55 protein-coding genes and 1 pseudogene are annotated in these 55,516 nt (G+C 37.9%); 45 read left to right on the top strand and 11 right to left on the bottom strand.

From position 1 onward, the window contains the following. Window positions 1-122 precede the first annotated feature (122 nt). The 4 genes from FW754_RS14560 to FW754_RS14545 form a co-directional block, all read right to left on the bottom strand. Window positions 123-866, bottom strand: coding sequence for an amino acid ABC transporter ATP-binding protein (locus FW754_RS14560; protein WP_446325043.1), 744 nt, complete (start codon window positions 864-866; stop codon window positions 123-125). Window positions 867-879: 13 nt separating this feature from the next. After that, a complete protein-coding gene (locus FW754_RS14555) occupies window positions 880-1,557 on the bottom strand; it encodes an amino acid ABC transporter permease (RefSeq protein ID WP_409512279.1) in 678 nt (225 codons plus the stop codon). 2 nt (window positions 1,558-1,559) lie between these two features. Then, the gene (locus FW754_RS14550) at window positions 1,560-2,402 is read right to left on the bottom strand and encodes an amino acid ABC transporter permease (RefSeq protein WP_446325042.1); all 843 of its coding nucleotides are present in this window, start codon (window positions 2,400-2,402) and stop codon (window positions 1,560-1,562) included. A gap of 130 nt (window positions 2,403-2,532) precedes the next feature. Then, window positions 2,533-3,432 carry an amino acid ABC transporter substrate-binding protein gene (locus tag FW754_RS14545; protein ID WP_409512277.1) on the bottom strand — a complete coding sequence of 300 codons (900 nt, stop codon included), beginning with the start codon at window positions 3,430-3,432 and terminating at the stop codon, window positions 2,533-2,535. Window positions 3,433-3,875: 443 nt separating this feature from the next. On the opposite strand from FW754_RS14545, the gene FW754_RS14540 reads away from it, so the two are divergent. The 8 genes from FW754_RS14540 to hisC all read left to right on the top strand — a co-directional run bounded on the left by FW754_RS14540 (window position 3,876) and on the right by hisC (window position 11,723). Beyond that, entirely contained in the window at window positions 3,876-5,324 is a 1,449-nt protein-coding gene (locus FW754_RS14540; RefSeq protein WP_409512276.1) for an RNA polymerase factor sigma-54, read from the top strand. A gap of 192 nt (window positions 5,325-5,516) precedes the next feature. Then, window positions 5,517-5,879 carry a ribosome hibernation-promoting factor, HPF/YfiA family gene (hpf, locus tag FW754_RS14535; RefSeq protein ID WP_409512275.1) on the top strand — a complete coding sequence of 121 codons (363 nt, stop codon included), beginning with the start codon at window positions 5,517-5,519 and terminating at the stop codon, window positions 5,877-5,879. Between the two features lie 104 nt (window positions 5,880-5,983). Further along, entirely contained in the window at window positions 5,984-6,571 is a 588-nt protein-coding gene (locus tag FW754_RS14530) for a cold shock domain-containing protein (protein WP_446325041.1), read from the top strand. Window positions 6,572-6,707: 136 nt separating this feature from the next. Further along, entirely contained in the window at window positions 6,708-6,959 is a 252-nt protein-coding gene (gene ibaG, locus FW754_RS14525) for a BolA family iron metabolism protein IbaG (RefSeq protein WP_004830087.1), read from the top strand. A gap of 6 nt (window positions 6,960-6,965) precedes the next feature. After that, a complete protein-coding gene (gene murA / locus FW754_RS14520; RefSeq protein ID WP_409512273.1) occupies window positions 6,966-8,231 on the top strand; it encodes a UDP-N-acetylglucosamine 1-carboxyvinyltransferase in 1,266 nt (421 codons plus the stop codon). Next, the gene (gene hisG, locus FW754_RS14515) at window positions 8,231-8,935 is read left to right on the top strand and encodes an ATP phosphoribosyltransferase (RefSeq protein ID WP_409512272.1); all 705 of its coding nucleotides are present in this window, start codon (window positions 8,231-8,233) and stop codon (window positions 8,933-8,935) included. The genes murA and hisG overlap by 1 nt, the downstream gene beginning before the upstream one ends. Window positions 8,936-9,197: 262 nt before the next feature. After that, window positions 9,198-10,499 (top strand): histidinol dehydrogenase, encoded by a 1,302-nt coding sequence (gene hisD, locus FW754_RS14510; protein ID WP_446325040.1) that lies wholly within the window; start codon window positions 9,198-9,200, stop codon window positions 10,497-10,499. A gap of 132 nt (window positions 10,500-10,631) precedes the next feature. Continuing rightward, complete coding sequence (gene hisC / locus FW754_RS14505; protein ID WP_446325039.1) at window positions 10,632-11,723, top strand: histidinol-phosphate transaminase; 1,092 nt, start codon at window positions 10,632-10,634, stop codon at window positions 11,721-11,723. A 66-nt stretch (window positions 11,724-11,789) separates the two neighbouring features. On the opposite strand, the gene FW754_RS14500 is transcribed toward hisC, so the two are convergent. Further along, entirely contained in the window at window positions 11,790-13,166 is a 1,377-nt protein-coding gene (locus FW754_RS14500; protein WP_446325038.1) for an anthranilate synthase component I family protein, read from the bottom strand. Between the two features lie 246 nt (window positions 13,167-13,412). Here FW754_RS14500 and filA point away from each other — a divergent pair, with 246 nt between their 5' ends. The 6 genes from filA (at window position 13,413) to filF (ending at window position 21,647) form a co-directional block, all read left to right on the top strand. Next, the gene (gene filA / locus FW754_RS14495) at window positions 13,413-14,363 is read left to right on the top strand and encodes a putative pilus system protein FilA (protein ID WP_409512268.1); all 951 of its coding nucleotides are present in this window, start codon (window positions 13,413-13,415) and stop codon (window positions 14,361-14,363) included. 213 nt (window positions 14,364-14,576) lie between these two features. Continuing rightward, window positions 14,577-15,410: a putative pilus system C39 family peptidase FilB gene (filB, locus tag FW754_RS14490; protein ID WP_409512267.1), complete on the top strand. Its 834-nt coding sequence runs from the start codon at window positions 14,577-14,579 to the stop codon at window positions 15,408-15,410. Window positions 15,411-15,457: 47 nt separating this feature from the next. Continuing rightward, complete coding sequence (gene filC / locus FW754_RS14485; RefSeq protein ID WP_409512266.1) at window positions 15,458-16,660, top strand: putative pilus system protein FilC; 1,203 nt, start codon at window positions 15,458-15,460, stop codon at window positions 16,658-16,660. 12 nt (window positions 16,661-16,672) lie between these two features. Beyond that, window positions 16,673-18,337: a putative pilus system OmpP1/FadL family transporter FilD gene (gene filD, locus FW754_RS14480; RefSeq protein ID WP_409512265.1), complete on the top strand. Its 1,665-nt coding sequence runs from the start codon at window positions 16,673-16,675 to the stop codon at window positions 18,335-18,337. After that, entirely contained in the window at window positions 18,337-19,701 is a 1,365-nt protein-coding gene (filE, locus tag FW754_RS14475) for a putative pilus assembly protein FilE (protein ID WP_409512264.1), read from the top strand. Before filD ends, filE begins: the two co-directional genes overlap by 1 nt. A gap of 14 nt (window positions 19,702-19,715) precedes the next feature. Beyond that, window positions 19,716-21,647 (top strand): putative pilus system protein FilF, encoded by a 1,932-nt coding sequence (gene filF, locus FW754_RS14470; RefSeq protein ID WP_409512263.1) that lies wholly within the window; start codon window positions 19,716-19,718, stop codon window positions 21,645-21,647. A gap of 112 nt (window positions 21,648-21,759) precedes the next feature. On the opposite strand, the gene FW754_RS14465 is transcribed toward filF, so the two are convergent. After that, complete coding sequence (locus FW754_RS14465; RefSeq protein WP_419347865.1) at window positions 21,760-22,308, bottom strand: NUDIX hydrolase; 549 nt, start codon at window positions 22,306-22,308, stop codon at window positions 21,760-21,762. 128 nt (window positions 22,309-22,436) lie between these two features. On the opposite strand from FW754_RS14465, the gene FW754_RS14460 reads away from it, so the two are divergent. The 19 genes from FW754_RS14460 (at window position 22,437) to FW754_RS14370 (ending at window position 38,472) form a co-directional block, all read left to right on the top strand. Further along, entirely contained in the window at window positions 22,437-23,051 is a 615-nt protein-coding gene (locus tag FW754_RS14460; protein WP_419347906.1) for a CoA pyrophosphatase, read from the top strand. Window positions 23,052-23,172: 121 nt separating this feature from the next. Continuing rightward, window positions 23,173-23,703: a gamma carbonic anhydrase family protein gene (locus tag FW754_RS14455; RefSeq protein WP_446325037.1), complete on the top strand. Its 531-nt coding sequence runs from the start codon at window positions 23,173-23,175 to the stop codon at window positions 23,701-23,703. Window positions 23,704-23,893: 190 nt separating this feature from the next. Then, window positions 23,894-24,559: a tRNA (adenosine(37)-N6)-threonylcarbamoyltransferase complex dimerization subunit type 1 TsaB gene (gene tsaB, locus FW754_RS14450; RefSeq protein ID WP_446325036.1), complete on the top strand. Its 666-nt coding sequence runs from the start codon at window positions 23,894-23,896 to the stop codon at window positions 24,557-24,559. A 25-nt stretch (window positions 24,560-24,584) separates the two neighbouring features. Next, entirely contained in the window at window positions 24,585-25,409 is an 825-nt protein-coding gene (locus tag FW754_RS14445) for an undecaprenyl-diphosphate phosphatase (RefSeq protein ID WP_409512259.1), read from the top strand. Further along, complete coding sequence (locus tag FW754_RS14440; RefSeq protein WP_446325035.1) at window positions 25,403-26,221, top strand: class I SAM-dependent methyltransferase; 819 nt, start codon at window positions 25,403-25,405, stop codon at window positions 26,219-26,221. The genes FW754_RS14445 and FW754_RS14440 overlap by 7 nt, the downstream gene beginning before the upstream one ends. 134 nt (window positions 26,222-26,355) lie before the next feature. Beyond that, the gene (locus tag FW754_RS14435) at window positions 26,356-27,795 is read left to right on the top strand and encodes a C13 family peptidase (protein WP_409512257.1); all 1,440 of its coding nucleotides are present in this window, start codon (window positions 26,356-26,358) and stop codon (window positions 27,793-27,795) included. A gap of 39 nt (window positions 27,796-27,834) precedes the next feature. Further along, window positions 27,835-28,671: an S-formylglutathione hydrolase gene (gene fghA / locus FW754_RS14430; RefSeq protein WP_409512256.1), complete on the top strand. Its 837-nt coding sequence runs from the start codon at window positions 27,835-27,837 to the stop codon at window positions 28,669-28,671. 189 nt (window positions 28,672-28,860) lie between these two features. Beyond that, the gene (locus FW754_RS14425) at window positions 28,861-29,961 is read left to right on the top strand and encodes a YjgN family protein (RefSeq protein ID WP_446325034.1); all 1,101 of its coding nucleotides are present in this window, start codon (window positions 28,861-28,863) and stop codon (window positions 29,959-29,961) included. A 17-nt stretch (window positions 29,962-29,978) separates the two neighbouring features. Next, a complete protein-coding gene (locus FW754_RS14420) occupies window positions 29,979-31,121 on the top strand; it encodes a M48 family metallopeptidase (RefSeq protein WP_446325033.1) in 1,143 nt (380 codons plus the stop codon). Window positions 31,122-31,247: 126 nt separating this feature from the next. Beyond that, a complete protein-coding gene (gene rpe, locus FW754_RS14415) occupies window positions 31,248-31,934 on the top strand; it encodes a ribulose-phosphate 3-epimerase (RefSeq protein WP_409512253.1) in 687 nt (228 codons plus the stop codon). A 248-nt stretch (window positions 31,935-32,182) separates the two neighbouring features. Continuing rightward, the gene (locus tag FW754_RS14410; protein ID WP_446325032.1) at window positions 32,183-32,743 is read left to right on the top strand and encodes a hypothetical protein; all 561 of its coding nucleotides are present in this window, start codon (window positions 32,183-32,185) and stop codon (window positions 32,741-32,743) included. Window positions 32,744-32,800: 57 nt separating this feature from the next. Then, on the top strand, window positions 32,801-34,612 hold the full coding sequence (locus FW754_RS14405) for a copper resistance system multicopper oxidase (RefSeq protein ID WP_446325031.1): 1,812 nt from the start codon (window positions 32,801-32,803) through the stop codon (window positions 34,610-34,612). Continuing rightward, a complete protein-coding gene (locus FW754_RS14400) occupies window positions 34,599-34,901 on the top strand; it encodes a hypothetical protein (RefSeq protein ID WP_446325030.1) in 303 nt (100 codons plus the stop codon). Before FW754_RS14405 ends, FW754_RS14400 begins: the two co-directional genes overlap by 14 nt. After that, window positions 34,888-35,838 carry a copper resistance protein B gene (locus FW754_RS14395; protein WP_446325029.1) on the top strand — a complete coding sequence of 317 codons (951 nt, stop codon included), beginning with the start codon at window positions 34,888-34,890 and terminating at the stop codon, window positions 35,836-35,838. The genes FW754_RS14400 and FW754_RS14395 overlap by 14 nt, the downstream gene beginning before the upstream one ends. Before the next feature lie 248 nt (window positions 35,839-36,086). Beyond that, on the top strand, window positions 36,087-36,404 hold the full coding sequence (locus FW754_RS14390) for a DMT family transporter (protein ID WP_446325028.1): 318 nt from the start codon (window positions 36,087-36,089) through the stop codon (window positions 36,402-36,404). 84 nt (window positions 36,405-36,488) lie between these two features. Beyond that, window positions 36,489-36,806, top strand: a complete 318-nt coding sequence (locus tag FW754_RS14385; RefSeq protein WP_419347835.1) for a DMT family transporter — start codon at window positions 36,489-36,491, stop codon at window positions 36,804-36,806. 37 nt (window positions 36,807-36,843) lie between these two features. Continuing rightward, window positions 36,844-37,326 (top strand): methylated-DNA--[protein]-cysteine S-methyltransferase, encoded by a 483-nt coding sequence (locus tag FW754_RS14380; RefSeq protein WP_419347833.1) that lies wholly within the window; start codon window positions 36,844-36,846, stop codon window positions 37,324-37,326. Window positions 37,327-37,362: 36 nt separating this feature from the next. Next, the gene (locus FW754_RS14375) at window positions 37,363-37,698 is read left to right on the top strand and encodes a hypothetical protein (protein ID WP_419347830.1); all 336 of its coding nucleotides are present in this window, start codon (window positions 37,363-37,365) and stop codon (window positions 37,696-37,698) included. A gap of 111 nt (window positions 37,699-37,809) precedes the next feature. After that, complete coding sequence (locus FW754_RS14370) at window positions 37,810-38,472, top strand: nuclease-related domain-containing protein (protein WP_419347904.1); 663 nt, start codon at window positions 37,810-37,812, stop codon at window positions 38,470-38,472. Window positions 38,473-38,501: 29 nt separating this feature from the next. Here the strand turns inward: FW754_RS14370 and FW754_RS14365 are convergent, their stop codons facing one another. Then, the gene (locus FW754_RS14365) at window positions 38,502-39,269 is read right to left on the bottom strand and encodes a hydroxymethylpyrimidine/phosphomethylpyrimidine kinase (protein WP_446325027.1); all 768 of its coding nucleotides are present in this window, start codon (window positions 39,267-39,269) and stop codon (window positions 38,502-38,504) included. 79 nt (window positions 39,270-39,348) lie between these two features. On the opposite strand from FW754_RS14365, the gene FW754_RS14360 reads away from it, so the two are divergent. After that, the gene (locus FW754_RS14360; protein WP_446325026.1) at window positions 39,349-39,993 is read left to right on the top strand and encodes an HAD-IA family hydrolase; all 645 of its coding nucleotides are present in this window, start codon (window positions 39,349-39,351) and stop codon (window positions 39,991-39,993) included. Between the two features lie 383 nt (window positions 39,994-40,376). On the opposite strand, the gene FW754_RS14355 is transcribed toward FW754_RS14360, so the two are convergent. Together FW754_RS14355 and FW754_RS14350 are read right to left on the bottom strand one after the other, a co-directional pair. Continuing rightward, window positions 40,377-41,120: a sporulation protein gene (locus FW754_RS14355; RefSeq protein ID WP_446325025.1), complete on the bottom strand. Its 744-nt coding sequence runs from the start codon at window positions 41,118-41,120 to the stop codon at window positions 40,377-40,379. Between the two features lie 202 nt (window positions 41,121-41,322). Next, on the bottom strand, window positions 41,323-41,787 hold the full coding sequence (locus FW754_RS14350) for an Lrp/AsnC ligand binding domain-containing protein (protein ID WP_409512241.1): 465 nt from the start codon (window positions 41,785-41,787) through the stop codon (window positions 41,323-41,325). Window positions 41,788-41,925: 138 nt separating this feature from the next. On the opposite strand from FW754_RS14350, the gene FW754_RS14345 reads away from it, so the two are divergent. The 6 genes from FW754_RS14345 to FW754_RS14320 all read left to right on the top strand — a co-directional run bounded on the left by FW754_RS14345 (window position 41,926) and on the right by FW754_RS14320 (window position 48,263). Beyond that, on the top strand, window positions 41,926-43,185 hold the full coding sequence (locus FW754_RS14345; protein ID WP_446325024.1) for a D-amino acid dehydrogenase: 1,260 nt from the start codon (window positions 41,926-41,928) through the stop codon (window positions 43,183-43,185). A 171-nt stretch (window positions 43,186-43,356) separates the two neighbouring features. Continuing rightward, window positions 43,357-44,463, top strand: a complete 1,107-nt coding sequence (gene alr / locus FW754_RS14340) for an alanine racemase (protein WP_446325023.1) — start codon at window positions 43,357-43,359, stop codon at window positions 44,461-44,463. 88 nt (window positions 44,464-44,551) lie between these two features. Then, the gene (locus FW754_RS14335; RefSeq protein WP_446325022.1) at window positions 44,552-44,920 is read left to right on the top strand and encodes a RidA family protein; all 369 of its coding nucleotides are present in this window, start codon (window positions 44,552-44,554) and stop codon (window positions 44,918-44,920) included. A gap of 140 nt (window positions 44,921-45,060) precedes the next feature. After that, window positions 45,061-46,485: an amino acid permease gene (locus FW754_RS14330; protein WP_409512237.1), complete on the top strand. Its 1,425-nt coding sequence runs from the start codon at window positions 45,061-45,063 to the stop codon at window positions 46,483-46,485. A gap of 146 nt (window positions 46,486-46,631) precedes the next feature. After that, window positions 46,632-47,738, top strand: a complete 1,107-nt coding sequence (locus FW754_RS14325) for an acyltransferase family protein (RefSeq protein WP_446325021.1) — start codon at window positions 46,632-46,634, stop codon at window positions 47,736-47,738. Between the two features lie 66 nt (window positions 47,739-47,804). Then, complete coding sequence (locus FW754_RS14320; protein WP_409512235.1) at window positions 47,805-48,263, top strand: HAD domain-containing protein; 459 nt, start codon at window positions 47,805-47,807, stop codon at window positions 48,261-48,263. A gap of 67 nt (window positions 48,264-48,330) precedes the next feature. Here FW754_RS14320 and hemJ read toward each other — a convergent pair whose 3' ends face one another. Together hemJ and FW754_RS14310 are read right to left on the bottom strand one after the other, a co-directional pair. Further along, a complete protein-coding gene (hemJ, locus tag FW754_RS14315; protein WP_446325020.1) occupies window positions 48,331-48,783 on the bottom strand; it encodes a protoporphyrinogen oxidase HemJ in 453 nt (150 codons plus the stop codon). Window positions 48,784-48,862: 79 nt separating this feature from the next. Further along, window positions 48,863-50,092: a beta-ketoacyl synthase N-terminal-like domain-containing protein gene (locus FW754_RS14310; protein ID WP_409512233.1), complete on the bottom strand. Its 1,230-nt coding sequence runs from the start codon at window positions 50,090-50,092 to the stop codon at window positions 48,863-48,865. A 286-nt stretch (window positions 50,093-50,378) separates the two neighbouring features. Here FW754_RS14310 and FW754_RS14305 point away from each other — a divergent pair, with 286 nt between their 5' ends. The 5 genes and pseudogenes from FW754_RS14305 to FW754_RS14285 form a co-directional block, all read left to right on the top strand. Further along, window positions 50,379-51,866: an EcsC family protein gene (locus FW754_RS14305; RefSeq protein ID WP_446325019.1), complete on the top strand. Its 1,488-nt coding sequence runs from the start codon at window positions 50,379-50,381 to the stop codon at window positions 51,864-51,866. Between the two features lie 147 nt (window positions 51,867-52,013). Beyond that, window positions 52,014-52,388 (top strand): 30S ribosomal protein S12, encoded by a 375-nt coding sequence (gene rpsL / locus FW754_RS14300; protein ID WP_002050319.1) that lies wholly within the window; start codon window positions 52,014-52,016, stop codon window positions 52,386-52,388. A gap of 179 nt (window positions 52,389-52,567) precedes the next feature. Further along, window positions 52,568-53,038 carry a 30S ribosomal protein S7 gene (gene rpsG, locus FW754_RS14295; protein ID WP_409512231.1) on the top strand — a complete coding sequence of 157 codons (471 nt, stop codon included), beginning with the start codon at window positions 52,568-52,570 and terminating at the stop codon, window positions 53,036-53,038. A gap of 186 nt (window positions 53,039-53,224) precedes the next feature. Continuing rightward, on the top strand, window positions 53,225-55,360 hold the full coding sequence (gene fusA, locus FW754_RS14290; RefSeq protein ID WP_409512281.1) for an elongation factor G: 2,136 nt from the start codon (window positions 53,225-53,227) through the stop codon (window positions 55,358-55,360). Window positions 55,361-55,453: 93 nt separating this feature from the next. Continuing rightward, a pseudogene (locus tag FW754_RS14285) lies at window positions 55,454-55,516 on the top strand (GTP-binding protein); the annotation flags it as partial.

Raw genomic sequence — 55,516 nt, 5'->3', positions numbered from 1 at the left:
TAAGTAGAATACGATTGATCATAAAATCGGAACAGATGTTAATTGCGGCAGTCTTTGTAAGTTTTTACCTGCAAAAAAGCAGATCGACTGATCTGCTTTTTATTTATTCTTTAAATATGAGATTAATGCACCATTGAAATTTTTTCTAAGAAAAACTTCGTGCGTTCGTGGCGTTCTTCAGGTTTATTAAAAAAGTCATCTGTTGCACAATCTTCTAAAATTTTTCCTTGATCCATGAATATTACGCGACTTGAAACTTTTCGTGCAAAGCCCATTTCATGAGTTACGCACATCATGGTCATTCCTTCTTTTGCCAGTTGAGTCATGACCTCTAAGACTTCACCGACCATTTCCGGGTCAAGTGCAGAGGTTGGCTCATCAAATAGCATACAGACAGGATCCATACACAGTCCGCGTGCAATAGCGACACGTTGTTGTTGACCACCTGAAAGTTGACCTGGAAATTTATCTTTGTGGGCAATTAGCCCGACACGATCAAGATATTCAAGTGCTTTTTTCTGTGCTTCTTCTTTAGGGCGATTGAGGACTTTTACTTGTGCAATCATAAGATTATCAAGTACGGTCATATGTGGAAAGAGTTCGAAGTGTTGAAAAACCATGCCTACACGTGAGCGAAATTGGGCTAAATTGGTATGAGGATCTTTCAGTGTTGTACCATCAACAACAATATTGCCTTGTTGGAATGGTTCTAGTGCATTGACTGTTTTAATCAGAGTTGATTTACCTGAACCTGAAGGTCCACAAACAACGACAACTTCGCCTTTTTCAATGGATGTAGTGCAGTCGGTTAAAACCTGAAAATCTCCATACCATTTTGAGATTTGTTGTATTTCTATCATTGGCATATTGATTCTCCTATTAGCGAATAATTGCGATTTTTTGATGTAAATGCTTCACGAGGCGTGATAGCGCAAAGGATATACAGAAATAGACAATCGCAACAATGAGATAGAATGTCGCTTTAGTTTCTGAACCGTAAGTATTGGCGAGTGTATTTGCATTGCCTAAAAAGTCAGGTGCGCTAATCACATAAACCAATGAAACATCTTGGAAAAGAACAATAGATTGGGTCAAAATGACTGGTAACATATTACGAAATGCCTGTGGCAAAACGACATTTGACATGGTTTGGCCATAAGTAAAGCCGAGGGCATAACCTGCATTAACCTGACCTTTGGAAACAGATTGAATACCTGAACGGACAATCTCTGAGAAAAAAGCCGCTTCAAAAATGGCAAAAGTAACGACACTTGAAAACAATGGGCCATAATAAATATCCGATTGAAAATCGAAAAATTTAGGTAATAGAAAATAGAAGATAAAAATAACTTGAATTAATGGTACGCCACGAAAGAAATCGACATAAAATTTTGCAAAGTTGCTCGCAATTTTATTATTCGAGAGACGCATCATTGCTAGTGGTGTACCAATTAAAATCCCGCCAATGATAGAAAGTATCGTTACGGTTGCTGTAAATTTGAAACCTGCAATCAGTGTATCTATGACGTCCTGATTTTGTAAAATACTAAAATCCATGATTATTTACCTCCCGAACCAAGTCCAGGTACGGACATTCGTTTTTCAATCCATGCCATAAAGTATTTAATACAGTAGGTGATGACTAAATAAACGGGTGTTGAGAGAATCAGAATGACAATATCCTGAGAAGTTTCTTCTCGCATAGTTTTAGTATAAGCAAAGAAGTTTAAGATGCTTAGCGCATAGAGAATGGCTGAGTTTTTAAAGACATTCATTGCTTCAGAAGTTAGCGTTGGCCAAACGATACGATAGGCAACAGGCAAAATTACATAGCGGTAGCTTTGGCTTTGGCTAAAACCCATCGCATAGGCTGCATTTTTTTGTCCATGTGATACGGTATTGATCCCTGCACGAACTTGTTCTGCAACTCGTGCAGCCGTATACAGTCCTAGTGCAAAAACACCGATCACGGCAGGTTTATCATTTAAAATATTTTGCCACCAACCACCATTGACCATTTCTCCACTACCTGTACTGAGGCTAAGTGGAAGGAGCTCGGGAAAAACGAATGCCCAAAAAAATAATTGCACAATCAATGGGATATTTCGAAACAACTCGACATAACATGTACCAATAAAAGCTAATCCTTTATTGGGTAATGTGCGGAGAATGCCAATGAGTGAGCCAAGTGTGAATGCGATGATAAAGGCAATCAGTGCTGTCCAAATCATGGTCCAAACACCTGAACCTAGGAGTTGTAGCCAAGTCGGGGCTTCAGCAACAGGGGAGTAACTTTCACCACCGATAACTTTACAGATGGATTCAGCCCAAGCGGCTTTATCCATTGCATATTCGTTGGAAGGAAGACAATATGCTGTCCAATTGAGTGAGCCAACAGACATGTGTGCTCCTTATAATTGTATTTTTATAAAATAATGAGAGGTCAAAACAGGTTAATGTTTTGACCTACCGATGATTGTTCTCATATAGTGCAAAAAATATAAAATGCGATTTATTTGCACATTAGATCAATCAATTAATTCCGGCATCTGTTGGTTTTGCCATGAGAGCTTTATAAGATGAACTCATAGGCATATTCATATTGACATTTTTTGGTGCAATTGGTGATAAGAACCATTTTTTGTATAGTGCAGCCATTTGACCATTTTTCCACATGCCTGTAACGACACGGTCAGCAATCGCTTTATATGCAGGATCGTCTTTTGGAATCATGATGCCGTATGGTTCAGAAGATAATACAGGGCCGACAATTTTAAATTCTTTTGGATTTGAAGATTTGGCAATGAGTCCTGCAAGAATGTTGTCATCCATCACAAAGGCTGCAGCACGACCTGAGGCAACCATTGCAAATGAGTCAGAATGGTCTTTCCCATAGACATTATTGACATTTACTTTTTGACCTTTCTCACCCATTTTGATGTATTTGTCAGAGGTTGTTCCTTGTGTCGTCACAACGGCTTTACCATTTAAGTCAGCAATGGTTTTAATCGGAGAATTTGCTTTTACAGCCATGCGAACTTCAGTCGCATAGTAGTTGGTTGAGAAACCAACTTGTTGCTGACGTGAAATAGAATTTGTTGTCGTACCACATTCCATATCAATGTTACCCGCTAACATTTCAGGAATACGGGTCGATGACGTTACTGGTTTGTATTCGACTTTTAAATTTGGAAGCTTTAAAGATTTTTTGAGTTCATTCGCAAAGTTATTACAAATATCAATAGCATAGCCCATTGGTTTTCCACCAACCACATATGAAATAGGATCGGAAGATTCACGATATCCTATAATAACTTTGCCTGATTGTTTAATCTTTGAAATGGTATCTGCTGCTTGAACTTGTGAAAATGCTCCACCCGCGATAAGAACGCCTAATGCGGTGGTTAAAATTTTTGTCGAATACTGCTTCATTTTCATGTCTCCATCATTATTTAGTTTTGGCAAATTGTGATTAGCTTATATTTTAAATTAAGCATAATTTATGCCAATGTGCCTATTGTAGAAATATGATCCATCATCTATTTCTTATAGTTTCTATTTTTATACTCGAATTTTGAATATGTAAAGGTTAAAAAGTAATATATTTACTTTTTAGTTGTGTGATTTAGATCTCAAAATTTTGGTAGGATATTTTTATTCTCGAAATGAAAAATAACAAGAGGGTTTTATATTTATTTGAGAACATAGGCTCTTTAGTAACATTTATTAATGTGATGATGATTTAATTTTTTAAATAACTCGATATACATATTTTTATAAAAAAAGTGAATTAAGATGTAAAAATATGAATTGTTATGCTATAAAAAATAAAATAGGCATATTTTTTGCATAACAATTAATTTAAAGGCGCTTTTATGAAGTTATCGATTGGTTTAAAAGTTGCGAATTCATTGTCGTTGACACCACAATTGCAACAAGCCATTCGTTTGCTTCAACTTTCAAGTTTAGAATTAGAGCAAGAAATTCAGATTCAACTCGATAGCAATCCATTATTGGAAAAACTGGAAGAAGAAAATCATTCCATGGAAAGTTTGGATACGATTAAAGAAGAGCAACAAGAAAAAGAACTATCAGAATCTTTAAATGCGGATCATCTACCAGATGAATTACCTGTCGATACGGATTGGGATGATGTTTATACTCATCAATCAAGTGCGATGGAGCGACCTGAATTTGAAGAGCGAGAGGACAATCGTCAGGGCGATGTTTCATTAAAGTCACACATGCTTGAACAGATTAATTTATTGCATTTTTCGCCAGTTGATCGCTTAATTGCTTATTGTATTGTGGATGCTCTAGATGAAAAAGGCTATTTAGATGCTGAAATTGAAGAAATTATAGCTTCAGTACAACATTTACTTGAGCAAATGGATTATGACGTTGAAGAAGACGAAGTTATTGCAGTATTAAAACTGATTCAACGGCTTGATCCGATTGGTATTGGTTCACGAAATTTGGCTGAATGTTTAATGGTACAAGTTGAGTCATTATCAGAGCTTGAGCCATTTCGAAATGAGGCGATATTGCTACTCAAACATTATGGACTTTTGGTTACTAACGACTTAAATAAATTGATTAAACAAACAGGCTTAAATGCGGAAATATTACGTTCAGCAATAGATTTACTGAAGACTTTAAAGCCTTATCCAGGTATGGAATTTGAAAATAAAGATTCAGATTATCAAATTCCCGATGTAGTTGTGATGAAAAAAGATGGGCATTGGCATGTGCAGTTGAATCCTGATGTTATGCCTAAACTTCGGATCAATCCATATTATTCAGGCATGATTCGTCGAGCAGATCAAAGTGATGATAATCAATATTTGCGTAATCAGATGCTTGAAGCTAAAAACTTTATTAAAAGTGTTGATGAGCGACATAAAACTTTACTTAAAGTTGCAACATGTATTGTGAAACATCAGCGTGATTTTTTAGAAATTGGTGCGGAAGGCATGAAGCCTTTAATTTTACGAGATGTAGCAGATGAAGTTGAATTACATGAGTCAACAATTTCTCGAGTAACGACCAATAAATTTTTACTTACACCGCGTGGATTATTTGAATTAAAATATTTCTTTTCAAGTCACGTGAGTACAACGGTTGGAGGTGAGGCATCATCAACAGCCATTCGCGCCAAAATTAAAAAATTGATTGCCGATGAAAATCCGCGTAAGCCATTGTCTGATAATATTATCGCTAACTTATTGAAAGAGGATGGAATTGATGTTGCTCGGCGTACTGTTGCCAAGTATAGAGAGTCGTTACATATTCCATCATCATCAGACAGAAAAGTCTTGATCTAAAATTTAAAATGTGAGTATTCTAAAGGCTCATTATGACGAATTCACGACATAATGAGCCTTTTTTGTTTTTTGGAGTAACTGAAATGATTACATGATGTCGATATAGAATTGAGCATAATTTTTGCAATGTTTCTATCATGGAATTGTTTTGGTTAAGACATTTCAGAGCCTAATAGGGAGAGGGATCGCTTTATGCAAATGACAATTCGTGGACATCATTTAAGTATTACGCCTGCTATTGAAAATACAATTCGAGAAAAATTTGCTCAAATGACCAAGCATCTTGATCAGGTCAATAGTGTGCAGGTGAAATTAAGTAAAGATCATCAGTTGGATAAGCTTTCAAGAAAAGGTAGTGGTAATCATATTGCTGAAGCTATCGTTAGATTGCCTGGAGTAGAGTTGTTTGCTCAGGCTTCAGCCGATGATATGTATAGTTCAATTACACAGTTGACAGAAAAATTAAAAAGACAATTACAGCGACATCGAGATATTCAGGGACAGGCGCAAAGTAATTTTCAACCATTTATAGAAGAAGATCTGCAATTAATTTAAAATATTTTAAATTCACTAAAATAAAAAGAGGCAAAAGAGCTTCTTTTTATATTTATATGATTATAATCGTTTTTTTAAAATAAAATGAATGAAAAGAGTCAATTATGTTTGTTGATGGGGTCGTGAAAAATTATAATACTGAACGAGGATTTGGTTTTATTTCAGTTGATGGTCAAAAAAAAGAAGTATTTTTTCATATTACAGATTGCCCAAACCGTGATATTGAGCCTAAACAAGGCGAGCGGTTTAAGTTTCGTATTGTTGATGATCAAGGGAAATCTAAAGCACAAAATATTGTTCGCTTAGATATTCAGAGTGAAGCTGAAAGACATACGCCACAGAGTCGTGCGAATGCCCGAAAGAATATTACACAGCGTAGAAATAACAAGAAATCAAGTTCAGGTAGTGGTTTAGGAATGACTGTAATCGGATTGTTGGTCATTGTTGGGCTTATTTATATGCTATATGGGAAATATCAGCGTGTTCAGTTAGCAAATCAGCCTGTTGCTACTATTCAGCAAATTGCAGAACCTACCAATTTAAATCCAAACAATTATCGTTGCGATGGGCGGGTACATTGTTCTCAGATGAATTCACGAGAAGAAGCACGTTGGTTTGTACGAAATTGTCCTGGCACAAAAATGGATGGCAATCATGATGGTGAGCCATGTGAAAATGATTCACGTTGGTAAATCTGGATTTATTGATTTGAATTACTCTGGTCTGCATTTTTATTGATAAATAATGTACTGAATGATGAATTTTAAGTAGAACTTATAGTAAAATACTCGGTTTTTACACTGTCAGTCCCATAATGAGGTCTTTGCAATGAATAGTGAACAGCTCACTGAAATTTTAAAAGCGGCTTTTCCTGATGCAGAAGTTGCTGTCAGTGGACAAGCAGGTAAATTTGATCTTCGTATTGTCGATGATCAATTTGAAGGAAAACGTCCTGTTCCTCGTCAACAAGCTGTTTATGCACCGCTTAACTCATATATTGCGAGTGGTGAAGTACATGCGGTAACTATTCGTGCAATGACTAAAGAAGAATGGCGCAAAGCCAGTATGTTTGGAGCTTAAGCGTCAATGGATAAATTTGTCATTCAAGGCGGTGCAAAAATTGACGGTGAAGTTCGTATTTCTGGTGCGAAAAATGCCGCTCTACCTTTATTGGCTGCAATGATTCTTGCAGATAGCCCAATTACCCTTAAAAACGTTCCAGATCTTAAAGATGTTCGAACGCTTGTTAAATTGATTGGTGGTCTAGGTATCACCATGAGTTATGAGGGCGATACTGTTGTTGCAGATACCTCTACACTCGATAATCAGTTTGCACCTTATGAATTAGTAAAAACTATGCGTGCCTCTATTTTGGTGCTTGGTCCATTGTTGGCGCGCTATGGTAGTGCAAAAGTATCATTGCCAGGTGGTTGTGCCATTGGTTCACGTCCAGTCGATCAGCATTTAAAAGCTTTAGAAGCATTAGGTGCAGAAATTGAGGTTGAAGCAGGTTATGTCCTTGCTAAAGTCGATGGTCGCTTAAAAGGTGGTGAAGTCATCTTTGATATGGTGACTGTAGGCGGTACAGAAAATATTTTAACTGCGGCTGTTTTGGCGGATGGTGTAACGACAATTCGTAATGCAGCACGTGAACCTGAAATTACTGATCTTGCGCAAATGCTCATTAAAATGGGTGCGAAAATTGAAGGTTTAGACACAGACACCTTGGTTGTGACTGGTGTTGAGAGCCTACATGGCTGTGAATATTCAGTGGTTGCAGATCGTATCGAAACAGGTTCGTATTTAGCTGCGGCTGCAATTACAGGCGGAAAAGTTAAAACTACACATACAGATCCAAACCTACTTGAAGCTGTTTTAGATAAGTTTGAAGAAATGGGTGCAGAAGTTACTCGTGGTGATGATTGGATCGAACTTGATATGATGGGTAAACGTCCAAAAGCCGTGAGTTTTCAAACTTTACCACATCCAGAATTCCCAACAGATATGCAAGCACAGCTTATGGCAGTGAATGCCATTGGTCGTGGTTTTGCGACAATTTCTGAAACGATTTTTGAAAATCGTTTTATGCACGTTCCTGAGTTAGCGCGTATGGGTGCAAACATTCAGGTTGATGGTAATGATGCGATTGTGACGGGTGTGGAAAAACTATCTGCTGCACCTGTTATGGCAACAGATTTACGTGCTTCATTCTCCTTAGTTTTGGCTGCTTTGGTGGCTGACGGGGAAACAACCATTGACCGTATTTATCATATCGATCGTGGTTATGAAGATATTGAAGCGAAATTACAGGGCTTAGGTGTCCAAATTCAGCGAGTGAGCGAGACAAGTTAATGAGCGATATGAGAAACGATGATCCAAATTTTGACGTAATGGGCAATTTTGATCATGGTTTAACGTTGGCATTGAGCAAAGGGCGCATTCTAAAAGAAACGTTACCTTTGCTTGAAACGGCTGGAATTAACTTATTGGAAGATCCAGATAAATCTCGTAAGTTAATTTTTCCAACCACACACAAACATGTACGTATTCTGATATTACGTGCCTCTGATGTACCGACCTATGTTGAAAATGGTGCAGCAGATATTGGTGTTGCGGGTAAAGATGTCTTGATGGAACATGGCGCGCAAAATGTCTATGAACCATTAGATTTAAAAATTGCTGTGTGTAAGTTAATGACAGCAGGTAAAGTTGGCATGGTTCGTCCGAAAGGTCGTCTGAAAATTGCCACTAAATATGTCAATTTAACACGTCAATATTATGCAAGCCTAGGTGAGCAAGTTGATGTAATTAAACTTTACGGTTCAATGGAATTAGCGCCATTGGTCGGTTTGGGTGATTACATTGTTGATGTGGTAGATACTGGAAATACGCTTCGTGCCAATGGTCTTGAGCCATTAGAAGAAATTTGCCAAGTATCTTCACGTTTGATTGTCAATAAAGCGAGCTTTAAACGTAAGCAAACTTTGTTGAACCCGATTCTTGCACAGCTTGAAAAAGCGGTTGCAGAGCGTGAAGCGAAGAAATTAGCTACATAAAATTTGCAGATTAAATCACCGCCTTAGGGCGGTTTTTTATGGTCTGAATTTTAATCCTACAATGAAAATTGATTGATTAATGTAAGAGAAAGCTTGAATCCATTTAAAATGAAATAGCAGAGATAGAATCATTTGAAATCATTAACCTGACTTTTCAATGAAAATGAGCGTAATTTTCCATCAACTAATAGAGAAATGCCTGAATGAACTTGCCCACAAGATAGACAAAACAAGGTAAACTCAATCTTTACAAATTAACCTTGTGGGTAAATTGATGCGCCGTTTATCGACTCAAGAGCAGAACTTTAAGCAAGTTTTTGCTGACTTGTTGGCTTTTGAAACCGTGAGTGATCCTGAGCTGTTAAAAACAGTAGACCAAATTATTGCAGACGTACGCCAATATGGCGATGCACATGTATTGAAACTCACCCAACAGTTCGATCGACATCCAGCACATCAATTCTCAGATTTAGAACTGACACAAGAGCAACTTAAAACAGCGTTTGATGGGTTAAGTACAGAAGTACGTGAAGCCTTGGAAATGGCAGCCAACCGTATTCGTACATTTCACCAAGCGCAAAAACAAGACGGTTGGTCTTATGTTGATGAGTTGGGTAATACTTTAGGTCAAAAAGTGACACCACTTGACCGTGTTGGTATTTATGTACCAGGGGGGTTAGCATCGTATCCATCTTCAGTATTGATGAATGCGGTTCCCGCACATGTTGCAGGCGTGCAAGAAATTATTATGGTTGTTCCTGCACCGAATGGTGATTTAAATCCATTGGTATTGGCAGCAGCATATTTGGCAGGCGTACATCGTGTATTTACTATTGGTGGTGCGCAAGCTGTTGCAGCCTTGGCTTATGGAACTGAAACCATTCCACAAGTCGACAAAATCACAGGGCCTGGGAATCGTTTTGTTGCAGCAGCAAAACGTGCAGTGTTTGGTCAAGTCGGTATTGATATGATTGCAGGACCTTCTGAAATTTTGGTTTATGCAGAAGGTAAAAATAATGCGCAATGGTTAGCAATGGACTTATTGTCACAAGCTGAACATGACACTGTTGCACAAGCAGTATTTATTACACCCGATGAACAGCTGTTAAATGAAGTTGCGGAAGCAATTGAAGCACATTTAGCAGAATTACCAAAAGCAGAAATTGCACGTACTTCTATTGCAAACCGCGGTGCATTGGTTTTGGTGAAAAATCGTCAAGAAGCGATTGATTTAATTAATCAAGTTGCACCTGAGCATTTAGAGCTTTGCTTAGATGAAGCAGAACAAATGTCTGAAAGCATTCGTCATGCAGGTGCAATTTTCATGGGACGTTATACGCCAGAAGCAATTGGTGATTATTGTGCAGGCCCTAACCATGTTTTACCAACATCGGGTACAGCACGATTCTCTTCGCCACTTGGCGTTTATGATTTCCAAAAGCGTTCGAGCTTGATCATGTGTTCTGAGCAGGGTGTGAAACCGCTTGCGAAAACTGCCGATATTCTTGCACAGCAGGAAAATCTGGATGCACATGCGAGATCGGCAAGATATCGTTATCAGTAATTAAAAAGTATTTAAGCCTCTCCTTAACCTTCTCCTGAATGGAGAAGGAACTTTTATAATATGAAAGAATCCTCTCTTCCGCCATATTCGGCTCAGGGAGAGGTTAGGAGAGGGGCAATAAGAGAAAATAAAATGTCAAATATTACCCCCGAAAAAATGCGTTTTTGGAGCCCTGATGTACGTGAATTAGATCCGTACGTACCTGGCGAACAACCGAAAATTCAAAATATTTTAAAACTAAATACCAATGAAAATCCGTATCCGCCATCACCAAATGTTGTAGCTGCGGTACAAGCTGTTTTGGAAAATTCAGCAGATGCTTTGCGTCTATATCCTGACCCTGATGCGACAGCTTTGAAACAAGCGATAGCTAAACAGCAGAATGTCGATGTGGAAAATGTTTTTGTTGGTAATGGTTCAGATGAAGTATTAGCACACATTTTTAAAGCATTTTTTGTGCAAGAAAAACCGATTCTATATCCAGATATTACCTATAGCTTTTATCCTGTTTATAGTCAGTTTTTTGGCATTGCAGAAAAAACCAAAATTTTGCCGTTAAATGATGATTTTGAAATAGAAGTTAATGACTATAAACAGCCGAATGGCGGGATTATCATTACCAACCCAAATGCACCGACCAGTATTGCACTTGGTTTATCTGCAATTGAAGAAGTGTTACAAGCCAATTCTGATTCGGTAGTTTTAATTGATGAAGCTTATGTAGATTTTGGTGCGGAATCCGCTGTTAGTTTAGTTGAAAAATACGATAATTTGGTCGTATGTCAAACAATGTCTAAATCACGCTCATTGGCAGGTTTGCGTGTCGGTTTCGCTATTGCACAACCGCATTTAATTGCGGCACTTGAAGCGGTAAAGAATAGTTTTAATTCCTACCCTATAGATCGTTTTGCCATTGCTGCTGCTGTCGCTTCATTTGAAGATCAAGCCTATTTTGAAGCGCAAAATAAGAAAGTGATCGAAAGTCGTGACAAATTAACAGTTCAATTGACTGAGCTTGGATTTAAAGTTTTACCGTCTAAAGCTAATTTTATTTTTGTAACATTGCCATCACATGATGCAGGTGAATTGGCGAGTCAATTACGTGAACAAGGTATTATTGTACGCTACTTCAATAAACCACGAATCAATCAATTTTTGCGTATTACCATTGGCACAGATGAGCAAAATCAACGTTTGGTGGATACCTTGAAAACGATATTTTGATCTAATCTCCCCTAACGCTGAGCCATTATTGGCGCAAGGGAGAAGAGCAGGGATAAAAAGCGAATCTTAGGATTCGCTTTTTTTATCTGAAGATTCAGGTTGATACCATGTATTGAGTAAATCCAATATGGCAGAAACTTTATCAAAACATTCTTGATACTCAGCTTCACCATCGGAGGCAATGGTGATTCCACCACCAGCCCAAACTGAAAGTTCATCTTGATACTTTTGGACAGAGCGAATTAAAATATTCCAACTACCTGTACCATCAAAATTAAAATAACCCATTGAACCGCAATATGCACCACGAGGAGCGCCTTCAAGTTCTTCAATAATTTCCATCGCACGAATTTTAGGTGCTCCGGTAATTGATCCTCCTGGTAGTGCAGACAACAGCACATCAACAGGATGAATATCTGATTTTAATGTTGCAGTGACTTCACTGACCATGTGATGAACTTGATTAAAACTTTCAATTTCAAAGAGTTTTGGTGTTTTTACCGTGCCTGTTTCAGCATAAATACTGAGATCATTTCTCAGTAAATCTACAATCATCACGTTTTCAGCTTGATCTTTTTTCGATGACTTTAATATTTGTTTAGATTGCTTATCTAAAATTGGATCAACATAGCGAGGCATTGTGCCTTTGATCGGTTTAGTAACAATTTTTCTTTCACTTTCAAAGTCAATAAATAATTCAGGTGAACAACTGAGCAATTCAAAATCATCAATTTTGAGATAACCTGCATAAGGTGCATTGGTGAGTTTCCACAAGTCTTGTGCTGTATCAATCAAATTTCCTATTGTTTTTGCGGTAAATTCTTGTGTTAGATTAATTTGATAGCAATCCCCCGCTTGAATGTACTCTTGAACTTGCTCAAAAGCATGTAGATATTGTGTCTTATCCCAACGTGCTTGACAGGGTGTCATCATTGAAAATAAAGAGCTTGATGTTGGTTTTTGAAAAATTAAAAAATTGATTTGATTGAAAATTTCTTCTGCATTTTCTTCTGTGCTATAAAAAATCCATTTTTTATTTTCTAAGCGTAAAAACGTGAGATATTGACCTAAAAAAAACGTAGGTTGTTGTCGATGTTGATTGTGTATTTGTTGATTTGCAGCAAAATTATAATCAAAAAAACCGATATAACCACCGTTAAAACCATCAAAATTTTGTGAATTTTTCGTCAGATCAATATCAATAAAAGATTTAAGATCTTGCAATGCAGTTTGCGTATATTCTGATTGATGATCGCGAACATAATGTAGGGCTTTAAAATTACTTTTTTTAATACAATAAGATACGGGTGAAAATGCAATTACAGGCATATTGTTGTTTGCTAAATAGACACAGCCTGTGAGTGATGAAAGGCGTTGTAAGATGAATGCAACATCTAGATCATCGAATGGGCATAAAAGATTAAAAAAGGAAGAGCTTGGCATTACATTCAAAATATCAGAGTTTCTATAATTTTATCTTACTTTCACGATGTAGTCACAGTAATTGCCGTTTGTCGGTTAGTTACTGATTTTGATGAACAGCAGTTGAACAAAAAACAACATGGAGTTAATTTAAAAAGGCAAAACGGATTACTCAAGGATTGATGCTTCTGTTGTAAAAAAATAAAAACAACATGGAGCGGCGGAGAGTGGTTAAAAATGAAAAAAAATGCTCTTGGGAGAGTACACATGAAATTATTTACTAAACTTGCTTTAGTTTCTGCAGTAGCTGTAAGTTCAAATGCAATGGCTATGCAAGCTATGGATGATGCTGCATTGAGCGCAACAACAGGTCAAGATGGTATTTCTATCGGTATTGGTATCTCTAAGGTAGATATTGCTAAAGTTCACGTTTTTGATGGTGATGGTTTGGCTGCTGCTGGTGCTGCTGGTGCTCCAGGTTTTGGTGGTACTGCTACAACAGGTGCAATCACTTTAAATAATGTTGTTCTTAGTGCACCTCATACTTCTGCGGGTGCTTTAGATACTACTCGTATGTTGGCTTCTGGAAACTTAGCTGATTTGACTATTGATACTGATGGTGGTGCAGGAGAACCATTCTTAAACGTTGCTGCTGCAGTGTCTGGTCTTGATATTGAGTTAGGTAAAATTGAAGTTAATGATGCAGCTGGTACTGCGGGTGCATATACTGTTGGTACAGCTAGTGCTGAAATTCTAAGTGGTTTAAGCCTGAAAACAGGTAAAATGAACGCTGTTATCCAATTGGGTAACACACCGCAAGGCGCAATGATTAAGCTTGCTGGTTCTATGACTGGTGGTCTTGAAATTAAAGATCTAGCGATTAAAGATGCATCAACTGGTGGTGGTGGTTACATCGTATTGGGTGGTATCAAAATTAAAGATACAGTTGGTAATGATTTAGCATTAGATGCTGATGTGGCTGTAACTAAACAAGGTCTTGCAATTACTGCAATGAAGGGCTCTACAGATATTTATATCACTAAAGTAGTATTAGGTGGCGGTACTGGTTTTGTTCCTAAATCAGGTGCTGTAGCTGCTACGCCTGGTACTGGTGTAGGTTCTGGTTCAATTGGTGATGTTGCGATTTCTGGCATGAAAGTATTTAATGGCGCTGCTATGACTGATCCAGGTGCTAAGATTACAATCTCTGGTCACTAAGTTTTGTTTATAGTCTAGATAAATTAAAAAAGCGCGTGAGTCCACGCGCTTTTTTTTACTTAAAAATACGATAATGATGAAGTAGTCAAAAAATTAGCTGTATTTTTTTGGAAAAGAAGGTATCTTCTAGTCACAGGGACGTAGAGTGTTTACTCTAAAAATAAAATCAACACTTTAGGCAAATTGAATGCCGATACTAGAATAGTTAAAATTATGTTAGAGATTACTTTAGGTTCGGCATTAATTTATTATTTTGCCAGCCATGCACTAGACATCAAAGAAAAGCCTGCTCAAGCTGTTTATTACACAGAACTTGCAGACTCAAGGGATAAGGCTTTTTCAAAATATCATCGTGAAGCCGTAGAAATTAAACCTGCGCTTGAAAATCAATTTCGTGGCATCGTTCGTCAGGCTTATGACTATAGTTGTGGTTCAGCGGCATTAACTACTTTACTCAATGGTTATGTTGGAACGAATTTGACCGAACAGCAAACGATGGAAGGTTTGCTCAAATTTGGTGAGTATGAACGAATTGTTGAACGTCGAAGCTTTTCATTGCTCGATATGAAACGATTTGTCACGGCTGTTGGATTGCAGAGTAATGGCTATAAAGGTGAGTTTTCCGATTTAGTTAATCAAAAACAACCTGCTATTGTACCTATTTCCTATGCTGGATTTAAACATTTCGTTGTTTTTAAAGCTTATAAGGATGGTCGAGTGTATGTTGCCGATCCTGCCCTCGGTAACATCAGTTTCGATCAAGAGCGATTCAAAGAAATTTGGGAAAATAATACATTATTTATTATTAATGTCGAAGAAGGGCAACGTAAAGATATGCTTGCCCTACAAGATGCAGATCTAAGACATGTTGATGATGCAACAATCAATCGTTATGCGTTGGTTGATGCGCAATTTTCAACGGATTATATGAATAAAATTGCAGATAAAGCATCAACCATGCGAAGAGTCATTGACCAAGATAAGAACTCAGAGACGTATGGTCAGCCAATTACAACCTATATGCGACTCTATTATAAACGTAAATAAAAGATCGATTAAAAATTAGATAATCAAATTCTTTGGTAGGGAATAAAATGAATAATCAATGGATGAAAAGAACACTGCTAGCGATAAGCATTCAATTGGTCATGGGTGGTGCTTATGCAGCCAATGAGGAAAATGCTGTCGATGCAGTTGCAGAAGAAGCAACGGATGTTGCTAGCGAAGCTGTTGTGGATACGGTTAGTGATGTAAAAACAGCAACACAAGACGCTGTTGCACCAGTTGCAGATAAAGTCACCATCAATAAAGATGAAACACCTTCACTTAAACCTGTAGAGGGTAGTCAGGCTGCAAATGCATTACAAAAACAAGAAGGTGATGCAACACAAGAAACCAACCTTCAAGAAGTTTTTACCTCAAATGAGCGTCAATACTCTTTAATTAAAAAGGGTGAAATTTCAACATTTTATGATTTAGATTATTCTTATTACCGTGATACACAAATTAATGCGGCAATGAATGAGGGTAGTTTATATCAATTACGTGTGGATGAAGATGCAAGTCATACCATTACCAATACATTTTCATTTCAATATGGTGTACTTGATAATTTAACGTTTAGTGCGTCTGTACCCTTGATTGCTAAATCAGACAAAATGAAAGATGCCACAACAGCAGGTTTGGGCGATATTAATTTTGGCGCACGTTGGGAGCCATTTCCACTTAAAAATGATCGCTTACCTTTAATCTTATTTGGTAGCTTATCGACTAAAACAGGTGACAGCCCTTATGAGATTAATCCAATAACGGATCTATCAACAGGTAAAGGTTATTATTCAGCAGGTATAGGTGCAAGTACACGTAAGTATATTGATCCTGTCGTTTTATTTGCTTCAGCATCTGCAAATTATGGTTTTAAAGAAACAGGTTTAAATCAAGTTCGTGGTGGTCCAGGTAGCGATACAGTCCGTATCCTAGATGAATTCGAACCAGGGATTACAGCAGGTTTCTCATTTGGTTTTGCATACTCATTTAACTATGACGTATCCATGACAATGTCATATCAACAATCCTTTAACACCAACACATCATTTACTTATACCAATGGCGAATCATACGACAGTGCAGACCAAACGAGCTCAATGTTTTCTATTGCATTGGGTGTACGTGTAAGTCCTGAAACAATTGTCAATGGAACACTTGGCATTGGCTTGACAGAAGATTCTCCTGATGTGTCATTGGGGTTATCATTCCCACTTGATATTCTTGGATTTGGTAAGAAAAAAGCAAGCTAATAGGGGTTTGGTATGAAAAACATACGCTTACGCCCGTTGGTTTCTGCAATTTTATTAACGGGATGCACGACACAAGCTTTTGCACATTTGGGCTTAAACTTGTCTGTTGATGTTCGATCTTTAACTATGGGGAATGCAGTTACTGCAGACCCTCCAGGCATTAGTGCCATTCATTTTAACCCAGCAGCTCTAACTAAACTGAAAGGTTTGCAGACGGATGTACAGGGGCTAATTGCAAATTTTGATGTGCAACGTGAATTTTCAGCACCCGCAGGCTATAACGTTTTTGGTTTTTCTGATGACCCATTAATTTGTAATGATAGTCCAGATAATCCATCAAGCTTGTGTACAGATTTCAAAGATTCTGTTCATGGTGATGTAGAATATGCAAGCTTATATATTCCAATTTTGAAGAAGGTTGTAGATTTAGGTGCGGGTTGGCCAGTAATGGCGCCAACGGGTGGTGTGTCATATAATCCACCTGGCTCTAAATTGACTTATGCAACAGCAGCTTATGCACCAATGGTTGCCGGTTTTGGTTCTGAAAATGGTAATCCTGGTAATTTTATGGGGCAGCAGGTTGCCATTGAGCGTATTACTTATTTATCGCCATCTATTGCTTATCAGGTCAGTGATGAGCTTTCGATAGGTGCATCTATTGGGATGTCATACAATGCAATTGCATTGAAAACAGACTTACGTTTCCCCAATGAAATGATTGGCGTACTACGGATGGTAGATGAATCTGTTTGTGCACCATTTAGAAATGATTCCAATGAAATTATTAACTTACTTTTGTTCGGTTTATGTAATGCCGATGAGGGCATGAATCCATTTGGTAAGTTTGGACAAATGGAAGTCCAAATGGAGCAAAGTCTCAGCCCAAGTTATAATTTAGGGTTAATGTGGGAACCAACGGACGAGTTCGGTTTTGGTATGGTTTATCAAAGTTCTGCAAAAATGCGGATGAAAGGTAAATACTTTATTGATAATGCCAATGCACCACGAGAATTAATCAAAGGTCTTAATCAGTCAGCAACAGGGCAAATTCTTGCAGCTATTTTAGGTTTTCCAGGCTATGTTCCGCCAACAGAGTCGGGTTTAATTGCAATGGATCTTGAATATCCTGCGCATTTTCAAACTGGGATAAAATATAAAATTTTACCTGATTTACAAGTGAATTTTGACTTGGGTTGGACAGATTTTAAAGCATGGGAAAAATTCAAATTTGAATTTGATCGACAAATTTCGGCATTAAAAATTGCGAAACTTTTGTCTAATGATGTTACTGATACATCTTTAGCTTTACCACTTGGCTTCCAATCACCATGGAGTTGGGGCGTTGGTCTAGAATATTCAGCAACAGATCGTTTGAAATTACGTGCAGGTTATGAACCTCGTGCTAGTGCGATTCCAGATGATAAGCGTAATACGATGGTTCCAATTAACAATGCGCAATTGTTTGGTTTGGGCTTAGGGTATCGTTTTGATGAAGATACAGATATTGATCTATCTTTAGCTTTTTTACGTAGCCGAGATAATATTCCAGCCAATACGAGTAGTATGTCCAACCAAACTGGCGTAGGTAATCTGTTATTGAATCCTTATGCAGGTATGGATGTAAAAACCAATACAAAAGTTACAATTTTGGGTCTGAACTATAGAACGAGATGGTAATGGCATTGATGTTAAAAAAAATATTTAGACATACACCTTTGGCATTACTCCTGTTAACAGGAGTTTGTGCCACGGCTGTAGGTGCAGGGTTTTATACCATTATTGGACCTGATGGACGTCCAATGGTGGTTCCTGAGCGAACATCGAAAAAAAAATCAGATGTTCCTCAAATAACAAAAACACCTGAAAAAGTAATATCTGAAAAAATCCAAAATGCGAATGTTCAGTCAAAAGATGTTCATCAAGTACAACGCAATATTTCAAACCTTCCGCAAAAAGCGCAATCTGTCGTTGAACAAACTCAAAATATCGACAAGTCAGCATCAACTCAGCAACAGGCTTTAAATAAAGAAAACTCCGCTAAAAAAGTTGATCAGGTCGCAGTTGCCAAAGTAGCTGTTGTTCCAACGACTCAAAAAGCTGAAGTATTTGAAAAAGTAGATGCAACTCGTAAAGAGCCACAGCCAATCGTGACTGAAAAAATAAATACTCCTATATCAGTAAATCAGTCAGATCAGCCATCTACGACTTCATCGACACAGGTTATACACAGTGATGTAAAACAGACGTCTTTATTGGTAAATAAGCAAGCTGAAACACAATTTACTCAAACTCAACAAGCGTTAAAAGTAGATGAAAAAATTCAATCACAAGACGATCAAAAGCCGAATAACTTTGTTGAAATTGATGGTGTTCAGTATGTAAATAATGAATATTTAGAAGAACGTGAATTTAATTTGGAAGGTAAAAAGCGTTTTTATATCATGCCTGAAGCAGGTTCATCAGGTGCGGGTCATCATGTTGAAACTGTAGAGAGAGAAAAAGGTCTTGGTCATTCATTGATTGAAAAAATTCAGAAACAGAAGCCTGAAATTGCTAAGACAATTGCCTTATCGCCAACGTATTATCGTTTGCCTAAAACAGAAGTTGTTGAGTCGCTACAAAAAGCTTGTTTTACGGATAAAAAAGTTACAAAGGCAAAGATATTAGATTTAAAAAATAAGGATATCGGATTTTGGCCTGTTGCGCCAATCAAAGATGATTTTGCTTATGAAGTGGTCAAGCTTGATCAACAGGTCGAAAATGTTTTATTGACCTCTTATGCTTCGTCACAAAAATCGCCAAGTTATTATTGGCCTTTAGTGGTCTTTTTAGATCAAAAAGGTTGCGTGGTTGAAGGCGTTAGTGGTTTTAAAAATCAAAATCTTGACGAAAACAATATGCAACATGCTGCAATGGAAGGTATTCTGAAAAAGCCAGAAACGGCATCATATATGTTTATGACGCCACTTTCTGCAGCAGTGGATGCTGAAAATATGCAATTAACAAATCAGGGACAAATTAAGCTTAGCGTTATTCGCTAAGTGATGAGAAGAGAATGATGAATAAAAAATATATTTTACCTTTTACATTAACAGGTTTAGTTTCTGCACTGGCTGCATGTGGCGGTGGTGGTGAAAGCGCAACAATTTTTGAAGATCCCAACAAAGGTGTGGTTACGACCACGAATGGTTGTAGTGATTCATCTGAAAAATGTTTAGCATTCTATGTTGATTATCCTGTTGAAGGCTTGAACTTTGACTGTAGTACAGATACTAAAAACCATTTTATTACAGAAATGGATGGTGGTTTGGCGTCGGGTGGTTGTGCTGTCGGTGATAAAGCGAGTTTTTATATTCAAGGTACGCAAACGTCACGTAAAATTTCTTTAGGTGTGGTTGATCTTACAAAAATACGTCCACTGAAAGTGACAGGACAGCCCGCAGCAATTGGGCTGATTGATATTGCTACAGCAATGACTGGTAAAGCACCAACACAAATGAATATGAATGATGATACATTCAAAGTCATGGTTGGATTGGTTCGTGTTATGCAAGCGGTTGGAACCGCTCAGGATGCAAGTGTTGAAGGTGATGTTCAACCCATCGAACTGACCAATGAATTGAAGAATAATCTAAGTAAAATTGCATCGGATGTTGATGTAAAAAATTTCCTTGATGGCAGTTATGTCAATATTTTACAACCATGGTTGAATATTGGAGCGATTGATCAACAAGCTGCTGAAAAAGTCGCAGTACAATTAATCAATTTATCTGATGTGGGGCTATATACTGCAAATTTCCTTGCAATTAAACAAGGTAGTGTCGATCTAGGTGGCTTCTTTGGTACAACTACATCTGGAAGTGGTATTGAATCTATTGCAAATCTCTACGCACTGACTAATCGTCAAGGTTTTTCTACAGGTTATGCTGTGCAATGGATGGGTAAGCCTGTAACAACGGGTGAAAATATTATTAGCACGATTGGTCGAATTAATTTATTGACACAGAGTGTACCAAATAAATTAAATGCTCAAGGTACAAGCAATTGGATTAATTCATTTACGAAAAAAATTGGAACACCATTTGTTTTACAGTCACCATCGAATATTGCGGATCGACTTGAAATTTATCAAGGTGCCTTACTAAATGGTATGACTATTCCTGGTACTGAGTTTATGTACAAGCAAATTACAGGGGATACTAAAGCACCGACGGATAATTCAGTCTATGGTCGTTGGAGACAATCTGCTGGCAATGAACAATTGACAGGTTCAATTGATATATATAAAACTAATCCTGCAACCTATCTTGATAAACAGGTTTTTAGCACGATTAATAATGTGAAATCAGGTGAAAAGTATATATTCCCATTGTATGCAAATCTGACTTTTAAGTTTAGCGATTCGTCAGTTTCTGATGTTAAATTGGGTATTGTTGTTGATGAAAATGGTGATATTCGAACCAATATTGGACGTAATGCAACAGTAAATGATATGTCATCGGCTGAATGTGTGAGTGTTGATGATTCAACTTATAAAGACACTAATGGTGTACAGCAATATCGTGTGGGTACAACAGGGGCTGCAAACTTTGGCGTTAGTGATAAATCATTGACCATTCGTATGATTTTAGCAAATCCTGCATTTGGTAATATTGATGGTGCATTGATAGGTTTAAATGAAAGTCTGATGTTCTTGCCACAGGATAGTTCAGGAAAAATAACATCTTATAGCTCTGGTGGTGTGCGCTTAAATCTACAAAATTTAATTGTAGGTAATGTGTCAGCAGGTATTAATATTACAGGTTGGGATGGCGCAGCTGCGACTAATGCTGAGTGGGGGAATTTGTTAGCGATGTCGCAGGTTGTTTATAACTCAGTCAAAGATAACGAAAAGAAGGTAACTGCTGAACAAAAAGAGTTAGCAAAACGTACGAGTGGTATTATTACCATTGATTTACCATCTTGTTATACTGTGAAGACTAAATAATAAATTTTAATTATTATAAAAAACCATCCTTTGGGATGGTTTTTTATTTGCTTGATTGAGTCAATATGAAAATGTGTTTATAAAAAGTCTCAATAACATTTAATTAATTCAATTAGCCCGTATGATCTAAACGAGAACCTAAAGTTTCTAAATGCATTGGAAAGCTTCCCGTTTTTTGATCTGCAAAATAATGGCGTAAAGTGCGTTCTACACTTGGAAATGCCAAGTCACCCCATGGAATTTCGTGTTCTTCAAATAAGCGACTTTCAATGGTTTCATCACCTGCACCAAATTGACCATCAATGAGTGTAGATTTGAATAGTACATAAATTTGTCCTATTCGTGGAATGTCATACATACAGTATAATTCACCGATGCTGACTTCGGCTTCGGCTTCTTCACGGGTTTCACGTGCTGCACCCTGTGCCATCGTTTCTTGTAATTCCATATAACCTGCGGGCAATGTCCACAGTCCATAGCGCGGCTCAATGGCACGGCGACACAGTAGAACTTTGTTGTCCCAAAGAACAAGTGAACCACAAATGACTTTAGGATTGACATAATGGATTGTTGCGCAGTGTGTACATACCTTTCGAATTTTTTGATCACCTAAAGGAATTTTTTCTATTGTTTTATGACCGCATGTTGTGCAAAAACTCATAAGCTTCATGAACCAAAGATGATGACTCAGCATAGCGTAAAAATGCTTATTTCGCATCATTTATAGCCGAATACATGAAATTTCATATATGATATTAAAAGAATAAGAAAATGGCGATGAGGGAAAGAATGCAGGATGCTTTACTGACACAAGTTTTACAGCAAAGACTCCGTTTTGCTAAACGAACACACCCCGCAAAAGCTGCTGTTCTAATTGCCATTACAGATGAAGCTGATCCTAAGGTATTGCTGACACGCCGCTCAGTTTATCTTAATAATCATGCAGGTGAAGTTTCTTTTCCCGGTGGAAAACGTGATCCCTCCGATACCAGTAATATTGTGGTTGCACTGCGTGAAGCATGGGAAGAAACAGCCTTAAATCCTTTTGATGTCAAGTTGTTGGGCGATTTACCCATGGAACTTGCTAAGAGTGGTATGACGGTTAAACCCGTTGTGGGATTGATTCCTGCAAATGTCCAACTGATTGCTCAGCCGACTGAAATTGATCGCATTTTTTATGCACCTTTACAAAAATTAATGGATGCAAAGCCCATTCCGTATGAGGTACGTTTGGCACATCAATCGGTTTATTTTCCAAGCTTAAGAATTGAAAATGAGATCATTTGGGGGTTAACGGCTCGTATTCTTATTTCATTGTTTCAATATGGGCTTAATCATCAAAAAAATTGGCCATTTTTACTGAATTCACCAAGTTTTCAATCTAAAATTTTAAATAAAAAATAGCACGATATTTTGATTTATCTAAGTGTGGTTTAAATTATCAATATAGCAAAAGGGCACAATGGAAGAGTACGGTGAATGAAAAAATCGTATTGATACAGGAACGTATTCGAGGCATAAAGTTATGATGTATACCTATAAAGGACATTCACCAAAAGCACTTCATCAACCATGGGATGGTTGGGTCGCAGACAATGCGACCGTTATTGGTCAGGTGGAAATGGGGCAAAAAGTAAATATTTGGTTTGGCGCAGTGATTCGTGGTGATAATTCCGTAATTCGCATTGGTGACTTTAGTAATGTGCAAGAAAATGCTGTATTGCATACCGATGCAGGTATTGAGCTAAATATAGGAGCTTATGTCACCATTGGACATCAAGCGATGCTACACGGCTGTACTATTGGTGAAAACAGCTTGATTGGTATCAATGCTGTCGTACTGAATAACGCAGTAATTGGAAAAAACTGTATTATTGGCGCCAATGCGTTGGTACCTGAAAGAATGGTGATTCCTGACAATTCACTTGTGGTCGGTTCGCCTGCAAAAGTGATTCGTACTTTAGATGATCAAGCAGAAGTTCGTTTGAAACTAAGCGCAATGCATTATGCAGAACATTTTAAAGACTTTGTTAATTTAGAAAAATTTGAATTTTAAATAGAATCAAGCTCAGCAAAAAATGACCTAAAACAGCGTAAATCAAAAAGCCGATGGTGTGGAATACACAGATCGGCTTTTTTATCTTTGTGTTTAATCGGCTAAACAAGGAATATTTTGAGAAATTCTCGCAGGATTAAAATGAGTGGAGTATCATGGACGGCATTTTCAAAGTGAAGTAGGGTTGTGCATGAAATTGCTGGCACTGGAAACTGCTAATGAGCAGTGTTCTGTTTCAATAGTCGATGAAGATCAGACACTTTATTTTCAGTGTGATCCACGAGCAAAGGCACAAACTCAGACGATTTTACCGTTAATTGAGCAAGGTTTGCAGGAAACACAAACAGAACTTACCGATTTAACTGCGATTGCATTTAGTCGTGGGCCAGGTTCTTTTAGTGGTGTGCGCATTAATGCGGCAGTGACACAAGCATTGGCATGGGCAAATGATTTGCCTGTAATACCTGTTTCAACATTGCAAGCATTGGCGCAAGCTGCATATCGTGAACTTGGTTTACGTGAAGTGACTGCGGTACTTGATGCGCGCATGCAAGAAGTCTATATGGCGAGTTATCAGCTTGATGATCAAAACATTATGCAAGCCATCGATGAAGAACAAATGCTGGATTATGTTCAAGGTGCAACGTATCAAAAATTTACAATAATCGGTTCAGGTTCAGCTTTAATTAAGGCTGATTTGGAATCATACCCGCAGATTACTGCCCATGCGGATGATATTGCGACAATTGCACGTGCATTGGCAAAAAAACAGCAATGGTTAAGTGCTGAAATGGCATTGCCAGTCTATTTACGTGATAACGCATGGAAAAAAATTGCAGATCAAGGCAAACCATAATTTTATAGAATATTTGGAATAGTACATGGATCTTTTACTGCTGCTGAAAGCGGCAATCATGGGTATCGTAGAAGGCATTACCGAGTTTTTGCCTATTTCGAGTACAGGACATTTAATCCTTGCATCGGAATTGATGAATTTTTGGACCAAAGAAAAGAGTGATGTTTTTGTGATTGCGATCCAAATGGGTGCAATTGCGGCAGTGATTTATGAATATTGGGCACGTCTTTGGGGTGCGGCAACAGGTATTGTCACAGGTGAAGAAAAAGGTCGTCGTTTGGGTATAGGCTTAATATTGGCTTCAATTCCAATTGTGATTATCGGATTGACTTTGGGGCAGACAGTAAAAGCATTATTATTCAATGATATCGCCATTGCGATTGGTTTGATTGTTGGTGGTTTGATTATTATATGGGTGGAGAAAAATCCACCCGTTGTTCGTGCACAAGAAGTTGATGATTTAACCATTAAAGATGCAGTTTGGATTGGTTTAATTCAAGTATTGTCTTTAATTCCAGGTACATCACGTTCAGGCGCAACGATTATTGGTGCGATGATGTTGGGCGTATCACGTAAGGCAGCGACAGAATTTTCGTTCTTCTTAGGTATTCCTGTAATCGTGGGAGCAGGTTTACTTGATCTATATCAAAGTTATCATGTATTCCAAGGTGCGACTGATTGGGCGGTGATTGCCGTTGGTTTATTGGTTTCATTTATTTCGGCACTTATTCTTATTCGTGTACTTGTGGCTTATGTGGCAAAACGTGATTTTATGATTTTTGCATGGTATCGCATTGCATCAGGTTTAGTAATTTTATTGTTTGCATTCACAGGTTGGAAATTATGGTAAGCGAGCTTCGCTTATACACTGAAACACAATATTTAGAGAAAGCACAGACATATCAGTCTGTGCTTTCTTTACGTGGTGTGGATGTAAATATTGAGTTAGTTGAAAAACTTAATGCCCGTTTTTTACGGTTGAATCCTGAAATGGCATTGTGTGCAGATGACGCAGGTTTATGGCTCAGTGCCAATGGCATGAAAATGCAACCCGACTGGAAAGCAGAAATTCCACGTTTAAAACGTGCAAGCCTTAAATCTGAAATGATTGCACGTGCGTGTAATTTATCTGAAAAGCCATCGCTAATTGATGCTACGGCAGGGCTAGGGCATGATAGTTTGCTCATGGCAGTACTTGGTGCGCAGGTTACACTGATTGAACGGCATCCGATTTTATTTACCCTACTTGAAGATGCGCAAGCACAATCACGCCATGATCCCTTTTTAGGTCTAGTGGTTGATCGTATTCAGTTGGTTTTCTCAGATTCAGCCGCTTATTTACAACAGTTAGCTGAGCAGAAAAAAATGGTCGATGTGACTTATCTCGATCCGATGTTTCCGCAACGTGATCAAAATTTACAAGCCGTCAAAAAACAGGCACAAGTAAAAAAGCAAATGCAACTACTGCATATGCTTTTACCTGAAGATGGTGAAATGGATTTGGGTGATTATCTTTTAGTCTTAGCACGGAAAATATCCAAGCGTGTTGTGGTAAAAAGACCGAGACTTGCAATTTTTCTTGATGATCAATCACCCGACCATCAATGGCAGGGCGATGCATGTCGTTTTGATGCCTATTTCAATAAACAAGTTATTGAGTAATTTGGTAATTGTTTCAATATTTATGTAAGAACTGATATATAGTTATTCAAGTGTTGCATAAAACTTAAGCAAAATATTCAATCAGAAGTATTTTTAGGTCACTGTAATCGTGATCTACCCAAACTAGAACTGACATGATCGATTTAAAACCTTCAATAAATTTTTGGCATGATTTTAAAAGCAATCAGTGGGCGGGATTGTGGCTATTTCTCGGATCAAGAAAATCATTACAAATAGTACATCCCTCAATTTTACAACTTATTTTTTGGGGAATATTAGGGGGCTGTGCCAATACGCTGTTTAGTTGGTTGGTCACGGGCGGGGTCGGTGATTTCAACAAACAAGGTTTAGTTAGTTATGCGTTATGGCCATTTATTGCCTTAATTGTTGGGATATTTTTATCACAGCGAACCAATAATACACGATTAATGTTAGTTCCAGCCTTGCTGTGGCTCGTTCTTGACACGCATATTATGCTGTTCCAATGCTTAATTCAGTATTTGGGTAATCTCGATTATTTACCCGACATTGTTTATAACTACATTCCATTTTTATTTGTTCTGCTTTTTGTTTGGCAAAGTTTAGCAGTGGTTTGGGTTATTTCACGTGAATTACATTGGCCTTGGTGGGAACGTGCCCTGATTATGATTGGGACGGTCATTACACTGTCTGTTTGGCAAGTTTCAATTAAAGAACAACCGATTTGGAAAGTGGAAGACGTTCCACCGAGTTTATCTGAAGATGCCTTTTATGCACAAAGTCGCTTACTCAATAAGTCCTTGGAGCAAGTTCAATTTGGTGAGTTTGCACAAACGCATTGGTATTTTTTAGGTGTTGCAGGTGCGAGTTATCAAGATGTTTTCCGTTTTGAAATAGATCGAATTAAAGAGCAGTTTGATACTCGTTTTGGGACATTTGGACGTTCAGTTGAATTGGTTAATAATCCTGAGACACGCACAGAAACCCCAATTGCGTCTAAAACGAGTATGGAACTTGCGCTACGCCGTATTGGGCAGCAAATGAACCATGAAAGTGATGTGTTATTTTTATATATGACATCACATGGTTTACCGAATCAGTTTGAAATGGAAAATGAGCCTATTGATTTGGATGATATTGATCCGAAATGGCTACGTGAAACACTCGATAAATCGGGTATTCGTTGGAAAGTGATTGTGATTTCAGCCTGTTATTCGGGGAGTTTTATTCCTGCATTACAATCGCCTGATACTTTAATTATTACAGCCTCAGCCGCAGATCGGGCATCTTTTGGTTGTTCTAACGAAGCAGATTATACTTATTTTGGTCGAGCATTCTTTGATCAGGCTATGCGTGAAAAAAATACCTTACACAGTGCATTTAATCAAGCGGCTGAAACGGTTGCAAAATGGGAAAGTAACCAAGGCTTTGAACCTTCAGAACCACAATGGGTCATTGGGAAAAATATGGAATTGATGTTGCCACAACTTGAACAGCATCTATTTCCACAAGGTATACAAAATACGCAGGCAGATGGAAATATCCAACCTCATGCTTTAGAGCTTGATGTGAAACATACACCCAAATCAAATTGACCTGTGCCATTTGACACAGTGTGAGTAAAGGACAATAGAATGGAATTGCTTCAGAAAAATAAATGCTTTGAAGGCGAACAACAGATTTTTCAATTTGCATCTAAGACTTTAAATGGAACAAGCAAATTTTCAGTCTTTTTACCTGAACCAGCACTGCGTGGGCAAAAATGTCCTGCACTTTTCTATTTGGCTGGTTTGACTTGTACGGAAGAAACCTTTGCGATTAAAGCCCACGCACAGCGTATGGCAGCACAACTCGGTTTAATTCTCATTTCACCAGATACCTCACCACGAGGAGATAATGTCGAGCAAGGTGATTCTTGGGACATTGGTCAAGGTGCAGGCTTTTATATTAATGCGACACAAGCGCCGTGGGCGACACATTTTCAAATGGAAAATTTTGTTGCTGATGAATTATATACACAAGTCATTGAGAAATTTCCAATTCGTACGGATGCAATTGGCATTATGGGGCACAGTATGGGAGGTCATGGTGCATTGACCCTTGCTTGGAAGTATCCTGAAAAATTTAAATCGGTATCAGCATTTGCACCCATTTGTGCGCCGTGTGATTGTCCTTGGGGTGAAAAAGCATTTTTAACATATTTGGGTGATGACAGAGAATTATGGAAAGCGCATGATGCTACGCAGTTGGTTTTAGAAAAAGGTACATTATTGAGTGAAGTACTCATTGACCAAGGTCTAGCAGATCAATTTTATAGTCAATTGAATCCTGAAAAATATCAGCAAGCGTGTCTGAAAGTTGGGCAAAAGTTAACGCTACGTCAACATGCAGATTATGATCATGGTTACTATTTTATTCAGACCTTTATGGATGAACATTTACAGTTTCATGCCTTACAGTTACAAAAATAAAACTTAGATTTGTTATGTATAACGTTGAATTGTCTATAGGGGTGATTCAACACGGTTTTATTTATTATTGTAAAAATATACACTTATTTGATGAGAAACCACATTGATATCTTGTATATTTGTGAATATGTCATACCTTTTTTAGCATTGAATCGATTGAACTCCCAAATTTAAAAAAAAGAGAAAATAATGCAAGAACAATATGATTCTACATTTACAAATCAATTGCCTCCTGACCTTCCTGTACCGCATACATTGGACTCACGTCCTGAATACCTCGGTAGAATTTATCGCTTTAAATTCCATGGTGAAGCGATGGAATATTTTGGTATTTGGATTGTGAATATTCTATTGACTATTGCAAGTTTTGGCTTTTATGCACCATGGGCAAAAGTCAGACGATTGCGTTATTTCTATGGTAATACTGAGTTCTTTGAACGTTTTTTTGACTTTACGGGATTACCCACCAAAATATTAATTGGTCGGTTAATTGCACTGGGTATTTGGGGTGCATTTACTTTGGCTGGTTATTTGGAAATGACCATTGCAGCCTTTGGTGTCGTCATTATTTATTTGGCTTTGCCATGGTTGTTACGTGCAACTATTCGTTTTACCTCTCGAAATAGTAAGTATGCGAACAGCCGTTTTTATTTTGATGGTACTACGGGCGAAGCCTATAAGCAGTTTTTCTTAGGTGCATTGATTGTTGTTTGTACCTTAGGTTTATTTACACCAGTGATGATCTATTTTTATAAACGCTATGTGCTCAATCATCTGTATGCAGGACAATTGAAATTCCGTCTAAATAACAGTTGGACAGATTATATGAGTGCAGTGTATTTACCTGTTGCACTTTTTGTTGGGGTGCTGATGCTCTGTGGAATTTCCATTGGTATTTTTGCTGCAATTGGCTTAGATTTTTTAACGGCTTATACCGCGGGATTATTGGGATTAAGTTATCTCTTTGGTTGGGTTTTTATTGTGCCATTAATTCAGGCACGTATATTTATCACTACATGGAATAATACAACACTTGGTAATAGTCAATTTAAAACTGATTGTAATCAGTGGCGTTATGCGTGGATTGTAGTCAGTAATTGGTTTATGAAAATTATTACAGTTGGCCTGATGTCTGCATGGGCTGCCATTCGCTTATATAAATATCAATTGGAATCGATTAGTTTACATTTAGAAGATGATCCTGATCGTATGATGAATATGGCACAGGCAGATCACAGTGCAATTGCCGAAGAAATCAGTGATATTTTTGACCTTGATATTTCATTATAAATACGGAGATAGAAAATATGAGTACAGATTATATGAACTCCATTTCCGTGGTTTTTTATGATGGTGTTGTGTCTAAACCACATCAGGCACAATTGTCTGCAGTTGATATGAACTCGATTTTGATCAGTTATCGTGAACAAAATGATCTGCGTAAAAAGACTTTTAAATTACAACAAATGAATTTTATTGGTGCTTTAGGAAAAAAGTGTCCCGTCATAGAGTTGAATAATGATGCCCGTATTGAATTTCAAACGATAGATATTCCTGAATGGGTACCGATTCCACAAAAAGAATTTCAACAAAAAATTTGGAAGCTTGAACGTACCCCTGCATTGATTTTATTTAGTGTAGTTTTTGTGGTGGCATTGGGCTTTTCAACATTGAAATGGGGGATTCCATTTGCCTCTAAAGTGGTGGCTTTTCAATTACCTGCAAATACTTTGCAGGATATTGGTCAGAAAGCCGAAGACTATATTGTGAATGATTGGACAGGTCCGAGCAAATTGGTACAAGGTCAACAAGCGCAGATCAAACAAGAGTATTTATCTAAGATTGCCGAGGGTCGTCCTGCAAAAATTATTTTTCGAGACGGTGGGCGAATTGGTGCCAATGCACTTGCTCTGCCCAATAATACGATTATTGTGACTGATCAATTGGTAGAAATGGCACATAGTGATCAGGAAATTTTAGGTGTACTCGCACATGAGCAAGGGCATTTAGTCGAACGTCATAGTTTACAACAAGCCTTATCAAGTTTAGGTTTTTCAATTCTGTTGGTTGCTGTAACAGGTGATAGTGGTGATTTAATGACTTCATTGCCAGTGGCGATTTTAGGTGCAAAATACTCTCGTCAGTTTGAACAGCAAGCCGATTTATATGCTTTAAAATTGATGGATAAAAAGCATATTGAGGTTTCCCATTTTGCAAATTTCTTGCAACGTATGGAAGATGAAGAACTTGCAGCAGAACAAAAAAGTGATCAAAAGGCAGGGAAGACCGCAAATAAAGATCAGCAAGCCGCATCTACAGCACAGGCAACATCACAAGATCATTCAAATATAGTAACGGTATTGGAAGCCTTGTCTTCACATCCCGCAACGGCAGAACGTGTGCAGATGGTCAGAGATTTTGAAAAGCAACAGAAACTCGAAAAACCCTAACAGAGAAATTAAAGCTATAAAAAAATGGATTTTCACTTAGATTTGAAAAGTCCAATTCGCTTTGAGCGAGTACAGTCGAGGTCTGCTATAATGACCACATTCAAGTCCTTTAAGCTAGGTTCCATCATGTCCAAGCCATATTTAATCGCACCTTCTATTTTATCTGCTGACTTTGCTCGTTTGGGTGAAGAAGTAGAAAATGTATTAGAATCGGGTGCAGATGTTGTTCATTTTGATGTGATGGATAACCACTATGTACCGAACTTAACCTTTGGTGCAGGTGTATGTAAGGCGCTAAAAAAATATGGTATTAAAGCACCGATTGATGTGCATTTAATGGTGTCACCCGTAGATCGTATGATTGGTGACTTCCTTGAAGCGGGTGCAGACATCATTACTTTCCATCCTGAAGCGACTGATCATATTGATCGCTCATTACAATTGATTAAGGATGGTGGTGCTAAGGCAGGTTTAGTTTTTAACCCTGCAACGCCTCTGCATTATCTTGATTATGTTTTAGATAAAGTTGATCAAGTATTATTGATGAGTGTCAACCCTGGTTTTGGTGGTCAAAAATTCATTCCAATGACTTTGGAAAAATTACGCCAAGCACGTAAAATTATTGATGCTTCAGGTCGTGATATTCGTTTAGAAGTTGATGGTGGTGTGACACCAGCGAATATTCGTGAAATTGCAGAAGCAGGTGCAGATATGTTTGTTGCAGGTTCTGCAATTTTTAGTAAACCAGATTATAAAGCTGTCATTGATGAAATGCGTGCAGAATTGGCAAAAGTAGGTTCACTAAGCGTCTAATATTTCCAATATTAAGTTATGTGAATTGTGGATAACCATGATGATAACTTTATGGATAACTGTGTTGATAAGCTTGTAGATAAAGTGCGTATAGTTTAATCGATATTTAATCAAGTGCTTGCAATATCGCCTATATCTGTTCAAAAAGAGTTCAAAAGAGCTCTTTTTTTATGGGAATACTATAGGATTAAGTCGTTTAATTATTCAGCTTTGATTGATAATTGATCGGTATAAGAAAGAATCAATTTTTGAAAAACAACTCAACAGAAATATATTTGCTTGAAATTCAATTAAAAGTTATCCTTAAAGTAGAAATTGGTTCTAACAAAGGTTGGATTGTGTTCACACAGCTTTGCAAACATCTTTGGTTTGTATGCGTTATGGCTTTTGCTGTAGCGTGGAGCAGTGTGTCTGTTGCATCGGTTAAGAGCATGCAAGTTAGTATGCAGATGCAACATCAACAAAGTATTAATCAACCCCATGTAAGTCCAAATATGCAAAATATGTCAGTGCAGGAGATGAAAAATCACTGCATAGAAATATTACAGCAAGGTCAAAGTGTAGTTGATCAGGTGCAAAGCCTGAACGATTGTCATGCACAGTTGATACAAAATAAACATGCACAGCATGCTGAATGCCAAGATTGTGCATTGTTTGCGTGTCAGTCTTCGATTGTTTGGTTCAATAGTGATATTCCCAAACTTATCACGCCTAATGATCTAGAAAAGAATAGTTCGCTACAAGTACATTATCAAGTACAGCACCTTGTTGGTCATTGGCAAGAAATTCTACGTCCTCCTAAAACCTAATCTATTTTTTCGAAAACTTCTAAATACAAAACTATTTTCAAAAAATTAGGTTGAGTTATGTCTATAAAATTTAATCAAGGTCTGCTTGCAGGCATTTGTATTGTATCGTCTTCATGGGTATTTGCCGCCGTGAAGGAATATCACCTTAACATCGACGAAGCTATTGTTAATGTGACAGGAAAACCTGTCAAACGTATCACGGTCAATGGTCAATTTCCTGCCCCTTTACTTGAGTTTGAAGAAGGTGATGATGCTGTTATTCATGTGCATAATAATTTAAAAACTCAGGATTCTTCAATCCATTGGCATGGATTACTTTTGCCTGGAATTATGGATGGTGTACCTGGTTTTAATGGCTTTAATGGCATTAAACCAAAAGGTGATTTCGTTTATAAATTTAAAGTCCGTCAAAGCGGAACTTATTGGTATCACGCCCATTCTAAGGGGCAAGAACAGGATGGTTTATATGGCTCTTTTGTGATTTATCCAAAAGGTAAACAGCCATTGGCAACACATGAAAAAGCTGAACGTGATTATGTAGTGATGCTGTCAGATTTTCATGAAAAAACCAGTGATCAAATTCAAAAAGATTTGAAAATTTCCGCAGAATATTATCAAGATCAACGTGAAACACTCAGCGATGTATGGAAGCAAGTACAGCGTGATGGGGTAAAAGCAACGTGGTCTGATCGGAAAATGTGGAATCAAATGCGTATGCTGAAAACTGATATGTCCGATGTCACAGGCTATACGTTCCTCATCAATGGGAAAACACCTGAGCAAAATTGGACAGGCATGTTTAAGCCGAATGAGAAAGTGCGTTTGCGTTTTGTGAATGCTTCAGCAATGTCTTTTTATGATGTCAGTATTCCCAATTTAAAAATGACGGTTGTGGCGGCAGATGGTCAGCCTGTGAAACCAGTTGCAGTGGATGAATTCCGTATTGGTACTGCGGAAACTTATGATGTAATTGTTGAGCCAAAAATAGGACATTATCAGATTGAAGCGGAGTCTATTGATCGTTCAGGTTATGCGATTGGTACACTTCACAATGAATTGACTCCTGTGACACATGGCATACACATGCCTGCACCTCGTCCACGTTCACTTTTGACTATGGAGGATATGGGGCATGGTAGTGGTGATATGCAAGGCATGGATCACTCAAAGATGAATCATGCTGATATGCAAGGCATGGATCACTCAAAGATGAATCATGATGATATGCAAGGTATGAATCATTCAGAGATGGATCACAGTCAGCACAGCACATCAGTACCACAAAAAAATGATCAAGTGGTTTACGGTTGGGCAAATGCATCAACACCTGCAGGTAATAAAGCCTTGCAATACGCCGATTTAAAATCGCTTGAACCACAAAAAGATACACGTGAAGCAACAAGTGAGTTGGTCGTGCGTTTGGGTGGCACGATGGAGCGTTATATTTGGACGATTAATGGGAAAAAATTTAGTGACGCTGAACCATTGAAAGTGAAATATGGCGAGCGTATCCGTATCAAATTTATCAATGACAGTATGATGGCGCATCCGATGCATTTGCATGGCATGTTTATGCAGTTGGAAAATGGTCAATCGCCTGTGGATATGCCGAATAAACACACTTTGATTGTGCCACCAGGTAAAACAGTGACTGCGTTATTGACTGCGGATGAGTTGGGCGAATGGGCGATTCATTGTCATCTGTTATACCACATGAGTGCTGGTATGATGAATAAACTCATTGTCGCAAATGTTAGCGATGGACAAGTGTCTACAACGCTAATTCAAGGTGTAGCCAATAACGCTCAAAACAAAGTTCAAAACACAGCGACAACTGAGCAAAAAGGAGCTGAACATGCGCACCACTAATTTTGTATTAAAAGCAATTTTTTCGGTTGCAGTATTGAGTTTAAGTACTTTGAGTTTGGCACATGAAGGTCATCAGCCATCTACAACAGAAGGAAAAAATACTTCAAGAATGAGTCAAATGGATCATTCACAACATTCTGCGCAAGAACATGAAAAACATGTACAGATGACCCATTCCGAACACATGAATCATCTGCAAGTACAATCTGAAAATACTCAGCAGAAAGATTCAACTGAAAAATCTCAGAATAAAAATGTAAAGAAAGGAGATCAGCATGCACATCATTAATCTTTTTTCTAAAAGTGTTTTAGCGACATCTTTGTTGATGGTGAGTGCTTTGAGTTTTGCACATAATGGCGAGGATCATAGTGCAAAATCGACTACGCCAGCTATGCCGATGGATCATTCACAAATGAACCATGCTGAGATGAAACAAGAATCTATGGATCATAGTCAGATGAATCATTCACAGCATCAGACAACTTCGGTAGTCAATCCGAACGAACCTGTACAGGATGGAGGTAGTCATCAAAATTCCCATCAAAATCATCACCGTAAAGAACATGGTGCGCAGATTTATACAGTCACGACCGTAGATAATAAATGGTTGATGAATGAAGACGGCGTTGGTGCGTTAAAGTCAGAGTTTGAAACTCGTATTGGCACTGATGAAAATAAGATTTTTATTAAGTTTCATGCAGATAAAGAAGAATCACATGAAGCACATTATGATGCTAAATTTTTATATAGCCGTATGATCTCAGACTTTTGGGATGCACAAATTGGCGCGCGTTATCGAAGTGAAAAAGTTGAATTAAATCATCATCAAAAAGATACTGAAGAAAATGTAGATGCTGTGATTGGTTTACATGGCATGGCACCGTATTTCTTTGAAACCGATGCATATTTTTATGCAGGTGAAGATAACTATGCGACATTTAGTTTAGAAACTGAACGTGATTTACTGATTACACAAAAGTTGATTATTCAGCCTTATTTAGAACTTAATGTGATTTTTAGTGATGATTCTAAATATGCTCAAAAATCAGGGTTGAGTAATGCAACCGCAGGGCTAGAAACCCGCTATGAAATTAGCAAGAAAATCATGCCGTATATCGACATTGCTTATGAATATTCGAAGGGCAATGATGAAACACCGTGGCAAGTTAAATCTGATTCTGAAAAAGGTTGGCTCTATGGTGCGGGTATTCGCTTTAAATTTTAAGATATAAGCACTGATAATTGTTGTGAAAATAGGGTTTTAAGGTTCTTGTCTTAAATCCCTATTTTTTACAGGTGTATTTTTAGTCAAAAAATGTAAATCATGATCAATGGAATTTCGAAATTGATTATACTGATCAAATTACAAGGAGGAACGACCTCCCTCATTTTTGAGTTTTCATCTAAAACTTGATCTTTTGAGAAAAAATCGTCAGGACGACCTGACTCTAATATAAATTTGGAGCAGGCATCATGGCTTGGATTTTTCTGATCTTTGCGGGCATTTTTGAAATTGTTTGGGCATATAGTATGAAAATGTCCGAAGGTTTTACTAAACTCACACCAAGTATTATTACCTTATTTTTTATGATTTTAAGCTTTGGTCTGTTGGCCTATGCAATGCGTACTTTGCCACTTGGGACAGCATATACCATTTGGACGGGCATCGGGGCGATCGGTTCATTCCTCGTTGGTATTTTTATTTTAGGTGAGCCTGCAACGGCTATGCGTATGTTTGCAGCAATATTGATTGTTTCAGGCTTGGTTTTAATGAAAGTATCGTCAAGTTAATGGTTGGATTTTGAGCACTATGTTTTTAAAATGTAGTGCTTTTTTATTTTGAATATGATTGATTTTTAAATTAAGGAAAGTGTTATGGCTTGGGCTTTATTGATTGTTGCAGGGGTTTTAGAAGTCATTTGGGCATATTTTATGAAAGTGTCCGATGGCTTTTCTAAACTTGTCCCAAGCGTATTGACCATTATTTTTATGATTGCAAGTTTTGCCTTGTTGTCTTATGCCATGAAAACTTTGCCACTCGGTACGGCATATACCGTTTGGACAGGAATTGGGGCAATTGGCTCTTTTGCAGTGGGAATTTTCTTTTTAGGCGAGCCTGCTTCAGCAATGCGTATGCTTGCAGCTGTGTTGATTATTTCAGGTTTGGTGTTGATGAAACTTTCTTCGAGTTAAGTTAATCTGTACGTTCATCCAAAGTAGGAGTAGAGCAATGCAACTTTTTTTTATGGAAATAGATTCACCTGTAGGCGTGTTAAAACTTGTTGCAAATGACATTTCGCTTATTGCGGTGCTTTGGGAAAATGAAACTCCAAATCGGGTGCGCTTGGCAGAGTTGGTTGAAAATAAACAGCATCCCATTTTGCTAGAAACGAAAAAACAATTGAGTGAGTATTTTGAAGGGCAGAGAAAGATTTTTGATTTACCACTCGATTTCGAAGGTACAGAATTTCAACAAAAAGTTTGGCAAGCTCTACTTACCATTCCATTTGGTGAAACACGTAGTTATAAAGATATTGCAGAACAGATTGGCAATGTGAAAGCCGTTCGTGCAGTCGGTGCTGCTAATGGTAAGAATCCGATTTCGATTATTGCGCCGTGTCACCGTGTGGTTGGTGCAAATGGTAAATTGGTTGGCTTTGCAGGTGGATTAGAGAATAAGGATATTCTTCTAAAAATTGAGAATATGGTTTAAAGTATTTGAACTATAAAATATATTTGAATTAATAATATGGTCTCTAGAAAACGAAGTGAACGCGCTTTACAAGTTTGGCAAATTTTAATTTCAGCAGCCAATAATCGTCAAACTCTTACTTATAAAATGGTAGCAAATTATTTAGAATTTCGTGGAGCTGGTATTTTATCGCAAATTTTAGGTCGTATTATGCATTATTGTGAGCGTGAAAATTTACCACCTTTAACATGTATAGTTGTGAACCAAGAAACAGGTGAGCCTGGGAATGGGTTAACAACCATTGATAATTTAATGAAAGATCGTGAGAATGTTTATAATTTGAATTGGTTCGCATTAATGCCACCGACTTTAGAAGAGTTGAGTCAAAATTAATTGATTATCATTTGTAATTTGAATTGCGGATAGGCTTAAATTTTCAATTAAATTAATTTTTATTTATTAAAAAATATAAATAATATTTTGATTTTTTAAGGGGAATTCAAGATAAATACTTCACAAATTTTAGCGCCACTATTGTTGCAACTTTGGTGGTTTATTCCTTTATTTTTAGTTATTGGAGCAATCAAAGCATTTAAACCATTTTTAAAAGGTAAATTTGGTGAGTTTGCTGTGAGTACGCATGTAAAACTCTATTTAGACAAAGAAAAATATATCTTACTCAATGATTGTACTTTACCTGATGAGGAAAATTTGACGACTCAAATTGATCATATTTTATTAAGTCCATACGGAATATTTGTGATCGAAACCAAAAATTATAAAGGTTGGATTTTTGGTAGTGAACGCCAAAAAACATGGACACAAAAAATTTATAAAAAAAGTTATAAATTTCAAAATCCACTGCATCAAAATTATAAACATGAAAAAGTATTGGCTAAGGTTTTAGCAGATATTATCGATCCTATATTGATTCATTCGGTCGTTGTCTTTATGCCTGATTGTGAGTTTAAAACTGAAATGCCAAAAAATGTATTTCAAGGTGCAGTATGGACAGACTATGTGAAAGCTTTTAAAGATGAAACGATTTCCTCAACGAAGCTGAAACAGATTCAATTACACATTGAAAAAGAAATTCTAGAAAAATCATGGAAAACCAACCGTCAGCATGTACAGAATTTGAAAAATAAATCTGTAAATCCATCATAAAAAATGCCCTAAATGATTAGGGCATTGGTTTAAAATCGTTTTGGAATTTTCTGACCACCCTCAATCGGGCTATCCGCATTTTTTAACACACCAAATAACCATGTTTCAGCGTGATTGACTGCGACATTTAAAGCATCACCCATCGCTAAGCGTCCTGCAATAAAGCTTGCTAAAGAACAACCTGAACCATGATATTCACCATCAAGGCGTGGACATTTTGTTTCAGAAATCAATTCACCATTGATATACAAAGCATTACGAATATATTCAGGTGTATCTTCATGTCCACCTTTGACCAAAACGGCTTTTGCACCCATTGTAAAGAGTTTAGCGGTAGCTTTTTCTAAATCATTTTCACCTGTTAAAGCACGAAGCTCAACGGTATTTGGCGTGATCACGGTTGCGTGTGGAATTAGCTCGACAAAGGCTTTGACCAAAGTTTCTTGATTGCCCAATGAACCGCCACTATTGGCGACTAAAACAGGATCAAGTACATATAAGTAATCGGGATGTTCACGTAAAAACTCAGCAAGTGTAGCAATATTATCTGTTGTGCCAAGCATGCCTGATTTAATCGCTTTAATTGGTAAATCATTGACCACGGCATTGGCTTGCGCAAGCAATAATTCTTTAGACGTTGCTTCAAAACCAAAGACTTGTTGTGAGTTTTGTATGGTTAATGCTGTACAAGCAATAGCAGCATGTGCACCACTTTGACCAATCGCTTCAATATCTGCTTGTAAACCCGCACCACCTGAAGGATCAAGACCCGAAAAACACAGTACAGTTGGACGCACCTGATTATCCTTAAATCACAAATTTACGCTAGTATAGGCAACTTTTCGGGAACTCTCGATAGCTAAATAGAGGTAGATTGTGATTAAAAATATTTTGATTGATTTAGATGGCACATTAACCGATCCTAAAGTAGGTATTACCACATCTGCACGTTATGGCTTAGCAAAAGTTGGACACCCAATTGCAGATAGTGAAAATATTGACTGGATTATTGGACCACCACTCAAAGCATCACTTGCCAAGATTTTAAAGGTTGATGTTCATGCGGATTTAGCCGAACAAGCATTACTTGGTTATCGTGAGCGTTTTTCGGTGACAGGCTTATTTGAAAATCATCTATTTGCTGATGTTACTTCGACATTACAAGAGCTGAGAAAACAAGGTTATAAACTGTTTTTAGCGACGGCTAAACCTGAAGTTTATGCACGTCAAATTTTACAACATTTCGAATTGTTGCAATATTTTGATTATCCTTACGGCAGTGAGTTGACAGGTGAGCGTACCAATAAAGGCGATTTGATCGGTTATATTCTAGAACAAGAAAAATTAGAACCTACTGAATGTTTAATGGTGGGTGACCGTGAGCATGATATTTTTGGTGCGCGCCGTTTTGGTATTGAAACTATTGCAGTAGAATATGGTTATGGCTCAAAACAAGAGTTGGATGAAGCACAACCTAAAGCTCGGATTCAAACTTTTGCTGAATTACTCAATGTAATTTGAGTGGAGTAGTTATTACTTACTGATGTCACTCATAATATAAGTACTATTTCTTATAAACTTATTTGGCAGAGTCGTGCATCAAAAGTTTAACCGTAGGGATTAGTCCTCGGCTACAGGTACTTTTGTTTTGGCAAAAGTACCTAAAACCATTGCTATCTGCAGAAATCATTCACTTCCGTCAACTAATTCCAATCATCGCAGAAACATTTTTATCTAAAGTAGTCCTGCCTCGGACAAATGCGGATGCGCCTACCACGTATCCATATTCTTCAAGTGGTAAAATATGATTTTAATATTACGATCTAACATTAGTTAGCTATTTACTATTACGATCATTTTAATCTCGTACAACCCATCTTTGAGAAAGAGGGGTTGTTTTTGAATTAAATACCCAATAGATTCTTAATATCATGCGTAATATTGGCAAGATTTGCTTGGTTATGAGGAATGGTCATACTTTTAAAACCATCACCACGAAATTTACGATCCACTTCTAAAAGCACATGTGTTTGATGTTGTTCAGCGACAAATGAAACTTCAATTTCATTAATACCACTAAAAATTCCTTGTGGTTTAAATTCTAATTCTTGATAGCAACCAATTGTGGATTGAAAATTATTGCCACGTAACTGACCTTTTTCCGTGTCTACGGTTGCAAGTTGATAGCCACATTGTTGCATCGCTTGAATGAAAGCCTGTTGTGTGGGTGTTGGTGAAATTTGTAAAAAATCTTTATCAGTCGCATCGAATCCCCAGTCGACATCTAAATGCGTATGTAGCCAAACACGGCTTTTATTCTGACGACATTGTATTTCTGTAATCGGCGTTTCAAAAGGGAGCTGAATTGAAAATGGAAAATTATGTGATTGATTAGTTTGAAGCTCAAATGCACCACTAATATGCCACTGGGCAATATTAAGTGCAGTATTATGCTCAGAATCATTCGATTCAACTTCGGCAGTCGTCATCAACTGTAAATAGATACCATTGATGTTTTTATTCGATGAACCACCTCTAAATAGCACCTCACCTAAAAGATTTTGTCCTGCTTGTACATGAGAGTTATGTAGGCGAGTATCGACCTGAATGCCTTGAATTCCGAGGCTAGACATAATTCTGTTGAACATGATGTGTTTCCCAATGTTGATGGCTCTCAATATATATGCAGATTCAAATGTTAAAATAGAGCTATGTCAATGTTATCATTGTGAAATAATTTATTAAAAATTAAAAAATATGACTAAAATTATCATTCGTCATTTTTAATTGTTGTTCATATTTCATGGAGTAAAACCAATTAAAGCGGTCTAAAAATTTAAATTAGAAAAACTACCTCACATCCAAATATAAAGATTCCTTGATTTCCTCCATCACAATATAACTATGAGATGAGGCAGAAGAAGGGAGTTTTTTTAATAAATCACCTAAAAGTCGACGATAAGCACTCATTTCCTTTAAACGTGCTTTGACCAAATAATCAAAATCACCTGAAATTAAATGGCACTCTTGTACCTCAGGAATTTCCATTAAGTCTTTAGCGACCTGTTCAAAGACATCCCCAGATTTTGCAGATAGGCTAATTTCTAAAAAAACCAATAAATTTCGATCTAAATGTTTAGGATTGAGCCGTGCGTGATAACCCATGATGATGCCTTCACGTTCTAAGCGTTTAACGCGTTCTGAACATGGTGTTGTCGATAAACTGACACGGGATGCCAACTCGCTAATTGCAATCCGACCTTCATTTTGTAGAATATCTAAAATCATCCGATCTATACGGTCTAACTTACGCATCAAGAAAATCCTTTTTTTCTTTAATTAGCACGATAAAAAATTAAAACACCTAAATTATAACCTTAAAAATAGTGAAATAAACTATTGAGGCAAAAATATACTAGTTAAATAAACTAGTAAATGTGTAAAGGATGAGACATGCGTGTAATTGTATTAGGTAGTGGTGTAATTGGTGTCGCAAGTGCATATTACCTCGCGCAGCAAGGAGCACAAGTTACAGTTTTAGACCGCCAAGCTGGGCCTGCAGAAGAAACAAGTTTTGGTAATGCAGGTCAAATTTCTCCTGGATACTCGACACCGTGGGCTGCGCCAGGGATTCCATTCAAGGCTGTAAAATGGATGTTCCAACATCATGCACCGCTTGCAATCAATATGGATGGTAGCATGTGGCAGTTACAGTGGATGGCACAAATGCTGAAAAACTGTAATGCACAAAGTTATGCGATCAACAAGGAACGTATGACTCGCGTTGCAGAATATAGCCGTGATTGTTTAAGAGAACTTCGTAAAGAAACAGGTATCCAATACGAAAACCGTTCAAAAGGTACTTTGCAAGTTTTCCGTAACGAAGCGCAGTTAGACATGGTGCAACGAGATATTGCGGTATTGAAAGAATGTGGCGTTCCACACGAATTATTATTGAAAGATGATTTAGCCAAAGTAGAACCTGCTTTGGAATATGCGAAAGATAAATTGGTCGGTGGTTTACATTTACCGAATGATGAAACGGGCGATTGTTACTTATTTACCAATGCTTTAGCAAATTTAGCGAAAGATTTAGGTGTTGAATTTAAGTTTAACCAAAACGTTGAAAAACTTGTGGTTGAAGGCGATGAAATTAAAGGCGTGGTGGTCAATGGTGAAGTGCTGACAGCCGATCGTTATGTATTAGCATTTGGTAGTTATTCTCGTGATTTCTTAAAACCACTTGAATTAAACTTGCCTGTTTACCCTGTAAAAGGTTACTCGCTTACGATTCCTATTGTTGATGCAAATTTTGCACCGCAATCTACGGTACTTGATGAAACTTACAAAATTGCCATTACGCGTTTTGATCAACGTATCCGTGTTGGTGGCATGGCTGAATTGAGTGGATTTAACCACGGTTTAAATAAAGATCGTCGTGGCACTTTAGAAATGGTGACACAAGACTTATTCCCAGGTGGTGATTTGGCTCAAGCCTCTTTTTGGACAGGTTTACGTCCAATGACACCAGATAGTACGCCGATTATTGGTGCGACCAAGTTTAAAAACTTATTCCTCAATACAGGTCACGGAACTTTGGGTTGGACGATGGCATGTGGTTCGGGCAAGTTAATCAGTGATTTGGTTCTTAATCATAAAACGGACATTAGCACTGAAGGTCTATCTATTCAGCGTTATCCGTATGCTGCTTAACTTTGTTAAGCATCTCTCCCTAGCCCTCACTTGAGCTGAATTTTAAACTAGTACTTTGAAATTCGCTCAAGAGAGGGAATATTGATTAGAGAATCAGTGGGATAAGGCTTTGTGAATAAGGCCTAATCTATTTAAAAGTTAGGACATTGACCAATATTCAAGGACGAAACAATGCCAAGACCTATTCAGGCGGTTATCCATTTAGATGCATTACAGCACAATTTAAATATTGCACGACAAGCGACGCCACAGAGTAAAGTCTTTGCTGTGGTGAAAGCCAATGCTTATGGGCATGGCATCGAACGTGTTTATGATGCCTTTAAAACGGCGGATGGATTTGCGCTGCTGGATATCGCTGAAGCCATTCGTGTTCGAGATTTAGGTTGGACAGGTCCAATTTTACTTCTAGAAGGCTTTTTTTCAGCCGAAGATCTGGTGGATTGTGAACAATATCGATTGAGTTTTAGTATTCACAATGAACAACAAGTAGAATGGCTTGAGCAATTTCAAGCGAAAAATAAAACTCAATTTGACGTTTTTCTCAAAATGAATACAGGGATGAACCGTTTAGGTTTCCAGCCTGAGATATATCGAAATATTTGGCAAAGATTAAAGCAATCTGAGGCCGTAAAATCGATTACCCACATGATGCATTTTTCAGATGCTGATGGTGACCGTCTAGGTCAAGAGGGTATTCAATATCAACACACAGTATTTGAACAAACCATTCAAGGTTTGGATGGCGAGTGTTCAATTTCAAACAGCGCAGCTATTCTCCGTCATTCTAAAAAGTTACATTCAGACTATGTTCGTAGCGGCATTATGCTGTATGGTAGCTCTCCCGATTTTCCGACGCATAGCATTCAAGATTGGAATCTAAAACCGACGATGAGTTTGCGTAGTGAAATTATCGCTATTCAAGAAATACAAACCAACGATACTGTTGGTTATGGTTCAAAATTTACTGCAACACGCACAATGAAAGTTGGAATTGTTGCCTGTGGTTATGCCGATGGTTATCAACGTATTTCACACAATGCACCTGTGCTCGTAAATTCGATCCGTACACAAACGATTGGTCGTGTCAGCATGGATATGTTGGCGGTTGATCTTACAGATATTGAAGATGTACAGATTGGGGCTGAAGTTGTACTTTGGGGAAAATCCTCAACAGGAGCAGTTCTGTCTATAGATGAGGTTGCTGAAAGCTCGGGTACGGTTGGATATGAGTTGATGTGCGGTATAACAACTCGTGTTCCATTTAAAATTTTGGAATAACAGTGATTTAAATATCAATTGTCATTCAAAAGATATAGATACTTTGGAAATAGTATCTTCTATAAACAACGATTTAAAGGAAATATTGATGTCAAATCAAACACATTCAGATATTCAAAATATTAACCCAACGCATGTAATGAGTGCGGCAACTGTCTTTAATAAAGTGGTGTATTTATCGGGTCAAGTGCCTAAAAATACTGATGCTGATATTACGGGACAGACTCAAGATATTCTAGCAACGATCGATCAGTTACTTGCGGAAGCGAATACGGATAAATCACGTTTATTGTCTGCGAATATTTATATTAAGAATCTTTCTGATTTTCAAACATTCAATACGGTATGGATTGATTGGATCAAAGACAGCGTGCCACCTGCACGTGCCACCATTCAAGCTGATTTAGTTAATCCAGATTGGCTGATCGAAATTGCAGTGACTGCTGCACAGCGCTAAACAGTAAAAGGTTAACGTGTAAAACCAACGAACCTTGTGTAAAGCAGAAGGTTCGTTTTGTTTGATTGAACCATAGAACGAGGATGTTCTTACGCCACAAGCGGGTTGAATCTCCCAAAGTTGTCAAAAAGGATATTTTAATGACAAATATAAGTCATCAAGAGGACGAACAATCGTCGCCACATGAGCTTCAGCGAAAACTATCCAATCGTCATTTACAGTTAATTGCGATTGGCGGTGCGATTGGTACAGGTCTATTTATGGGATCTGGAAAAACCATTTCTCTAGCAGGGCCATCAATCTTAATCATTTATATGATTATTGGTGCAATGTTCTTTTTCCTCATGCGTGCATTGGGGGAGATTTTACTTTCAAATTTACATTACAAATCCTTTATTGATATGGCACATGACCTTATTGGGCCAGGTGCTGGTTATTATATTGGGTGGTCATATTGGCTTGGTTGGATCCTTGTAGGTATCGCCGATCTTGCTGCAATTATCAATTATCTTAATTTTTGGCTACCCGAAGGAATGGCATTTACCCCAATGGGGCAAGCGCTAATAAGTGCAGGATGTGTATTGCTTGTTCTCGGGATTAATTTACTCACGGTCAAATTATTTGGTGAGATCGAGTTTTGGTTTGCCCTGATTAAAATTTTAGCCATCGTTGGTTTGATTTTAATTGGTGGCTATATGGTGATGACTCATTTTGTCGCACCAAGTGGTTCCGTTGCAAGCTTTAGCAATGTTTGGACAAATGGTGGCATGTTTCCAAAAGGAGGAATGGGCTTTTTAGCAGGTTTCCAAATTGCACTGTTTGCTTTTGTCGGCGTTGAACTGATTGGAACGATGGCTGCAGAAACTAAAGATCCTGAAAAGAACTTACCTAAAGCAGTTAATGCGATTCCAACACGAATTATTTTATTCTATGTTTTGGCATTATTTATTGTGATGTCAGTAACGCCTTGGACAGAGATTCCTGCTGATCAAAGCCCATTTGTGACGCTGTTTATGCATGCAGGTATTGGTGGTGCAGCGCTGATTATGAATTTAGTTGTACTTTCTTCAGTAATGTCTTCAATGAACAGTGGCGTGTTTTCAACAAGTCGTATGTTGTTTGGTTTGGCAAAAGAAGGTCAAGCACCTGAAAAGTTGGCAGAATTATCGAGTCGTGCCGTTCCAGCAAAAGGTTTAATTTTCTCTTGTGGATTTATCATGGCAGGTGCTGCCTTACAGTACTTCGTACCGAATACTGTGGAAGCATTTACCTTGGCAAGCTCGCTTTGTGTGATTTTATTTATTAGTATTTGGGGACTTATTATGGTGTGTTATTTACGCTATCGTAAGTTACGTCCTCAATTACATGAAAGCTCTAATTTCAAAATGCCAGGTGGTATTTGGATGTCTTATACTGTCCTGATCTTTCTTGCTTCAATGCTTGTTGTATTGAGTCTAGAAGCAGACACATTTAGAGCATTGCTCATTAGTCCTTTATGGATCATTATTTTAACAACAACCTATTATTTCGTATATAAACCACGAATGGCTAACCGGAAGAAATAAAAACTATTAAGCCTAGGCAATAGTGAGTTATTTTGCAGGAGATATGTTTTCATATCTCCTGTTTTTTTACAAAATGTTCAAAATATAGTTTTGAAATTAAAATAAAAATAGCTTTCAATATCAGGCTGGAAAAACAGAATACTAATATGCGAAATTATAAGATCGATGTTTTACGTGGTATTTCAATTCTTTTGGTACTTATTCACCATTTTAATATTCCGTACAAATTGCATGACACTTTTTTAGGTGTGCACGTTTTCGGAGAAAGCCTAAGTACGTTGATTGCCCGCAATGGCAACTATGGCGTAACGATATTTTTTGTCATTTCAGGCTTTCTCATTACCCAACATACTTTACAACGAAGTCGTTTACTTGCCGATATCAAGCTCAAAGACTTCTATATTCGCCGTATTGCTCGCATTATGCCTTGTTTAGTTTTACTGATAGCAATGGTCACTATACTAGGTGCTATGGGTTTAAAACCCTTTATCAATCAAGCACCAAATGATATTGAAGTATCTTATGGCTTAACGATTTTTGCAGCCTTCACCTTTTGGATGAATATCCTGATCATTGAAAATGGCTGGGTGAATTACGCACTTGGCGTATTGTGGTCGTTATCGGTTGAAGAGATTTTTTATCTTGCTTTTCCAGTTTTGTGTGTATTACTTGGACGAGGCAAAGGCTTCATTCTATTCTTATTTGTCATTATTTGTTATGCACCATATTTCAGATCTTTACATTTTAGTGAAGAAAGTGGGGCGTATTTATATCATTATTTTTCAAGTTTTGATGGAATTGCAATTGGTTGTTTAACGGCTTTAATTGTGCAGAATTTTAAAATTAATTCATCAGCTATAAAAGTCATCGTTCCAGTCGTTTCAGTGTTAATGATTGGACTGTATTTATATGCACCTATCAAAGAAGTCAGCACATGGGGAATCAGTGCGTTTGCATTATTTTCTGCAATTTTAATTTTTTGTTTTGCGCAAAATCCACAAGTGCATGGACAATCATTCATTACAAAAATCATGGTGTGGATTGGTCAGCGCAGTTATGAAATGTATTTATTTCATCTGATTATTTTGGGTTTGATGAAAGTTTTTTACTTTCCAAAAGAAACGTTGCCTATTGAAAAATTGATACTTTTACCAATTTATTTTATTGCGGTGTTTGTCTTGAGTTGGGCGATTGAAAAGTATTATTCAACACCGTTAAATCGAGTGATTAGGAAGAAATTTATTAGGTATTGAAAGTAATGAATTGAGTCATGTTATAGTTAGTAGTAATTGTAAATCAACAAGGTGTCAATTTTCCTAATGATTTTACTCCTTGATATTGATGGAGTTTTGGAGACGTCTCCCTCTTGGAAACAACCAGAATTCTTAGAAGACAAATTCTATAAATTTAATGAGAACTCTCGTAAAAACTTTATTGAAGTTATTAACAAAATTAATCCTGAAATCATTTTGACAACTACTCACAGAATTAATTACAACTTAACGGAATGGAATAAAATATTTGAATTGAGGGGGATAAATGTTAGTAAGATATCTAAAATAAATAACGCAAAAAAAGCAACCGACATTAAGAAGAGAAATGTTGAAATTGAAGAATGGTTTTTAAATAATAGAACTGCTGAATTTTTAATTCTTGACGATGATAAAATTTTAAACGAACTAACCGATAACTTAAAAAATCGTTGGATACAAATAGACCCTATGCTTGGAATCACCGAATCAATAAGAGACCAAATATTGGAAAGAATAAACAATTGAAACTAAAGTTTTATTTTGTACATTAATAAATAAAAAACCTCCTAAATGGAGGTTTTTTATTTATAGATCAAAACGTCGGTTTAACCACCACCAAAATCACTACTGCAAATAAAATCAGTGTTGGCATTTCATTGAAAAAGCGCCAAAATTTATGTGACTTGTAGTGTGCATTGCCAATCAACTTTTGACGGTAGTAACCACATACAAAATGATAAATCACCAATAGCCCAACTAGACCTACTTTGAGATAAAACCAAGTTGCTTCATGATAATGCCGTGTTGGATCACCCCAATCGACAAGGAAGTGCGCTGTAATGAGTGTTGCGATCATTGCAGGCATCATAATGCCACGATACAGCTTACGTTCCATGACTTCAAAGCGTTGATGACTAATAGTATCATCACTCATAGCATGGTAGACATAAAGACGAGGAAGATAGAATAGGGCAGCAAACCAACAAACAACTGCAATAATATGAAGTGCTTTTACCCAAAGGAAAGCATCTGAAGGAGCATCCATCTATTTACCCTTAAAAGGGCAGTGTGTGGAAAGTTGATCATTCACCATCAATGTTGATGAATGATCAAAATTTCTGAACTTAGCCTGCCCATTTTTTGAAAATAAGGCATGCGTTTACACCGCCAAAACCGAAACTGTTACTCATTACAGTATTCAATTTTGCGTCACGTTTTTCAAGTACGATGTCATAACCTTTTGCACCTTCATCAAGTTCAGTTACGTTGATGTTTGGCGCAATGAAGTCATTTTGCATCATTAAAATAGAATAAATCGCTTCTTGAACACCTGCAGCACCTAGGCTGTGACCTGTCATAGACTTAGTTGAGCTAAATGCAGGCACTTGACCTTCACCAAATGCACGTTCCATTGCTTTAAGCTCAGTGATGTCACCTGCAGGCGTTGATGTACCATGCGTATTTACATAGTCAATTTGATCAACACCATGCTGTTTTGCTTCTTCTAAAGCCATAAGGATACAACGTGTTGCGCCTTCACCTGATGGTGCAACCATGTCAGCACCATCTGAGTTAGCAGCATAGCCTACCACTTCAGCTAAAATATTTGCACCACGTGCTTGTGCATGCTCAAGTGATTCAAGAACAACAAAACCACCACCGCCAGCAATCACGAAACCATCACGGTCAGCAGAGTAAGGACGTGAAGCTGTTTCAGGTGTTTCGTTATATTTAGAACATAACGCACCCATAGCATCAAACAATAAGCTTTGTGACCAATGATCTTCTTCACCACCACCAGCAAGCATTAAATCTTGCTTGCCGAGTTGAATCAGATTGTATGCATAACCAATGGCATCGGCAGACGTTGCACAAGCACTGGTAATTGAATGTGCGACACCTTGTAATTTGAATGCGACACCGACATTTGCTGTAATAGTATTGGACATATTACGTGGGACGAAGAATGGACCAACTTTACGTGCGCCTTTGGTATTGAGTAACTCATTCATCTCAATAACAGATGCTGTTGAACCACCACCTGAACCACCTGCAATACCGTAACGAGGATTGCCACCAATTTGCTCAGCAGTTAAGCCAGCATGTTCAACGGCTGCCAAAGCAGAGTTGTAAGCATACATGGCACATACGCCCATAAAGCGTTTGAGTTTACGGTCAATGCCATCAAAATTTTGTTCAGCGGCTGCGCTTACATGACTTTTAAAATTAAGTTCTTCGTAAGTTGAATTATGACGTGTTCCTGAAATACCGTTTTCTAAAGAATTTTGAACAGCTTCTAATGTATTACCGATACATGAGTTGATACCCATACCCGTGATCACAACACGTTTCATCTACAGTTCCCTTTATGGTGATGGTGCAGTATCTGACTGACATAGATCCGTTATATAGAAAATATATTGCTTGACTATTGATCGGCAGATACTAATTTGAAATTATGCTCATCATAACAGAAAGAATTTTGAATTCTTATGGCAAATCCGTGCCTCTGCTTGAAAAGCAACAATGGCGAATTTGTTCACCTATATGACACTAAAAATTACAGTTTAAAGTTGTGTTAAATCAAGACTACACCTAGTATCAAGGACAATTATAGAGAACAAGGATAATGGGGGATAAATGACAAATTCTGATCACAAACAATCACGCAGTTTAATCTCTAATGTATTTGGAGTGGCTAAAAAGCTCAGTGCGACAGGCTTAAGTGTTATGAATCATGTCGCACCTGGAACTGTTTCTAAGCTGACACAGGCACCTGAGGCATCACAAGTGATACAAGGTTCAGCCCGAACAAAGGGTGTGTTTGAAAAAAAACAATATGACAATCCGCAACAAATGATGCGTGAACATTTACCGAAAGTTTCAAGCCAACTGCTTGGAAGACACTACAAAAAAATGAATCAGGTAGTTTCATTTATTTCACCCGATTTAAACGACAAACTTTCCGATTATGTTTTTGATAAACTCAATGATGCTGTTTCACAGCTCACCTCAGTGGAAGGTTTACTCAAAGAAGTTGGGGCAAAAAGTTTAGAGGAATTGGCGAAAGACCCTGAACGTGCAGCACGGATTAGTCAGGCATTGGCAAATCAAAATAAAATCATTGCAGCATTACAAGGTGCAGTAACAGGCTCAACAGGTGTTATTGGTGCAGCATTAGATGTACCGACATCACTTGCACTTGCGCTCCGTAGTATTTATCACACAGGTCGTGCTTACGGTTTTGAGTTGAAAGTTGAAGATCAAAACATTGTTGAATATATTTTTAAACAACTCGATTTAGGCACAGTTGCAGAAAAACAGGCTTTACTTGCTACTTTGAGAACACTGAGCCAAGTCGCTCAAACACATAATATGAGTCAGCTGCAACAATTACTTGGTTCGAGTAATGACACTGAAATGCTGAAAAAAATGCTTACCAACGATGATGGTAGCTTTAAATGGGCATGGATGAATAATATCCCTCAAATGGGTTTTATTTCTCGCCTGACACCATTAGCGAGCATTGGCATCAGTGCTATATATAGTTGGAAATTGGTTGATGATGCAACAGACCATGCCAAAGTTGTTTTTCATGGCGCCCGCCAATATATATTGCAACATCCTGAAAATGATTTAGATGCATTGACGGCGTATGAGAGGTTTTTAGCTCAAGCACCTGTTTTGTTACTTGATGCATCCAATACATTAGCCGAAGATGCAGTGGATGCTGCCCCTGAAAATGATGCTATACAGCCGATTTCAGATGTTCAAGTTGCACCAAAAACTAAGGGGGAAGCTGTCCCATTAGTTGATGTATTGAATGAGAATGAAGCAACGCTAAAAAAAGTGACTGAAAAAGTACAGCAAGATGAGGAGCTCATTGTTGAGCCTGATGTGAAAGTACCTTTAGAAAACTCAACAATAGATACAATAGCGCAAAACAATACTGAGCCATCTCTTGATTCAGCTGACATGAAGTCTAAACCTCTGGCAACAGAACAAGTACAGATTGAAGGCGAAAATACAAAAAAGCCAACTGAGAAGAAGCGTACAATACGTAAAACAGCAGTTAAAAATGAAGAGTCACTCAGCTCAAAAGAAGATACTTCTCAGCCGAACGATTAAAAATGACTGAAAAAAGTCATGAAATATGTAAATGGTTGGTATTTGGCGTATTGCCGAATATTGACCATTTTCACTTCATGGAATACAATTGCGTGCCCTTAAAAAGTAGTATTTTTTTGGGTTTTTATTTAACGGGAGATTTGCCAAATGGCAACAACAAATCAGTTGATCCGTAAGGGTCGCACAACTTTGGTTGAAAAATCAAAAGTTCCTGCGTTGAAGGCTTGTCCACAACGTCGTGGTGTTTGTACACGTGTTTACACAACTACACCTAAAAAACCTAACTCAGCAATGCGTAAAGTTTGCCGTGTTCGCTTAACTTCAGGTTTTGAAGTTTCTAGCTATATCGGTGGTGAAGGCCATAACCTACAAGAGCACAGTGTTGTTCTTATCCGTGGTGGTCGTGTTAAAGACTTACCAGGTGTACGTTACCATACCGTTCGTGGTTCTTTAGACTGTGCTGGCGTGAAAGATCGTAACCAGTCACGTTCTAAATACGGTACTAAACGTCCTAAGAAATAATTCTTTTAAGAATTATTTTTAAGATGTAGAACCGCAATCCTTTATCGTCTCGCTTGTCTGATTTCTGCATTTAATTTTGTGAAATTCAAGCGACGTGTAGTAAGGCCAGCGAAAGGTGCATGACACTTTGCACTAATGCTGGATAAACCTGAAGTGTCATATTTATTAGGTAGTTTAAAATGCCAAGACGTCGCGTAGTTGCTGCTCGTGAAATCCTTCCGGATCCGAAGTTCAGTAGCCAAACAATCGCTAAATTCATGAACCACGTAATGCAAGATGGTAAAAAATCTATTGCTGAAAGTATCGTTTACGGTGCTTTAGACCGCGTTCAAGAAAAATCTAAAGTTGACCCAGTTGAATTTTTCGAGACTACTCTTGAAAAAGTTCGTCCTATGGTCGAAGTAAAAGCACGCCGTGTTGGTGGTGCTACATACCAAGTACCTATGGAAGTACGCCCATCCCGTCGTACTGCCTTGGCTATGCGTTGGTTAGTAGATGCTGCTGCTAAGCGTTCTGAAAAAACTATGGCGTTACGTCTTGCTGGTGAGTTGCTTGATGCAGCTGAAGGTAAAGGCTCAGCGATCAAAAAACGTGAAGATGTGCACCGTATGGCTGAAGCTAACAAAGCCTTCTCTCACTACCGCTTCTAAGCGGTTAAAACAGTCCTTAATCAGGAGAATACTCATGCGCATTGCAGCTCGATTTAACATCGCACTCTTCCAAAGCGGGGGATGGGCGGGTATTTAAGTTGCCCATTACGTCTGAGTATCCGTACGCATCAATACTCTATTGATGCGTACTGTTTTAAACAACAAAATTTAGGAATGCAAGAAATCATGGCACGTCAAACCCCAATTTCTCGTTATCGTAACATTGGTATTTCTGCGCACATTGATGCCGGTAAAACTACAACAACTGAACGTATCTTGTTCTACACAGGTGTATCTCACAAAATTGGTGAAGTACATGATGGTGCAGCAACAATGGACTGGATGGAGCAAGAGCAAGAACGTGGTATTACAATCACTTCAGCTGCTACGACTACATTCTGGTCAGGTATGTCTAAGCAATTTCCTGAACACCGTATCAACGTAATTGATACACCGGGACACGTAGACTTCACAATTGAAGTTGAACGTTCTATGCGTGTTCTTGATGGTGCATGTATGGTTTACTGTGCTGTAGGTGGTGTTCAACCTCAGTCTGAAACTGTATGGCGTCAAGCAAACAAATACCAAGTACCGCGTTTAGCATTCGTGAACAAGATGGACCGTACAGGTGCAAACTTCTTCCGTGTTGTTGAACAAATGCGTACTCGTTTGGGTGCTTCTCCTGTACCAATCGTAATTCCTGTTGGCGCTGAAGATAACTTCCAAGGCGTGATCGACTTAATCGAAATGAAAGCGATCATTTGGGATGAAAAATCTCAAGGTATGGAATTCGAATACGGTGAAATTCCAGCTGATCTTCAAGCAAGTGCTGAAGAATGGCGTACAAACATGGTTGAAGCAGCAGCTGAAGCATCTGAAGAATTGATGGATAAATACCTTGAAGAAGGTGAGTTGTCTAAAGAAGAAATCGTTGCTGGTATTCGTACCCAAACTCTTGCTGGTTTAATTCAACCAATGCTTTGTGGTACAGCGTTCAAAAACAAAGGTGTTCAACGTATGTTGGATGCTGTAATTGAATTCTTACCATCACCTACAGAAGTTAAAGCGATTGAAGGTGTACTTGACGATAAAGCTGAAACTAAAGCGACTCGTGAAGCATCTGATGAGCAACCGTTCTCTGCACTTGCGTTCAAAATCATGAATGACAAATTCGTAGGTAACTTGACTTTCGTACGTGTTTATTCTGGTGTTCTTAAGCAAGGTGACTCGGTTTTCAACCCAGTTAAATCTAAACGTGAACGTATTGGCCGTATCGTGCAAATGCACGCAAACGATCGTCAAGACGTTGAAGAAATCCGCGCTGGTGATATCGCTGCATGTGTAGGTCTTAAAGACGTTACTACTGGTGATACGCTTTGTGATGAAAAACACGTTATTACACTTGAACGTATGGAATTCCCAGAGCCAGTAATTGCATTGGCTGTGGAACCAAAAACTAAAGCTGACCAAGAAAAAATGTCAATTGCTTTAGGTCGTTTGGCTAAAGAAGATCCATCATTCCGTGTACGTACTGACGAAGAGTCAGGTCAAACAATTATTGCTGGTATGGGTGAACTTCACCTTGACATCATTGTTGACCGTATGAAGCGTGAATTCGGTGTTGAAGCAAACATTGGTAAACCAATGGTTTCTTACCGTGAAACGATTAAAAAGACTGTTGAACAAGAAGGTAAATTTGTTCGTCAGACTGGTGGTAAAGGTAAATTCGGTCACGTATACGTACGTCTTGAGCCGATGGAAGCTGATGCTGAAAAAGACTATCAATTCGTTGAAGAAGTTGTTGGCGGCGTAGTACCTAAAGAATTCTTTGGTGCGGTTGACAAAGGTATTCAAGAACGTATGAAGAATGGTGTACTTGCTGGTTACCCTGTTGTGGGTATCAAAGCGACATTGTTTGATGGTTCTTACCATGATGTCGATTCGGACGAATTATCGTTCAAAATGGCGGGTTCTTATGCCTTCCGTGATGGTTTCATGAAAGCGGATCCTATCCTTCTTGAACCAATCATGAAAGTTGAAGTAGAAACTCCAGAAGACTACATGGGCGATATCATGGGTGACTTAAACCGTCGTCGTGGTATGGTTCAAGGTATGGAAGATCTTCCTGGTGGTACTAAAGCGATTAAAGCTGAAGTTCCATTGGCTGAGATGTTCGGTTACGCAACTTCTATGCGTTCTATGTCTCAAGGTCGTGCGACATATTCTATGGAATTCTCTAAATATGCTGAAACTCCACGTAACGTGGCTGAAGGCATCATTTCTAAATTCCAGTCAGGCGGTAAAAAAGGTGACGACGAGTAATCTTTCGATTACTATAAGTCCAAACTAATACATAGTTAAAACTCAAGTACTCATGCAGTGACCCTGTATGAGTAGTTAAAAAAGGAAGCTCTCATGGCTAAGGCTAAGTTTGAACGTAATAAGCCACACGTAAACGTGGGTACAATTGGTCACGTC

It is taken from the genome of Acinetobacter sp. 1207_04, assembly GCF_052850415.1.
Note: the sequence above shows the minus strand (reverse complement) of the source record. Positions and strands in the feature narration are given on the sequence as shown.

What these genes read in the sequence shown, in the direction of transcription:
- FW754_RS14560 (WP_446325043.1), bottom strand. Translation starts at nt 866, where the DNA reads ATGCCAATGATAGAAATACAACAAATCTCAAAATGGTATGGAGATTTT.
- FW754_RS14555 (WP_409512279.1), bottom strand. Translation starts at nt 1,557, where the DNA reads ATGGATTTTAGTATTTTACAAAATCAGGACGTCATAGATACACTGATT.
- FW754_RS14550 (WP_446325042.1), bottom strand. Translation starts at nt 2,402, where the DNA reads ATGTCTGTTGGCTCACTCAATTGGACAGCATATTGTCTTCCTTCCAAC.
- FW754_RS14545 (WP_409512277.1), bottom strand. Translation starts at nt 3,432, where the DNA reads ATGAAGCAGTATTCGACAAAAATTTTAACCACCGCATTAGGCGTTCTT.
- FW754_RS14540 (WP_409512276.1), top strand. Translation starts at nt 3,876, where the DNA reads ATGAAGTTATCGATTGGTTTAAAAGTTGCGAATTCATTGTCGTTGACA.
- hpf (WP_409512275.1), top strand. Translation starts at nt 5,517, where the DNA reads ATGCAAATGACAATTCGTGGACATCATTTAAGTATTACGCCTGCTATT.
- FW754_RS14530 (WP_446325041.1), top strand. Translation starts at nt 5,984, where the DNA reads ATGTTTGTTGATGGGGTCGTGAAAAATTATAATACTGAACGAGGATTT.
- ibaG (WP_004830087.1), top strand. Translation starts at nt 6,708, where the DNA reads ATGAATAGTGAACAGCTCACTGAAATTTTAAAAGCGGCTTTTCCTGAT.
- murA (WP_409512273.1), top strand. Translation starts at nt 6,966, where the DNA reads ATGGATAAATTTGTCATTCAAGGCGGTGCAAAAATTGACGGTGAAGTT.
- hisG (WP_409512272.1), top strand. Translation starts at nt 8,231, where the DNA reads ATGAGCGATATGAGAAACGATGATCCAAATTTTGACGTAATGGGCAAT.
- hisC (WP_446325039.1), top strand. Translation starts at nt 10,632, where the DNA reads ATGTCAAATATTACCCCCGAAAAAATGCGTTTTTGGAGCCCTGATGTA.
- FW754_RS14500 (WP_446325038.1), bottom strand. Translation starts at nt 13,166, where the DNA reads ATGCCAAGCTCTTCCTTTTTTAATCTTTTATGCCCATTCGATGATCTA.
- filA (WP_409512268.1), top strand. Translation starts at nt 13,413, where the DNA reads ATGAAATTATTTACTAAACTTGCTTTAGTTTCTGCAGTAGCTGTAAGT.
- filB (WP_409512267.1), top strand. Translation starts at nt 14,577, where the DNA reads ATGTTAGAGATTACTTTAGGTTCGGCATTAATTTATTATTTTGCCAGC.
- filC (WP_409512266.1), top strand. Translation starts at nt 15,458, where the DNA reads ATGAATAATCAATGGATGAAAAGAACACTGCTAGCGATAAGCATTCAA.
- filD (WP_409512265.1), top strand. Translation starts at nt 16,673, where the DNA reads ATGAAAAACATACGCTTACGCCCGTTGGTTTCTGCAATTTTATTAACG.
- filE (WP_409512264.1), top strand. Translation starts at nt 18,337, where the DNA reads ATGGCATTGATGTTAAAAAAAATATTTAGACATACACCTTTGGCATTA.
- filF (WP_409512263.1), top strand. Translation starts at nt 19,716, where the DNA reads ATGATGAATAAAAAATATATTTTACCTTTTACATTAACAGGTTTAGTT.
- FW754_RS14465 (WP_419347865.1), bottom strand. Translation starts at nt 22,308, where the DNA reads ATGAGTTTTTGCACAACATGCGGTCATAAAACAATAGAAAAAATTCCT.
- FW754_RS14460 (WP_419347906.1), top strand. Translation starts at nt 22,437, where the DNA reads ATGCAGGATGCTTTACTGACACAAGTTTTACAGCAAAGACTCCGTTTT.
- FW754_RS14455 (WP_446325037.1), top strand. Translation starts at nt 23,173, where the DNA reads ATGATGTATACCTATAAAGGACATTCACCAAAAGCACTTCATCAACCA.
- tsaB (WP_446325036.1), top strand. Translation starts at nt 23,894, where the DNA reads ATGAAATTGCTGGCACTGGAAACTGCTAATGAGCAGTGTTCTGTTTCA.
- FW754_RS14445 (WP_409512259.1), top strand. Translation starts at nt 24,585, where the DNA reads ATGGATCTTTTACTGCTGCTGAAAGCGGCAATCATGGGTATCGTAGAA.
- FW754_RS14440 (WP_446325035.1), top strand. Translation starts at nt 25,403, where the DNA reads ATGGTAAGCGAGCTTCGCTTATACACTGAAACACAATATTTAGAGAAA.
- FW754_RS14435 (WP_409512257.1), top strand. Translation starts at nt 26,356, where the DNA reads ATGATCGATTTAAAACCTTCAATAAATTTTTGGCATGATTTTAAAAGC.
- fghA (WP_409512256.1), top strand. Translation starts at nt 27,835, where the DNA reads ATGGAATTGCTTCAGAAAAATAAATGCTTTGAAGGCGAACAACAGATT.
- FW754_RS14425 (WP_446325034.1), top strand. Translation starts at nt 28,861, where the DNA reads ATGCAAGAACAATATGATTCTACATTTACAAATCAATTGCCTCCTGAC.
- FW754_RS14420 (WP_446325033.1), top strand. Translation starts at nt 29,979, where the DNA reads ATGAGTACAGATTATATGAACTCCATTTCCGTGGTTTTTTATGATGGT.
- rpe (WP_409512253.1), top strand. Translation starts at nt 31,248, where the DNA reads ATGTCCAAGCCATATTTAATCGCACCTTCTATTTTATCTGCTGACTTT.
- FW754_RS14405 (WP_446325031.1), top strand. Translation starts at nt 32,801, where the DNA reads ATGTCTATAAAATTTAATCAAGGTCTGCTTGCAGGCATTTGTATTGTA.
- FW754_RS14400 (WP_446325030.1), top strand. Translation starts at nt 34,599, where the DNA reads ATGCGCACCACTAATTTTGTATTAAAAGCAATTTTTTCGGTTGCAGTA.
- FW754_RS14395 (WP_446325029.1), top strand. Translation starts at nt 34,888, where the DNA reads ATGCACATCATTAATCTTTTTTCTAAAAGTGTTTTAGCGACATCTTTG.
- FW754_RS14390 (WP_446325028.1), top strand. Translation starts at nt 36,087, where the DNA reads ATGGCTTGGATTTTTCTGATCTTTGCGGGCATTTTTGAAATTGTTTGG.
- FW754_RS14385 (WP_419347835.1), top strand. Translation starts at nt 36,489, where the DNA reads ATGGCTTGGGCTTTATTGATTGTTGCAGGGGTTTTAGAAGTCATTTGG.
- FW754_RS14380 (WP_419347833.1), top strand. Translation starts at nt 36,844, where the DNA reads ATGCAACTTTTTTTTATGGAAATAGATTCACCTGTAGGCGTGTTAAAA.
- FW754_RS14375 (WP_419347830.1), top strand. Translation starts at nt 37,363, where the DNA reads ATGGTCTCTAGAAAACGAAGTGAACGCGCTTTACAAGTTTGGCAAATT.
- FW754_RS14355 (WP_446325025.1), bottom strand. Translation starts at nt 41,120, where the DNA reads ATGTTCAACAGAATTATGTCTAGCCTCGGAATTCAAGGCATTCAGGTC.
- FW754_RS14350 (WP_409512241.1), bottom strand. Translation starts at nt 41,787, where the DNA reads ATGCGTAAGTTAGACCGTATAGATCGGATGATTTTAGATATTCTACAA.
- FW754_RS14345 (WP_446325024.1), top strand. Translation starts at nt 41,926, where the DNA reads ATGCGTGTAATTGTATTAGGTAGTGGTGTAATTGGTGTCGCAAGTGCA.
- alr (WP_446325023.1), top strand. Translation starts at nt 43,357, where the DNA reads ATGCCAAGACCTATTCAGGCGGTTATCCATTTAGATGCATTACAGCAC.
- FW754_RS14335 (WP_446325022.1), top strand. Translation starts at nt 44,552, where the DNA reads ATGTCAAATCAAACACATTCAGATATTCAAAATATTAACCCAACGCAT.
- FW754_RS14330 (WP_409512237.1), top strand. Translation starts at nt 45,061, where the DNA reads ATGACAAATATAAGTCATCAAGAGGACGAACAATCGTCGCCACATGAG.
- FW754_RS14325 (WP_446325021.1), top strand. Translation starts at nt 46,632, where the DNA reads ATGCGAAATTATAAGATCGATGTTTTACGTGGTATTTCAATTCTTTTG.
- FW754_RS14320 (WP_409512235.1), top strand. Translation starts at nt 47,805, where the DNA reads ATGATTTTACTCCTTGATATTGATGGAGTTTTGGAGACGTCTCCCTCT.
- hemJ (WP_446325020.1), bottom strand. Translation starts at nt 48,783, where the DNA reads ATGGATGCTCCTTCAGATGCTTTCCTTTGGGTAAAAGCACTTCATATT.
- FW754_RS14310 (WP_409512233.1), bottom strand. Translation starts at nt 50,092, where the DNA reads ATGAAACGTGTTGTGATCACGGGTATGGGTATCAACTCATGTATCGGT.
- FW754_RS14305 (WP_446325019.1), top strand. Translation starts at nt 50,379, where the DNA reads ATGACAAATTCTGATCACAAACAATCACGCAGTTTAATCTCTAATGTA.
- rpsL (WP_002050319.1), top strand. Translation starts at nt 52,014, where the DNA reads ATGGCAACAACAAATCAGTTGATCCGTAAGGGTCGCACAACTTTGGTT.
- rpsG (WP_409512231.1), top strand. Translation starts at nt 52,568, where the DNA reads ATGCCAAGACGTCGCGTAGTTGCTGCTCGTGAAATCCTTCCGGATCCG.
- fusA (WP_409512281.1), top strand. Translation starts at nt 53,225, where the DNA reads ATGGCACGTCAAACCCCAATTTCTCGTTATCGTAACATTGGTATTTCT.